This window comes from Bacillus cereus group sp. BfR-BA-01355 (assembly GCF_022663675.1).
Classification (GTDB): Bacteria; Bacillota; Bacilli; order Bacillales; family Bacillaceae_G; genus Bacillus_A; species Bacillus_A thuringiensis_S.
On sequence record NZ_JAKUFY010000027.1, the window covers coordinates 1 to 57,671 of the forward strand.

The following is a 57,671-nucleotide window of genomic DNA, read 5'->3' on the forward strand; positions in this document are numbered from 1 at the left end:
ACTATAGATATCAATGGAATTTAAAAAAGATGACTCCTGTTGGATACAGAAATCATCTTCTTGATGTTGCCTAACTTTTTTCAAAATGTCCTTTACAAAGGGTACAGATTAAAGTTCTATAACTTTTTTATTTAACCTATTTTCTTATTCGCACTAGCTGGTTGAACTTGATTTTTTGCTTTTACAACGCTAATGCCATATCCGATAAATCCACCGATAATCGCTGGGAAGATCCAGCCTAATCCTACTTCCTGCATCGGAAGGAATTTAGTGAACACTTGGCTTACTACTTCAATGTTAACTCCAGCTGCACTTAATCCATCGAATAAGCTGATGATAAATGTTACGATCAAGCTTACTTGATAAACTTCCGCTCTTCCTTTAAATAATGAATGGAAGAATGTTAAGAAAATCAATACGATTGCTAGTGGATAAATTGCTGTTAATACTGGAACAGAAACTGCGATTAATTGTGTTAATCCTACGTTTGCAACAATGGCACTAAATACACAGAGCGTGATTGCAATTGCTTTGTAAGGAACATTTGGGAATAACTTATGGAAGAATGAAGAACATGCTGATACAAGTCCCACACTAGTTGTTAAACACGCTACTGTAATCATTAATCCTAATAATACTCCGCCGTATGATCCAAAATAGTAGTTAGAAACTTTCGCTAATACTTCTCCACCGTTCTCTAAATGTCCAAGCTTTGCAACACTTGAAGCACCCATATAAGAAAGAGCTGTATAGATAATTGCTAAAATAGATGCTGCAATTATTGTCGCTTTTGCACAAACGACCATAATTTGTGTTTTCGTTTTCGCACCTTTTTCTTTAATAGCATTGATGATGATAATCCCGAATACGAATGATGCGAGCGTATCCATCGTTAAGTATCCTTCTTGGAATCCTTTAAAGAATGCATGTGATGTATAAGCTTCCACTGGTGCTTGCATATCTCCAATCGGATGTATAAAAGCAACGATTACTAAAATACCGATGAAAGTCAACTTAATTGGCGTTAAAATTTTTCCAACAATATCGACAATTTTCGCGGGATTTAGCGAAAAAAAACAAGTGATGCTAAAGAATATAATTGTGAAAAGAATTAAAGGTGTAGAACCTACTCCCTCTGGCATAAACGGCTTAAGACCAATTTCATAAGATACATTTCCTGTTCTCGGTATTGCAAATAACGGACCGATCGCTAAGTATAAAACTGTTGTAAACACAATCCCGAACACTGGGTGAGCGCGACTTGCTAATGACTGCAAATCATCTTTACCTGAAAAACCAAATGCTAGTACACCTAGTAATGGTAGTCCAACACCAGTTACTAAAAATCCAGCGTTAGCAATCCATACATTCTCTCCTGCTGATTGACCAAGCATCGCTGGGAAAATTAAATTTCCCGCTCCAAAAAATAGTGCAAATAACATTAATCCAATAACTACTATGAACGAAAACGGTACTTTATTCGCCATAATATAACCCCCATTCAAATTTCCTTATCTCATTTTCCAATTTTAACTAATTGAATTTTCTGAATATTTAATTTAAGTATCAACTATTCTTGAACTCATTATAGTTTGCTATATAATATTTTGCAATACTATTTTCGAACTTTTCTTTTATTTTATAAATATACATTTTTTAACATGAAAAATAGACTAAAAAACCAACATGGTCATCCATGTTGGTTTTTCCATTTACTATCATGAATTAAAATTTCGCTGCTACTTTTTTAACGTTTTCTAGACCTTCTTCAACAATTTGTTGTGAACGATCTGGATATTGATTGTGCCCTTCAATTACAACTGTCTCTGGATTTGTAATTCCCCAGAATCCAAGTACAGTTGTTACGTAATTAACTGCCATTTCCATAGGAGCCATTTGTTCTGAAGAGTAATCTGAACCACGAGCACCTAACACAACTACTTTTTTACCACCAACTAAACCTTCTGGGCCATTTGCTGTATATTTAAACGTTTTTCCAGCTTGAGATAAGTATGAAATATATGTGATTAATGGTGCTGGTACTGTAAAGTTCCATAATGGGAATGCAAATACAACCTTATCAGCTTCTAAAAACTGATTTAAATATTGATCTACTGTAGCAACTGCCTTCTCTTCTTCAGCTGTTAACTCCATGCCTTGGCTACGTTTATATCCACCTGAAATCGCGATATTTCCGTAATAAGGAAGATCTAATGCAAATAAATCTAATTCCGTAATTTCTGTATTTGGATTTGCTTCTTTATAAGTACTTACAAATGTTTCATACATTTTTGAACTAACTGCTTGCTCCGCTGGACGATCGTTTGCTTTTACAAATAATACTTTTGACATTTTTTTATTCCCCTCTACTTTTGTATTTTCTTCTTTTTTACCAAATAACGAGCTAAATAATCCCATTTTCTTCACCTAAACTTTCTTATCATATTCATTATTCATCATCATAAAAATTCTTATTCTAATAAAAAGTTCCAATTGATACCTTAAGTAAAGCCAATTAAAACTTTTTGTTATTTAATTACCTTATGTAAGTGATTGTAATATAGTAACTTATTTTAGTCAAGTAACTTTCGATAAAAAATAAAATCTCAATTTAAAAATATTAACTAAAATACAATTGAACACCAAATACATCTGTATTACTTGTATAATAAAATTAGAGAGGAAAATTCATAATATAGAAAGGATTTACTCATGAGCACTATAGAAAAGATTCAAACTTTTATTATTCTTTTTGCTGTTACATGCGGCATCGTACTCGGACAATTTAATATGATACATACGTATTCAGACAAGTTTATTGTTCCCTTCTTATTTTTTATGCTATATGGATTATTCCTCAGCATCCCATTAAAAGAAATAAAAAACGGATTTCGCAATTTAAAATTTGCTGGAACAAGTCTTACTATTAACTTCTTATGGACACCTTTACTCGCTTGGGGGTTAGGGGCACTATTTCTTTCAGATCATCCAGCACTTTGGGTTGGATTTATAATGTTAATGGTTACTCCATGCACAGATTGGTACTTAATCTTTACTGAAATAGCGAAAGGAAATGTAGCACTTTCTACTGCAATTTTACCTGTAAATTTAATTTTGCAAGTTCTACTCCTTCCAATTTATTTATTTTTATTTGCTGGTGTCATGAAAACTGTAGCGGTTTTTGTTTTAGTAGAAAGTATTGTTATCGTAATCGTCTTACCATTTATACTTGCACACGCTACAAAATTCATTATGAATAAAATGAAAAAAGCTGAAACTCTCGAGAATAAACTCATTCCGTTTTTCAGCTCTGCTCAAATTGTATTTTTAAGTTTAGCAATAGTAGCGATGTTTGCATCACAAGGTAAATATTTACTGCAAAATATGAATGTCGTTTTATTATTACTCGTTCCTGTTCTATTGTTCTTCATCATTAATTTTTTACTAGGACAATTTATCGGACGCATGATGCATTTATCTTACAAAGATACAGTAAGTCTAAGCTTAACAACGTTAGCAAGAAACTCACCTGTTGCACTCGCTATCGCTGTGACAGCTTTTCCAGACGAGCCTCTTATCGCACTTGCACTCGTTATTGGACCGTTGATTGAGTTACCGGTACTAGCTTGTGTGTCACAAGTTTTGTTGCTTATTAAGAGAAAACGGCAATACGCATAATAAAAAACGTCCCATTTTGAGACGTTTTTTATTATGGAGAGATTACATACAACACTTATTTCTTATTCATCAATACAAATGAAATTACTGAGATTACCGAAACTACAAACGTAATAATACCAATTATAATAAATTAATCGGCTCTAAAAATTTAACTTTTCGTTACATTAACAAATCCTTTCTAATTAAAAATGATAGGAAAAGTAAATATTACGAAAGCTGCCCAAAGTCCGTATATTGGCAAATACTTCGTAACAGCATCTTGGATAGCTGTTGGTCCTGATTTATTTTGCAAGAAACGCATATAGGAAAACATAATCCAAATGAGATTTGCCCAAATCAGTATGTTTACGCCTAAAACAGCAAGTCTATTAGGTGTAATCCCGTAAGAAGAAAGTCTGAATACGATAGCTGATAATGCGACAGTGTCAATAATAAGCGCCAGAACAATTAAGGCAAAATTTATATAATCTGAAATGCTCTTTTTCTCGTCTGAGTCACTCTCAACGATAGAAAATATAGTAACAGCCAATACACCAAGGAGTATTCCATTGAAGGCCATTAGGAAATTGCGATCCAAGAACGGATTTTTCCCGACCCAAATTACCGTTATAAGATAGATAAGCAACGTGATCAGGACGAGAGGACTAAAAATTTTAGCTATATATGGTGTAATATTTTTAGCAAGTTTAAGGTTCATTGATACTAAGTATGTAGCCACTACAGCGAGAGCGGCAGCTCCAAATAAAACAACATTACTAAAATAGAATTCTCCTATATCCAAGTCAACGAAGCTAAATAACTTCATAGTGAATACTGCTAGTATCATTCCGCTCACTGCCATGCTCGCGTAGAGAAGACAATATTCTAAATTAAATTTAATATAAGCTAACCTTGTACTGCCTTTTGAATATTCATTTCCCGTAAACGCAAGTCCCAATAAGACCCATAACAATATAGGAAGATGTAAATACGCAAGGATACTGCTGTCTTTATAATTTAATGGCAACGTATTAAGATACAACCCGGCAATTAGGAACAACGCTGCAAGAAAATAAATAATACTTTTTTTCGGAGTATTATTGTAAATAAAATAAGCAGCAATAAAGGGAATTACACCAAAAGCCAAGTTAATTGGAGCAATTGCTTCCTGTTCGACAAAGTGGAAAATGATTCTGGTGCTTAGCCCAGCTAGAATTGCTAACATGCCCATGAATAAGAAACCTTTTTGAAACAGTGATATTTTTTCTTTATTTGCCGTCTCCTTGAAATGCAACCTTTCATACCAAGCACCTAGCACCTGAGAATCAGGATTTTTATCCCATGCTTGTGAGAATGACTTTTTAAAAGCTTTCGGATCTTTTCTATACATTCTCTCCAACTCATGAGGGTTATCCATATTTTCAATAATCAAATTGTTAATGTCCATATTTATACCTCCTCTAATTTTAAAAATAACGTTGTTACCTTTTCAATAAAAAGCATCACACTTATTTATTCTGTTTTTGATTTTAATATATTTTTTATCGTTTTACAATAAATTTTTATTATTTAATATAATATTTTTATTGCATATTCCCACAAACATCTTTATAAACTACTCTCAGTTTCTCTTAATTACTTTTTCCTTTTATATAAAAAAACGCTAAAGATAATATAAACGTCCTATTTAAATACTATCTTTTCAAATATTTTTTATCATTAGCATATAAAATAAAAAAGCATGACATAAAATCGTCATGCTTTTTCAAACTTAACCTTTTATTTATTGAAACCACTTAATTCTCAAACACAAAATTAATCTTATTATCTTTCCACTCTAACTTCGCATCAAATGTTTTCTCGCCCTTTTTAAAACCTTTAATTAAATCCGTTTTTTCACCTTTTAATAGCTTTGTCATATTCTTTTGCGAAATTGTTTTACTTAATATCTTCTTTGAAATGGTGAAATCACATTGCGTTGTATTATAGTTAGAACAACCGTAAAACGTTGACTTATCAATTACATCGCCATCACATTTTTTACAGCTACCAACCTTTTTACCCGTTGTAAATTTCGATCCTTTTCGTTCAATCGATTCAACATGTAGTCCAGTGAAATCCCACTTCTCAGACATTTCAACCGCATCTTCTATAATTTTAGCTGATAGCTTTTTCGTTTGTTCCATAAATGTAGCAGGAGAAGCTGTACCTTCACCAATTTCCGCAAGACGTTGTTCCCATTTCGCAGTCATTTCCGGTGAAGCTAGTATTTTATCACCGATTGCTGTAATTAATACTTTTCCTTTATCAGTCGCATACACTTGGTTTTTCTTTACATCTATATATTTACGGTCTTTCAGCATCGTAATAATACCCGCGCGAGTCGCTTCCGTACCTAAACCTTCTGTTTTCTTCAATACCTTCTCTAGCTCTTCATTCTCTAAATACTTACCAGCTGTTTTCATTAACGTAATAAGTTGTCCTTCTGTATAGCGCTTCGGTGGCTGTGTTTTTCCTTCTTTCACTTTCACCTTTACAACTTTTCCTTCTTCACCTTCAGCTACAATTGGAAGAATGGTTTCGTCATCTTTATCGTCTTGGAAAATAACTTTACGCCAACCTTCTTGAATTTGCTGTTTTCCTTTTGAAATGAATTCAGCGCGTTCATCTACAAGCGTAATAATTGTAGTATAGTCAAAGATTGCAACTTCATAATGAGCTGCAATAAGCCTTCTGACGATCATATCGTAAATTTTCTTTTCATCACCTGATAATCTACTTGGGTTTGTAACTTGCTCTGTCGGAATAATGGCGTAGTGATCTGTCACTTTCTTTTCATTTACATAACGCTTGTTGTTCATAATAGATTCAATCGGAGCTGGTAATAAACCTTTATATTCATCAAACTGACTTAACTTCTGTAAAATATCAGGGAATGTTGCTGCTTCTCCTTGTGTAACATAGTTAGAATCAGAACGTGGATAAGAAACAATCCCTTTTTGATATAGTGCTTGCGTTATATCAAGCGTCTTTTTCGGTGAAAACTTAAAGGCTTTATTTGCCGTTGCTTGCAGTGATGATAAGTTAAATAAAAGCGGCGGCTGAAACTCTTTACGCTCCGTTTTCATTTCCTTCACAACGGCCGGCTTCCCTTGGCAAAATGCCGCAATTTTATTCGCCATATCAGGGTCTTTTAAGCGGGATTCATTATCCTTTTCCCATTTCCCGTCATATTTCTTCCCTTCTATATTAAAGGTTGCAAACACTTCCCAGAAAGGCTCTGACTTAAAGTTTTCAATTTCTTTCTCACGCTTTACAATCAATGCTAACGTTGGTGTTTGGACACGACCAGCAGAAAATACATCATTCATTCCTTTTTTCTTTAGCAAAATACTAAACACACGTGATGCATTCATACCAACAACCCAGTCAGCACAAGATCTTGTGTATGCTTCGTAATACGTATTAATTGTATCTGATTCGTCAAGTAAATTTTTAAACCCTTGATAAATAGCTTGCTTCGTTAAAGACGAAATCCATAGACGCTTCATCGGCTTTTGCACGTTACAAAGATTAATAATATTTCGTACGATCAGTTCCCCTTCACGCCCAGCATCTCCTGCGTGAATGATTTCTGTTACCTGTGGATTATGTAACAGCTGTTTCACAACGTTAAATTGCTTATACTTTGACTTTGTTACTTCAAATTGAAAACGCTCTGGAATCATCGGTAACGTATTAAGTGACCATTTTTTCCACTCTGCGTGATAATGCTCTGGATTACATAACTGCGTCAAATGACCAATTGCCCATGTACAGTACGCTCCATTTGGAAATAACTCATTCGCTTCTACTTCTAAATATCCATCTTTCCGGCGATATTTAAACTGTGAAACAAGAGCCAAACCTTGATCTGGTTTCTCGGCAATAATTAATTTCATTTTATAACTCCCTATCTGTATTCCAGTGTTACTTTCATTGTCTATATGTTTAGAAGCGATGATAAAACAACAATCTTATTTATCATTCGCGGTTTGTCTCGCAAATGTGAGACCTATAATATTATACGCTTATTCTTTATGGCTTCACAATAGAAACTCTTCATTTAACTCTTACATTCACATGCTCATAATTAAAAAGCCGTCCCCAAAAAATCACAAGCCTTCTTGCTTACCTTTATGAAATTGTGCAGATAATTTGCAGATATAAATAAGCATAAGAACTGTCCATATAAACATATGATGAAATGAACGATAGGACAAGGAGGTATCATAATGTTTGCTTATACGTTAACTACCTTAACACTTTGCTGTACCTCAATTCTTATTGCATCCAATATTTCTAAACGTAAGAGTACCCTAATGGAGTATATGGTATTTATTATGTCTTTTAGTATGAGTATCGGTTTAAGTATTGGTTTTTATTTAGGCATTCTCTTTAAGGGGGAATTACTATATTCTACTTTGCTTGCTATTTTAATTAGTGGTTTTATCGGTTTTTTAGTTGGTCTACGTTTTCACCTATATACTGCTTTAGAAGGAATGTTCTCTGGATTAATGGCAAGTATGATGGGAGCAATGATTACAGAAATGTTAAATGCTCAACAAGCTCATAGTATATTGTTCATTAGCCTTTTACTTACTATAACGATTACTATGTCCTGTGTGATTCAATTGTTATCGGAGAACTTTTCTACTTTTATCCAACAGCGTTTTTTGCTATTACTTTCAATTAGTGTAGTAATTATCGTTGCCGTATTCGCGACATTCCCAGATCATACTCCCTCACCTTCATCCGGGTATGATCAACATGTACATTGATACTTGCAACGAAAATGAATACGCAGCTATCCACAGGATAACTGCTTCACATTATCCTGTCTTATTAGGAATGTTTGGTTTTGGAACATCATCAGATTTATAAACAAAAGATGCTTTTCGAAAAAATATGGAAGTTTAAAATGAACAAAATAAAAAGACGCTCAAACTTGAGCGTCTTTCCCGATCATTATTTCGTAACAACTTCATCTTCTTTTACATTTACATTATGTTTACTCATAAATTCTTCAATTTCTTCAACTTCTCTAATGATATCTTTTGACAAGTTTTCATACCCGTCTTTCGTTACAAGAATATCATCTTCTATTCGAATACCAATTGACTCTTCCTCAATATAAAGACCTGGTTCTATCGTAATAACCATACCTTCTTCTAACACTCTATCTTTATATGTTCCTACATCATGTGTATCTAAACCAAGGAAATGGCTGACACCATGATAATAGTATTTTGATAACTCTTCATCTTCTTGAATTAAACCAATTGCTTTACACTCTTCTGCCAGTACCTTTTTTGTATGCTCATTTAATGCAGCGAACTTTAATCCTGGCTTAATAATCTCTGTTGTTTCTTTTAATGCTTTTAATACAATATTATAAATTTGTTTTTGGCGACTAGAGAATGTTCCATTTGCCGGGAATGTATAACTAATATCAGCGTTATAGTAGTCTTTTTGAGCGCCTAAATCTAGCAATACTAAATCACCATTTTGAATTTGTGCATCATTATCTTCATAATGAAGAACTGTAGCATTTTTCCCACTTGCCAAAATTGTATTGAACGCATGGTGCTTAATGCCAGATGATTTCAGTGTAAAATCAAATTGTGCTTCTAATTCATACTCCATCATGCCTGCTTTTGCATGCTTAAGTACGTTGTAAATACCGTCTTTCGTTATAGCAATCGCTTCTTTAATAATTTCAATTTCTTCTTCTGTTTTAAATACTCGTAATTCACAAATGTTCGGATATACATTACCAATTGTTACGTGTGGGTATTTTTCTCTTACATGTTTAGCAAATGCTAATGTTTTTGTCTCCGTACCATTCCACTCACGACTTTCTATATCTAAATATAGATGCTTCGCATTTTCTGTAAAAAGTATATTTGACATTGTCTTTTCAAAGCTATCTAAATATACAACTTTCTTTATACCTGAAATTCCCTCTGCTTCTTCGCTAGAAACTGTTTTCCCAACCCATTTTTCCATTACTGGATCTGATTTTTCAATGAAAAGTGTCTCTTCTACACTATTCCCAAACTTTGTCAGCATAAAAATAACATTTGGTTCACCGATTCCCGTTAAGTAGTAAAAATTACGATTCGGTACAAATTTATAATGTGCATCGGCTGACATATGAGGTGCTTGTCCAGCAAATAAAATCGTAATGGATTCCTCTGGTAATGTGTTTGCTAATCGTTCTCTATTTTGAGCAAAAAATGTTGATTTCATAATAATCCCCCTAGCGTTTTATGTATAATTGTGAAACTAATTATTCAATACACTTCATTCTATTATTGTTATAATTTTTCGTCAATTTTTAACTAAATTTTAGATAGTATTGACACAGAAAACTAAACAAGTTACAATAACTATAAATTAGTAAGTTACTAATTTAAATTTAAATAAGAGGTGAACAAAATGCAAAACATTTTATTCCGTATTAATGAATTATCAAAAAAAGAAAGAACATCTGAATTAACAGTTGATGAAAAACAAGAACAACAAATGTTACGTCAAAACTATACAGAAACATTTCGCGGCAGCCTAGATTCCATTTTATTAAATACAAAAATTGTTGATCCTAATGGTCTTAACGTTACACCAATTGCATTACAAGATGCTCAAATACGTTTAAAATTAAGCAAATGAGTTCCGCGCTAAAGAATTTCAATAAAACATAAACAGAGCTGGAATTCCTATATAGAAATTCCAGCTCTGTTTATTGTCTTTTCTAATTTAGTAAACGAGCGATACATCGCAATTCTCCACGACACAATCATCGCAAATGCAAGTAAAAAAAACATTCCGCTTAACTCTGCCAAATCAATTGATTGGCTTAAATATGACTTTAATGCCACGCGTACAGCTAATAAGCCTACTAAAATGAATATGAATGCTTTTGACGGTTTCATAAATATATGTTCACCTTTTATTTCGAACTTAGTTGTTTTAATAAGAAAAATAGAGAAAATAAGCCCTATACTAATTGCCTCGACTATTTCTAACGATGTTAATCTAAACTCTGGTAAAAAGTACATCATCGCGCCTGTACTCATAAAAATTGGTGGCAATATAATTTTCTTTTTCGTTACCGGCTTTTTCGCTGCTTTAAAACGTAGAAACATTACCCCAACAGCCATACAAAACGCTATGACACTTGATAAAAGTGCTATCATACTTTCCACTCCTATCTATTTAAATGAAGTTTTTGAGTAAAATCATAAACTAATAAGGAAATACATTCCATATTATATAATTCCTTCATTATATTCCTCCTGCTGTAAAATTTCCATATTCGCTGCAATCATTTTACGCAAAGTTTATGAACGGAATATGAACAAAAAAGCCATTCTGCAATTATTAATTGCAAAATGGCTTTTTAATTTATTTTAAATCATCAATTGTGAAAGCACCTGGAAGTAATTGCTCAACAGTCACTTCTTTTTCATCGCCTTTTACATTCGTTAGTAATACAGGCATTTTCGGATCACAGAATTCAGCAATTACTTGTCTACACGCACCACATGGTGAAATCGGTCCATCAGTTTCCCCTGTAATAACTAAGTAACTAAAATCACGCTCACCTTCTGATACTGCTTTAAATATTGCTGTTCTTTCTGCACAGTTACATAAACCATAAGAAGCATTTTCTATATTACAACCAGTATAGATTATCCCTTCTTTCGTAACTAACGCTGCGCCAACAGGAAATTTAGAATACGGAATATACGCTTTCGATAACATGTTGTTTGCTTCTTCAATATATTTTTTCTTATCCATATTATTTCCCCCTCAAAGTAAATGAAATGATAATTAGTCAGTAATAACTGTATAAACTAATTTAGGAGCCACTGCTGTTTCAGCGATAGAGATGTTCTCATAAATTTTTGCTTTTACATCTTCTACATTTTCACGGTTTGCGTAGATTGTTACGAATGGCTCGCCTTCTTTTACTGCATCGCCAACTTTTTTGCGTAACATTAAACCTACTGCTAAATCAATTTCATCTTCTTTTGTTGCGCGGCCAGCACCAAGTAACATAGCTGCGATACCGATTTCATCTGCAACAATGTTAGAAATAACACCTGAAGTTTTTGCAGGTACATCAATTACATACTTCGCTTGTGGCATTTTTTCTGGATTGTCTAGAATTGAGCTATCTCCGCCTTGATTGCTTAAGAACTCTTTAAATTTCTCAGTTGCTTTTCCGTTTTTCATCACTTCAATTAGCATTTCACGAGCTTCTTCTAACGTATTTGCTTTTTTCGCAAGTACGACCATTTGACTTCCTAATACAAGTACTAATTCTGTTAAATCTTCTGGACCTTCACCTTTTAACGTATCAATCGCTTCTTTTACTTCTAGAGCATTACCAATCGCAAATCCAAGAGGTTGTGACATATCTGAAATAACTGCCATTGTTTGACGTCCTACATTATTTCCGATACGTACCATTGCATGTGCTAATTCTTTTGCATCTTCTTCTGTCTTCATGAATGCACCTGCACCTGTTTTTACATCAAGTACGATTGCATCAGCACCAGCTGCAATTTTTTTACTCATAATTGAACTTGCGATTAAAGGAATTGAGTTAACAGTTCCTGTTACGTCACGTAATGCATAAATCTTTTTATCTGCAGGTGTTAAGTTTCCTGTTTGTCCAATAACAGCTACTTTGTCACGGTTTACAATATCGATGAACTGCTCTTTCGTAATTTCAACGTGGAATCCTTCTACCGCCTCTAATTTATCAATTGTTCCGCCAGTATGTCCTAAACCACGACCAGACATTTTTGCTACTGGTACATCTAAAGCTGCAACTAATGGTCCTAATACTAAAGTTGTTGTATCACCAACACCGCCAGTTGAATGTTTGTCTACTTTAATTCCTTCAATTGCTGATAAGTCGATCGTTTCTCCAGACTCAACCATCGCCATCGTTAAATCTGCACGTTCGCGATCTGTCATATCTTTAAAGAAGATTGCCATTGCAAGTGCACTCACTTGATAATCAGGAATACTTCCGTCTGTATATCCATTAATAAAGAATTTGATTTCTTCAGTCGTTAGTTCTTTGCCGTCACGTTTTTTTGCGATAATATCTACCATTCTCATTACAATCACCATTCCTTTTTATATTATATGAATCTATTAAAATAATAAGCCAACGATTGTTGCTGATAAGAAACTTACTAACGTTGCACCGAATAGTAATTTCAAACCAAATCTTGCGACTACATTCCCTTGCTTTTCATTTAAGCTCTTAACTGCACCTGCAATAATTCCAATTGAAGAGAAGTTTGCAAATGAAACTAAGAATACAGATATAATTGCTGTCGTTCTATCTGAGAAATTAAAGTTTCCTTGTGCTAAATCTGTCATTGCGACAAATTCATTTGATACTAATTTTGTTGCCATAATATTTCCGGCATTAACTGCTTCATGCCATGGAACACCCATAATAAATGCAAATGGTGCAAATACATAACCAAGAATTTCTTGGAATGAAATACCGATTACACCTTTAAATACTGCATTAATGAATGCGATAAGAGCTACGAAACCAATTAACATAGCTGCTACTGTAATCGCAACTTTAAATCCATCAATAATGTATTCGCCTAATACTTCAAAGAAGGTCTTCTTCTCTTCTTCTTGTACTTCTAACATATCTTCTTCCTCAGTAACCTCATACGGGTTAATGATAGAAGCAATGATGAAGCCACCGAATAAGTTAAGTACTAAAGCGGTTACAACATATTGTGGTTTTAATAAAACCATATATGATCCAACGATAGACATAGAAACGGTAGACATTGCTGATGCACATAATGTATACATTCTTTTCTCTGGCAATAACCCTAGTTGTTTCTTAACTGAAATAAACACTTCAGATTGTCCTAAAATCGCAGAAGCAACAGCGTTATATGATTCTAGTTTCCCCATTCCATTTACTTTACTTAATGCTAGACCGATAGATTTCACAATAATAGGTAATACTTTAATATGTTGCAAAATACCGATTAAGGCTGATATAAATACGATTGGCATTAATACACTTAAAAAGAACGAAAACTCTTTTTGATTTACTAATCCACCAAATACGAAATTCACACCGTCAGCGGCATATTTTAATAACTCTCCAAAACCATCTGCTATTCCGCTAATTAATATATTCCCTATACTTGTATTTAATAATAGAAACCCCAAAATGAATTGTAATATAACCATCGTTATGATTGGACGATATTTGACTTTCTTTCTATCATTACTAGCAAGCCAAGCGATACCTAAAATCAATACGAGGCCAAAAACACCGATTAAGTATTTCATAAGGCGTTCCCTCCCATTCGTATCCGCTTACATTTTTTTCAATTGTTAAAGCAATAGATATACTTTAAACGTATATCTATTGCTTTAACCTTTTATCGATTAGTAGTTATCTGTAGCACCTTTTGCATCATTTAATACGATTGCAACACTAGCACTTGCTCCAACGCGAGAAGCTCCAGCAGCTACCATTTTATCTGCATCTTCACGTGTACGAACACCGCCAGATGCTTTTACACCAACGTTTGGTCCTACTGTTTTACGCATTAATGCGATATCTTCAGCAGTTGCTCCGCCAGTTGAGAATCCAGTTGAAGTTTTTACGAAGTCAGCACCAGCTTTTACTGATAATTCACAAGCGCGTACTTTTTCTTCATCTGTTAATAGGCAAGTTTCAATGATTACTTTTACAAGAGCTTTTCCTTTTGCTGCTTGTACTACTTCATAAATATCTTTTTCAACAAGTTCGTTGTCGCCATCTTTTAAAGCGCCTACGTTGATTACCATATCAACTTCAGTTGCACCTTTTGCGATAGCATCTTTTGTTTCAAATGCTTTTGTTTCAGTAGTGCTTGCTCCTAATGGGAAACCGATTACAGTACAAACGTCTACATCATGTCCAGCTAGTTCATCAGCCGCTAATTTTACCCATGTTGGGTTAATACAAACAGAAGCGAATTTATATTCCTTTGCTTCTTCGATTACTTTCATAACATCTTCTTTAGTAGTATTAGCTTTTAAAATTGTATGGTCAATTAACTTTGCAATGTTCATTATCTTCACTCCTCATATCTTTTAACAACTTCATTCTAACTCTTAGTTGAACAAATGTAAATACACTTTTGAAATTTTGTTCATTCTTTTTTAAAAGGAATTTTCTTGTAGTAAATAAAGCGCATTCTAACTAAGAAACACTTCCTATTTAAAATCAAAACTTTTATATTAACAATGGTAGTATGTATCTCCATATCCATAATTATTTTTAAAAAGGCAATTTGTGTTCAAAAAAACACCTATCATTCATACATAACAAAATAAAAGGCGTTCTCAAAATTAACATTTTGAGAACGCCTTTTATTTCTAATCTTTTTGATAATGTAACAATTCTTTTGCTGTATGCTGATCGATAATTAATACATTTGCATACCCGCCACGTAACGCACCATCAATTGCTTTTATTTTTCTATTACCACCTGCAACTAAAATAGAGCGTTTCTTTAATTTCAGTTCCTCTAACTCAATTCCAATGGTCCGCTTATTAATTTCTTCACTACTAATATTTCCGTCTCCATCAAAGAAACGTGAACAAATGTCACCGACCGATTGTTTTTTGAGTAAACTTGTTTCCTCCTTATCGAAATAACCTAATCGGAATAATAGCGCTTCATCTCGCACTGTTCCTACAGTAAAAATTGCAATATTCGCTTGCTTCCCCATTTCGATAATGTGATGAATATGTCGATCCTGCTCTACTAATTCTTTTGTCACTGCATTATCAAATATAACTGGAAGAGGTAGATTTCTTGGCGTCGTTTGAAAAGCATCTGCAAATAAAGCTATCGTCTCATTCGCATATGTATTTACACTCGAGTGACTAATGCCACCTTTTAGCTGGACAACCTCTATCCCTTTTACATGTTGCGGTACGATTTTTCTAGCGATTTCATACATTGTCATTCCCCAGCTTACACCAACGATATCACCATTTTTAACCGTCTTTTCCATATACTCAGCTGCATATTTACTAATATACTCTGTAATCGTTGCATATTCTGGCACTGGAGAAAACACAACATGTGCCTCTAACAAGTTGTACTTTTCTTTTAGTAAATTCCCAACGTTATCTAAATCCGCAAATGGATCGGCGATGCTAATTTGAACAAACCCTTTTTCTTTCGCGTACTTTAACAATCTAGAAATCGTCGGTCTTGAAATATTTAATTTGTTAGCAATTTCTTGCTGACTATAATCTGATTGATAATATAATCTTGCAACTTCAACGCTTAATTGTTGTTTATCTTTTTCCATAGTAACTCATTACAAATCCCTTCCTGTATTTCCCTTTCGTTACAAGCATTATACAGCTTTATGCAAAAAAATTCGACTACCGAATTTTATCTAACTGAACTTTTATTCCACTTATTATATACAATGAAACCGTTCAATAAGAAACATAAACCATCGTCTAAAAACTATTCAAATACCCCTTATAAACAGAAGATACTGGTTATAAGGGGTATGTATTCAATTTAATTTTATAAAAATTGGATGAAAACAATGCAAGTTCCCACTTATTTAGAATAAGTGAAAAGATGATGTTTTATTTGTTCAATAAAATAATGATGGTGTATATTATCGTTAGATACTCGACTTGCCATAATAGCCCCCTCCATTGAAGATGCAAGAAAGGAAGCAAGTGATATAACCTCTATATCTTCTTTAAGTTCTTGTTTCTCTATTCCTTCTTTTATGAGAGAAGCCATTAACATTACTGTATCATCATAACCTTTTGCTGCTGCTTTTTGTAATTCTGGAAATACTCCAGTACTTTCAATTGCGCTATTAAGTAATGGACAGCCTCCAGCAATAGGAGGATTATTAGCTGCATCTTGATATACAAGGAAAATTGCAAGGATTTTATCGATTGCTGTCTTTTTATTTTCCATTGCTTTATGAAAATGACTCCACATAATCTCACCACTTTTGTCGTAGGCAGCAAGGACAATTTCTTCTTTACTTTTGAATCTACGATAAATAGATCCTTTAGGTAGTTCAGTAGCTGTCATTATATCCTGGATGGATGTGCGAGTTATCCCATTAGTATTAAATAAATATAAAGATGTTTCAATAATTTTTTCTTTAACCTTATCAACTTTAGTCATGCTTTGTAATCCTCCTAATAAAAACGAGCTTAATATTCCAGGTGATATTTACCATCTATTTTCTTGAATTTTTTTGTAAGTATAAAGAAGTTTGGAGCGAAAATATCTTATCAACCCCTATATTATGTGAACCTCAAACAATACAGTTTGAAAAGAGATTAATCAAATTGTATTATCTATATCATTCAAATGAATTTTCTGTCAAAATTAACATGACCAATTATTTAATTCAGTCATGTTATACAACTAATTTCACCTAACTTCGTAGTAGGTGTAAAAATATATAGTTAAATTTAACGTATAGACATATGATTATTATATATAATTTTGATTAATATGTTTAGCTAAAGTGTTTGAACTATCCCCACTTTCACTTCATTCTATAAAAGGGTAATCATTAATGATTACTGGAATTAAATTGTACCAAAGAAACTGAGATATAAATATATTTGCTTTTTTCCATTTGGATTTTGTTAATACTTTATAAAAAGGGTTTAAAAAACTAGAAACTTATAGTATCATTAGGTTCCGGACCGAACCGTCCGGTTTATAATCTTATATAAATATATTTAGAAGGAGAACGTTATGCAGAGAGAAAAATCAAAAATTATAGGTAATTTAATTATGGGGGCAATACAGTGAACTTTATAAAAATGAATAAAAAAGAAATCATTATGCTCATAATCTTTACAATGTTTGTACCATTTCAAATTGGCTTGTACATATTATTTGGCATATCACTTTTAGCTAATGTCAATTTAGTTGAATCAGAATTTGTTCTTAGTGCCATCGGTTTTACTGTACCTGCTATTGTAGGAATCATTTTCTTTAGGAAAGAAATTATTGAAAGTTTTACTTATTTTAAAGAGAAGACAATTTTGAAAATAGTAAGTATTCCTATGGTAGTTTTATTTACGGTAATTGTGGAACAGTGTGTTATGCGTTTTCTAGCAACTGGTCAACCAGAGAACCAAGAGCAGCTCCTTGAAACGGGTGCGGAGGTACCTCTTGTATTTACATTGCTTGTATTTGGTATTCTGGGTCCAATACTTGAAGAAATTGTGTTTCGTCACATATTAATAAATCGTTTTTCTTACCATATTGGTACTGCTATTGCATCTATCATTTCGATTATGATTTTTACACTTCTTCATACGAACCAACTTTCGGATATTGCTATTTATTTACCTGGATCGTTGATACTTACTGCGGCTTATCTTATTTCTAAAAGATCCATTGCATATCTTATAGCGATACACATGTTAAACAATTGCCTTGGTTTCATTCTGTAAGAAACTAGACTTGTTTCTGGTGCCAAAAATACTTTTTCTATGGCATAAGAAAGCTAATCAAAAATTATAAGATATTAGGAGAGTGTCAGTCATGATTGTAACAACAACTTCTGGAATTCAAGGTAAAGAGATTATTGAGTATATTGATATTGTAAATGGTGAAGCTATTATGGGTGCAAATATTGTCCGCGATGTATTCGCTTCCGTTCGTGATGTTGTCGGTGGCCGTGTTGGTGCTTATGAAAGTAAGCTAAAAGACGCTCGTGATATTGCAATGGGCGAAATGAAAGAACTTGCAAAAGAAAAAGGTGCGAACGCTATCGTTGGTATTGACGTAGATTACGAAGTTGTTCGTGATGGAATGTTAATGGTTGCTGTCAGTGGTACAGCTGTACGTATATAAGTAAATAAAAAAAACGGTTCCCCTTGGAATTTATACTTTGAGGGGAAATCCTGGTTCTGTTGCAGATTTTAAAGAATAATAAGAGATGTTGATAAATCATTGTACGTCGAAAAACACAGTTTGAGTGTAAACTGTGTTTTTTTATATAGAGGCCCCATCCCATCACTATCAAGCTAAAATTTTTTAGTGCCTCCAGAACGAAATTTTGTATTAACTTGTAACAAAAAGTTCATTTTTATTTTGTTGATAATTCAGAATATTTCGGTTGATATGTATGTGGCGGTACCCTGATACGGTACAAATTTTTTATAAACGGTTGTAAGATTCTACGTTTTTGACCATTCTGTACAACGATAACTTTGGTTTATTAATTTCGCCTGTAATCTGGTAGCCTATCCTCTGATACAATTTAATGGCAAGTTGATTCTCTTTCTTTACCGTCAGAGAGCATTTGGCAAAGCCTTGCAGGGAAGCTTGTTCCTCGGCAAACTTAAGTAGTCTGGTACCTATCCCTAGTCCTCGACTTTCGGGCAATAAGGCAATTGTTCCGATGTGAAACTCGTCATCTTCTCCCTCCTTCAAGGTAAACATGGAATAAAGCATTTTGATATTCAAAATGTTATAAATAACAAAACCCAGCTTTCGGAATGAAAGCAGCTGTTTAAAAGTGGACCAGGCAAGACGGTTTAAAACGGGTATGGGATAGCAAGTAATCATCCCTAAAGTTTTCCCGTCCATTTGAGCTTCATAAGCGTATTGATGACTAAAACGGTTGTTCTCCTGCCGCCAGAGCTTACAAAATGTCCCTTCGACTGTGTTCTTCTCCTCAGATCCTGCAAGTGGAAACGCCATGTATTCCAATGCCATTACATTTAACTGGGCGCCGACCATGGATTGATGAACAGCCTTTACAATAGAGATTTGATTCATTTCCCAGTCCTCCTTTTCGCTTTCTGTATTATTGATATTAATTATCATGGATTTGAATCAGTTCACTTACCTCTCAAATCATCCTTAGCTTTAAAACCATAATAAAATGTATTTAAAACAAGCTCTGCAGCAGATTTTTTAGCCACATTTCCTTCATGTACCTGTTCCCAAGTATGGAAAAGCAGAGCATAAAGCGTATTCAAAATCCATTCGCTGCTAACCGTTTGCTGAAAATAACCTCTTTGTTGTAACAGCTCAATAACGCGTCGTAAGGGTTCCCTCAGCTTCTCTTCTGCTTCACCTAATTCTTTGTTGTTAAATACAGATGCATCATGACCTAGAAAATAGATTTTGTCACCTAAAGGGATTAACGCTTCAATGAGTTCCGGGATATAGTTTTCGCTTCTTTCCTCATCCAGTGGAATCTGGTTTACAGTATCACTTACCAGTTGTATAGCCCGATGGCCTAAGAACAGCATCAATTTCTCCCTGCTTTCGACGTAGCGATGGAGTGTAGCAATTCCAATTCCCGCATATTCCGCAATTTCATTCATCGAAGCAGTAGGATTTTCAACAAGCAATATAGTAGCCGAATCAAGAATTGCATTAAATCTCGCTTCCTTCAACGCTGACAAGTCTTTCTTCATCGTCAATCTCTCCCTTTTTCTGTATAAATTCGTCATTTTTGATAGAAAAATATATCATTTGATATTATAATAAACAATCTCAAATAAAGTGTCCAGATGCTGAATGTAGCTTTTCAAAAAGAATTATATTACTGAAACTGATAGTACTTTGAATGTTTCATTTTTAGCATTTCATTATTTAGATAACGATGAAGAAATTAAATTATTTAATGTAATAAATACAAGAACCAAAGGAAATGGTTCGAATCGCTTTCTTAGTAGAGAAATTGATTACCTTATCTAGGTTTTTTAAACTATTTTTCATGACGCATTAATACTTATAGTAATTTTTCTACTTTTATTAAATCCGGTTGCACTTCATTTAATTACTGAATGTTTTATAATGAAGCTTCTTTCTGCATAAAGTTATCGGTTTACTTTAAAATTCACTTCCGGGTATTTGGTCATCAGCCTTTTAAGGGTTGAGCCGTCATCCTTCTGTTTTACATACTGGTCAAAAAATGCCAGGCTGAATTCGTTGATAATACGATGAACTTCCTTTGGATTTTCACCTGGGCTCTGCAACAGAGGGGAGAACAAATGTAAATCAGTGAGGCTTGTATGATCCGTATGAGGTATGACCATTGACATACCACCACCAGCTAACCCACGTCCATATCGCTCCCTCACTTCATAGGGATCTGCTTCATCAAGCTCTTCTGCACTCATGAGTAGAAATGGTTTTCCAATTCCACTTTCAGGAAAAATTTCTCCATACAATGTACCATCCATATTGATAGCTGCTTTGACACGAGAATCTTTTGCAAGTATTTGTGCTGCGGTAGCTCCACCGTAAGAGTGACCAAACATTCCAATTCGCGAAGTATCCATTCTTCCTGTAAAGAAGCCGGTCTCATCGTTTTGATTAAGTTTCTCTATCTGATTAAGGACAAAGCTGACATCTTCCTCCCATAATTTTATGTGGCTATCCCCTTCATCAGTTAAATTGATGGGCTGTACGTAAGCAGTTCGACCACCTGGAAAGACGGTAGCTGCAGCATCAAAGGTATGATCGATACTTAGAACAATATATCCTTGACTAGCCAACTCCTCAACTTGAAACGTGTTTTGATTACGAAAACCATTAAAACCATGAGAGAAAAGTAATATGGGATAATGATTCTCTGAATCTGAGAGTTGTAAATCCATAAACGAATGAGATTTTACCAATTCCATGTGGCTGAATGCAAATGCAGGAATGGACAATGTTTTTTCCAATCCCTTGGAAAGCTCATTTATGTTACGAATATAAGGTTCTGGATCCCCCTTACTTTTTTCAGCTGTAGGATACCAAATTTGCACCATCAGTTCGCGCCGATCGGTTGGATTTTTCGAATATGGTTCATTTCTCTGATGATCAATCCAATGATATACCTTCGTACCGATCCTATGTGGACCGGTTGGTTCTTCAAATGAAAATACTGGCATAAGTAAGGGTAGCGCCACTGCTACAGACAAATAGATACATAGCAACGAGGTCTTAACTATGAATATACCCCAACTTCTACAGCCCTTTTTCCGCCCATTTAATAAATAGCATAAAATTAAGATAACTGGGGATACATATGCCGGAATCATCTGCCACCTAAAACCTTCTGCCAATAACTGAACTGTAACCATTACAACGGCAATCAAAGTAGCTAATTTAGACCACTTTTTCGTTTCTCTGCCTATTAACAGTATCCAACTCAATAGACTAAAATTCACAACTATCAAAACAACTTCCCAGAAATTCATTGGTCTATCTCCTTTGAATGTATTTTACTTCTAATTAAAGAGGTAGTTTTCAGCCTAAGTAAAAGCAGATGCCCCCCCCATATAGTTGCACCAATTATGCTTAGTAACCGTTTCATCCACTCTACTCCTTTCTTCAAATTAAAAACTTAAAATGCCCAGCTACCTTTACGGAAAATTGGTTCTACAGTTCCATCTGGTAGAATACCGTCGATGTCCATCTCACTGCTGCCAATCATAAAATCCTCATGTGTTACTGAAATATTTGCACCTAACATTTCAAGCTGATCGTTTTCTAAATCTCTTCCATCCTCTAAGCAAGTTGGATAAGCTTTACCAATCGCTAAATGGTTCGATGCATTTTCATCAAACAATGTATTAAAATATAAAATTCCCGATGCTGAAATTGGTGATTCATTTGGTACAAGTGCTATCTCACCTAAATAGCACGAGCCTTCATCCACATTAATAAGCTCCTGTAATAAATCATGTCCTACCTGTGCTTCAGCTTTAACAATTTTTCCTTCTTCAAATGTCAGTTTAAAGCCGTCGATAATATTCCCTTGATAAACTAATGGTTTTGTATTGCTTACATAGCCATTTACACCTTGTTTCATCGGTAACGTATAAACCTCTTCGGTCGGCATATTAGCCATAAAGATAGTATCATCAGGAGTTTTACCACCTCCAGTAATCCATTTATGCTGTGGTGCTAATGCAATTGTTAAATCAGTACCTGGCGCTGTATAGTGAAGCTTTATATATTTTTTATTGTTCAGTAGGACCGCACGAGATTCTAAATTTTTTACATGTTCACGCCATTTTTCAATAGCACTGCCTTCACCAATACGAACAGCTTTAAAAATAGCCTCCCATAATGCTGGTACTTGATCCTCAGCTGCTAAATCCGGGAACACCTTCGATGCCCACTTTGGTGAAGGAACTGCTACCATCGACCAAGCTACTGAATCCTTCATTACGGCGTTGCGATTGTTGCTCAGAGCAGCTCCTGCTACCTTTTGATAGGTAGCTAGACGATTAGATGAAATACCTGTAAATTTATCAGGATCTGTAGCATCTATCATTAATAATGCTCCTTTACGTTCGATCAGCTCATCATTCATTTTGACTATCCACTCTGGGAAGCGATTAAATTCTTCATCTGAGGCATAATCAAAGTAAGCACGTTCCATTTCTTCATCCGAAAAATTAACATGAACACGCCCTGCCCCAGCCTTATAAGCCTCTTTCACAACTATACGGGCGAAATCCAATGCATCCACTGATGTATTGACTAATAAGTATTGCCCTGGTTGAATATTCACACCGATTTTCACCGTAAGTTCTGCATATGCTTGTAATTTTTCTTCAAAAGTCATATTATTTACCTCACTTTTATCAAATTGGTTTTGAATTCCCATCACTAACTTGCTTTCATACCATACTTTCTGAACAGGTTTTCTCAGAATTTTTCTTGCCTATTTTTTATGTTTTTCATCAAGACATGATAACAACTAATGGCTTTTTTCTACTACTCATATATTTAATTTCTAAACTTTGATTCAATTAATATTGGTTTGTTTTTTTAAAAAATCTAATCAAAGGGCATCAAACACTACATAAAGTTATAGAGTTCTTTATTGTGAAAGCTCACTCATTTCTTCCCAATCTTTTCAATGTGGCGTTTAACATCCTCAATCACTCCATTCTCTTTACAAAGTAATTTTGATAGATAAACATATCATTTAATATAAAATTAAATCATTTTAAATGAATTATCAAGCCGTAAAATTTAATTTTCAAAAAATTCAGTAAAAAATCTATATGAAAATGGATTCTATCGAAGGAAGGGATAACGAAAAGATTTTTATACACACATGGATAAAACACATGAAAACTTATATATAAAATTACAAGTTCAACTCTCACAAAAAAACGGAATAAAAATAAACAGCGGAACTAGCCCACTGTTTACTTTGCCACACCTTCATGTAATTTTTCTGTATAATCCTTTACATCTTTCCAGCTATCTTTCGCTGTATGTAAATCTTCTTTTATAAACGTAAACTCTTCCGGACTAATTCCTTTTACGTTTTGTAGTAAATTATTATATTTTGCACCTACTGTATACCATTGGTTTGATATGTTTTGTAGTGCTGTAATTGCTGCATCAATTGTTTCCGTCATGTTTGTTGTTTTATTTTTTACATCAGTCAAAATTACGATTTCTGCTTGTGCTCCTGAAATTCTATCTTTTAAATTAGCTATCTCTCTTTCTGCATTTGCGATATCTTTTTTTGCAACCGCAATCATCGGCCCGCCAGCAAGACATGTTATTAGCGCTACGCAAAGTACGCCACCAGCAATGACCATATCATTACTCTTTTTAATCGAATCGTTATATGTATTTATTTGTTGCTCTAGAGCTGGAATACCAGCATTCGTACTTGCCAATATCGCTGTTAACTGATTTGTATCCTCTTTGAAACTATTTGTATCTTTCGCCATTCTATCGCGAAAAGCTTTCAAATTTCCTAATAATCCATCTACCTCATTTTGATTCTTTACAATATCCGCATACAACTTTTCTAAATCCGCTTTTAATTTTCCGCTATCCTTTTGATCAATCGCTATTAACATGTCGTTATAATACGATTGAAAAGTATTATTGTAATTTATAATATTTTGATCCGTTTTCATAATTTGAGGCTTCATATTATTTAACCAATATGCTGCATTAATTTTTGCATCTCTTTGATGCTGAATCATATTCCCTTTAAATTCACTATTAATCGAACTTATTTTACTTAAATCCGTCTCTTGTTGATTTTGAATTAATTTTGCATATGAATCCATTGCAAATATACTCGATGTCGTTTGTGCCATTACATCTTGGAATCCAGCTGGTCCAAGAGAATAGTTTTTCACATTTTCTTGTATTACCTTTACATTTTGTTCTGCTGCAAAAGGATGTAAAGGAGATACGTTACTCGTTGCCACCCCAGCAATCATTACCGCTAAAAGACATTTTTTATAAAATCTTTTCTGCATACTTTTCACCTATTTTCTTTATAAAAGTATAAAAAGCTCCTGCTCACAACTGAACAGGAGCTTCAAATCATTCATCAACACTTAACGCTCTAACGATTCGTATTCAATTATGCTTTTTTCGTATCTACTACTTTAATATCTTCAGCATAAATCTTTTCTGCATAGTCTTTAATATTTTTCCAGCTATCTTTCGCAATGTTTAAATCTTCTTTAATGAAAACAAGGTCGTTTGGACTAATTGAATCCACATTTTGAAGTAAAGAATTATATTTTGATCCCATTGTGTACCATTGGTTTGAAATATTTTGTAACGCTGTAATTGCAGTATCAATTGTATTTGTTAAATACTCTGTTTGTGTTTTAATGTTCGTTAATCCAGCTACTTCTAATTGCGCAGTTGTAACTTGTCCTGTTATCTTTTGAATTTCTGCTTGTGCATTATCAAGCTCTTTCTTCGCTAATACGATTCCAGCTGTACCACCGCCTACAGCTGCTGCACCACCTGCAATTAATGCTACTCCTAGCGGTGTTCCTGCGCCCGTAGCAATAACTACTGCACCACCAATAATTGCAATTGGTCCTAGAGCTGTCGCAACAGATGAACCGATAATAATTGCATTATATTTACTAATTGCTTCATTGTACGTTGTAATTTGATTTTGTAATAGCGGAATTCCTGCATCTTGACTAGCTAATATAGATGTAATTTGATTTGCATCACCCTTGAAGTTTTGCGTATCCGAAGTCATTTTATTTCGGAATTTCTTCAAGTCTTCTACTAACTGATCCACTTGCGCTTTATTTTCATTAATACTACTTGATAATCTAGTTAAGCCTTTCGTAAGAGTCGCTTTATCCTTTGCATCAACTGCAGCAACTAAAGTATCATAATAGTTTTGGAATTTCGTATTGTAGTTAATGATATTTTGATTCGTTGAAATAAGCTGTGGTTTTAATACATCTAACCATTGCTTCGCATTTCCTCTAGCTGTATCTTGGTGCTGAATTACTTTCCCTTTTAAAGCCGCATCAACAGACGATACATTTCCAAAGTTAACATTACCTTGTTTAATAATTGTTAAAGCGTACAGATCCATTACTAAAGCATTTGAACCTGTTCTTTCCATTGCATCTTTTAGGCCTTCTGGTCCTAATGAATATTCTTCATAGTCATTATAAGCTTTTGCTACCGCATGAACTGGAGCTTGTTTCACTGTACTTTCAGCTGCATACGTATGAGCCGGCATAATATTTCCTGCTGCAAATACTGCCATAAGTGCTGATAGAGCCATTACTTTATAAGGTTTTTTTGTCATTTTTCTTCTCTCCCTATATCGCTAATTATTTTTCTGTTTAATGTACTTCAACGTTTGTAACGTAATCTTCAAATTGATTTGTTTGCTTATTCATTTCATCACTTACTTTTTTAATTTGATTGAAATGTTTTTGAAGTAAACTACTGTCTGTATACGTGCCTTCTTCGACATTCTTTTGAATTTGAATCATATTATTATTTAAAACTTTCCAATCCGTTAATAACGTTTCTAAAGTTGTAATTTGGCGATCAATTAATTCTGTAAAGCTATTTACTTGATCTTCAACGAATGTAATTTGAGTCGCCTCTGCTTCAGTTTGTGATAACTTTTGAATAAGTGGCAATAACTCCTTTTGCTTTTGTTGAATGCGAAGAGCTGCTTCCCTCGTTTGACTATCTGCAGCATTTACAATTTCATTACTTAAAGTACCGATAGAAACAAAATCGATTGTTTTCGTTTGTGCAGTTTGATTTGTGATTGTAAATACTTGTTTACCAATATTAATAGAACCTTTAATGATTTCTTGAGGTCTATTCAAAATAGTAGTTAATTCAGCTTGAATTTCACCTTGAATTCTTTTAATATCTTCTCTTAATTTCACAATATCTCCACTTGATCCTTGCAGTGTTTTTATTGCTTCATCGGCTTTAATTGATAAGTTGTTACTATCTTTGTCTAATACTGTTTTAAATCGATTTAACTCTAATAAATCTTGCTCCATACTCTCTTGGATGCTTTGTACTTGCAATTGTAATTTTCCATATGCACTCATAAAATCTGCTTTTGCTTGCTGATCTTCATTTACGTTTCCTGCTAATTCATAGAGCTTACTATAATAGCTATTAAATCTAGTGCTGTATCTCATCATCTCTTGATTTAAGTCAATTAGCTTCGGATTATATTCATCAATCCATTCTCGTACATTCGCCTTTGCAAACTTTTGATGATTCGTTAAGCTACTCATCGCATTTACCTTAATATCTGGCTGTTGTAAAATAACTAATCCGTATGCTTGAATAAGCGGTGATTGTGATCCTAACATTCTAATTGAATTGGATAATGTATTTGGCGCAATTACATTTTGTGCATATACTGTTTTCACTTCCGTTTGCCCCTCCTTAGCGTAAGCGCTTACAGGAATGAAGCAACTCGTAGATACTGCTGTAACCAATAACCCTGTAATTAAAGTCTTTTTCACTTTAACTCCTCCTATGTATTAGCAACTATTACTATCGCATTTTATTATTCTATTTTCTTACCTATAATTTGAGATGGTTAAAATAGAGAACGTTCTCACCGCGATCCATGTACGAACCACCTCTCTCGTATTGCTACAGTACTTACTTATCGTCACAAAACATTTTATTATTTTTCATATGTGTTTAGTATGAATAATATTGTATAAATTTTCTATTTCATCGAAATCCCCACATTCACACAGTGAATATATTACATAAAAATATTATTCATTTTAAACTAAACAACATACGTAAATATGAAATTTCGTTTTGTTTTCATATATGTTTTGTACTGTAAGGTCATTTAAACACAGCTGTTTATATATCGTAAAGAAGTATTTTCATTCCCTTTATTTTCAAGCTTTCGTGTCCTTATTTCAAAATATAATCCGATTCACTTTATAGATTGAAATATCTACATATCACAACAGAAAACACTACTTGAAAATAACCGATAAAATTATATAAATATAATTTTCGAGCCCATATGCAATTATGCATAGCATATACACAAAAAGGATAGCTTCATTTTCACGAAGCTATCCTTAAAAAATCTTCTTATTTTTTCAAATGATATGGAACTGTCGTAATAACAACATTTCTTTTATAAAGTAAATACGCACGTATGAGTAAACTGGATTGATTATGAAGAATGTTATGCCAACCTTTTTTCGGAATGAACTGTGGTATAACGACCGTAACGCGGTAATTCGATTCACTTGCCTTATATTGCACTGTATCGATGAACTTCGTTAGCGGCTGGATAATACTTCTATAATGAGAATGTAATGTAACAAGCCTAACTTCAGGTTGCCACTTTTTCCATTTCTCTTCAAATTTCTTTTCCTCTTCCCTGTCAAAAGCAACATATACAGCAATAACTTGATCTGCCGAAAGAGCCTTAGCATAGTTCAATGAATTTTCTACTACGTGAGTCATACCAGCTACCGGAACGACGATTACATTTCCCTTAATCGGAACAAGTGGTTCACAAGTTTTTAAACTTAACTGATCACCTACCGCATCATAGTGCTTCTTAATTCTGTGGAATAAGAATATGATTGCAGGTAAGAAAATAAGTATCGACCAAACTTGTGCAAATTTAGTTAAAAAGAACATGCTCATTACGATAAAACTAATAACTGCACCAATTAAATTAACCGTTAATCTTAAAGCCCATCCTTCAGGTTTTTCCCGAAGCCATTTTAATACCATCCCTGTTTGAGAAAGTGTAAATGGAATAAATACACCTACTGCATATAGTGGAATTAAATGTTCTGTTTGTCCTTGGAAAGCTACAATTAAAATAATCGAAGCAACTCCAAGTATAATAATACCGTTTGAGTAACCTAAACGGTCTCCTCTAATCGTAAACATTCTCGGTATGAATTTATCTTTTGCAAGGTTAACCGCTAATAAAGGAAATGCAGAATAGCCTGTATTAGCAGCGAGAATTAATATTAAAGCTGTTGTACCTTGTATGAAATAGTACATGAAATTACGTCCAAATGTTTGTTCAGCAATTTGAGAAACAACTGTTACTTCTTTACTCGGAGTCACTCCGTAATAATAAGCTAAAAATACAATTCCTGAAAATAACACAGCAAGTAATGCACCCATTGCAAGCAATGTTTTTGCAGCATTGTTTGGCGCAGGATCTTTAAAGTTCGGAATTGCATTTGAAATTGCTTCAACACCTGTTAAAGCAGAACTACCTGATGCAAATGCTCTTAGTAATAAAAATAAACTAATTCCTGCAACTGGTGTTCCAATCGGCGCATGTAAAGTAGGTGAAACATGACCAGTTAAAATATTATATATGCCCACACCAATTAATATAAATAGTGCTAAAACGAATAAATAAACAGGATATGCTAGCACGGAAGCTGATTCCGTTACTCCTCTTAAATTTAATATCGTAATTAATATAACAAATATAACCGCAATAATTACGTTATGTGCATGTAAGCTAGGAAACGCAGAAGTAATTGCATCTGTACCCGCGGACACACTTACCGCAACAGTTAAAATATAGTCAACTAATAAAGATCCTCCAGCAATTAAGCCTGGATTCATCCCTAAATTTTCTTTTGATACAACATACGCTCCCCCGCCATGCGGATAAGCAAAAATAATTTGACGATAAGATAAAATAAGGGCTGTCAATAATACTAATACCCCAACAGCGATCGGAATGGAATACCAATAGGCGATCGCTCCAACACCTGCTAAAGCAATTAAAATTTGCTCTGGACCGTAAGCAACTGATGACAATGCGTCAGAAGATAAAATAGCTAAAGCTTTCGTTTTATTAAGCTTTTGTTCTCCAAGCTCCGTTGATTTTAACGGTCTTCCAATTAAAAATCTTTTAATAGATGAAACCAATGCTGTCCACTCTCCAATAATTTTGTACGAACTTTTCTGCTTGTTACAGCCAGTAAACTATTTCTTCAGAAAACAAAAAATGTCTACAAGCCATAGCGAAATAGACTTGTAGACATTATTTTTTTTGTCGCACAAGCTCCACCTTCCTTCTCAATATAACGCTTACGAGGTTAGCTGTCGGATTCGGGCCTATGAGTAGCCCTACCTTTTTCAAGGATTCACCCCATCGGATTATGTACTAATCCGTAAAAACGGGTCCCCCGTACCATGCGGTTTCAGCGATTTAGAAAATTGAAACTGTGGATTATAATACTCCTTTATTTTCAAAAAGTAAACAAAAATTTTTAATAAGAAAAAAATTAAAATGATTGCGCATAATCCGCTGAGAAATATACATAATGAATACTAAAAAATCCACAAAGGAGACCCATATGTCTAAAGAAAAGAAGCCTATTTTTTCCGATTCATATTTAGATGCAGTAGCAAATGAAATTAATCAGTTATATGGTAAACGTGAACAGGAAATAAATTTGACAGATAGAACGAAAAGAAATAAATGATTTGTCATACAAAAAAATAAAAAAGATAGCAATACACTTATATATTGCTATCTTTTTTATTTTTTCATACATCTAATTCTATTACAGATTTGTTAAAGGTCATCTCTTCATACACCTTTAAATTTTGATATATAGTTCCTAATAATGGTGCCGCTATAGAAAATTTCTCTGCTACATCCAGTAAATATCCTTGCAAGTGCTTCCCTTCAATAAATGAACCCTTTTCCATATCACGCTGCATCGATGACTTCATATCATACGAAATTTTATCAATCGTTTTCATATGTTCCTGGGCAATATTTTCCTTTACTGGAGCTCCTAATACTCTCATGATTTGTACAGATTCCTCAAACACATTACGGATAAAATCACGGCCGCCTTCACTTTCACGGATTGGTCCAATTGGTGCACGCATTAACGTTGTCACACCTGACATTACAGTAATAAATAAATATTTATGCCACATATCTTGCGTAATATTTTCACTTAAAACAAAACTAGACTTCGTACCTGCAAATGCTTTAGAAATATGCTTTACTCTCTCTGAATTTTGAGACTTAATTTCTCCAAACACAAGTCTGTTGGCAGCACTAGTTTGTACAATTTCTCCTTGATCGTTTAACGTCGTCTCGATAAAGCATAAACCGCCAATTACTTTTTCTTCGCCGAATTCTTTTTGTAGTAGTGATAAATGAGCGATACCATTTAACAATGGAATGATTACAGTATTTTCGCCAACAAACGGCTTCAAATCTTGAATAGCCTCGTTTAAGTGATACGCTTTTGTTGAAAATAAAATGACATCAAATGGAGAAGTTCTCTCTTCTTTCGTTATTAATTTCGGTTGGAAAGAAAAATCCCCGTTAACACTTCGGATTACAAGTCCTCTTTCCTCTAATTGTTTTTTCCGTTTACTACGAACAAGAAATGTAACATCTTCTCCCTTTTCGACTAATCTGCCACCAAAAAACCCTCCGACTCCACCAGCGCCTAATACTAAAATCCGCATACAGCATCCCCCTTTTCAAAATACAATTTTACAACTTTTAGTATACATAACATTATACATGTCCTCTGCTAAATAAGCTGAATTTTCACTCTCAATTGAGTATAAAACAGTGGTTATTTTCAAATAAATTTGGGCATGTTGTTTCTATAGCATATATGGAAAGGAAACAATGTAGATGGAGGCAATACAAACAATTGAGGAAAAAGGTGTAGCAACAGCTATATTCCAATTTATATTCCCGTTTTCGTTTAAAACTGGATATGAACAAAATATGTTCCCTTTCTTACAAAAAAACGATTTTCGTCCTTTTCGGCTCGATCATCTCGATGATGAAAATACATATTATGGGGAGTTTAAAGTTTCACATCAAAATATGGAAGCATACTATCTTTCATTTACAAATAAAATTCTCTTTCCTCACTCAGAGCATCAAAAGGGCTTGCAACGTTATTCAAAAGATCTTAACTTAACTGGACATTTAACAACAAACCTTATTTCAATTCCATTCAAGATACACTCTATTGATGTAACACTTTGTCCTTATGAACTTGGCTTCTTAACAATTCGAACAGAAGTAAACACTGCTCCAAACATGACTTTATCTGAAGCAATCGAATTCGCAGATCGCTTCCGTGTACTTGAAACTAAAACTGATACAAATGAGTCTATTTGTATTGAATATAACGGAAAAAAGTATTCCCAAGTTGAAAAATTCATTTTTGGTTATTTATTTCATGGCGTAACTGATTTCTTTGAAAAGAAGAGATTAAGAAGTTCATACTTTCAAACCTTCCCTTTCTTTGAAGACCAGAGAATGTACGTCCAAACTTTATTGTCACTAAAAGAAGGTATGGAACTTAATGAAGTGGATGTTTATCGTACTTCCAGTCTTTCCGGATTAACAAGTGATGGTAAGCCATATGTGAGTGCAAGTAACCTTCCTTACATTCATAACTATTTAAAAAAACACGCTTACCAGAGATGGGCTCCAAATCGTTATTTCATTATGGAAGAACATATTTTTACATGTGTAACAAATGAAGGAGAACGCGAAATCGATAAACTTGCTAGTCAAATGTACGGAGAATTTTATTACGCTTTATTATTAAACCTATTCCATAAAATTGTTTTATTAAAAATGGCAAACGCCTATGCTGAGCTAAATATTGAACAAGATACTAATGAAATAGAGAAATTAATTTATTCGATTAATTCGTTCACTGCTAATTATTTTTCTTTAGAATTAGTATCTCAATCACAAAGTGAAGATATTTTCTTCCGCTTAAGAAAACTTTTTAATATTGAGGTTTTATACTCGAACGCGAAACAAAATCTTGATAGTTTGTTTAAATATCAAGAAAATGTCGCCTCAAAAAAAGATAGTCTCTTATTATTAATTTTAACGCTCTACTCTGTAGTAGGCCAAATGTTAGGGTTTACTATGATCGATCTTCTAAGAAACACCGATTCAAACAAAATATCGTCACCTCTTGAATTTTTCGCTCTATTAATTGCGATTAGCGGCATTGTCATTTCACTTATTTTAGGGGCTCAAGGGTTATACCAATGGGCTGTGCAGCACAAAAGAAGAAAAGCATGGGTAAAACAAACTGTACTGTCTGCTGTAAAAGAAAAAGAGGATAAAAATTAAAGAAGGTTATTTCCAAATATGTGGTATGCTGCAGTAAATGAAATTTTTATCAGCGATTTTTCAAATATATCGACTTACCGACAAATGACAGAACCGTATAACAAAAAAGGTACTCCAAAATAAAGCTTGGAGTACCTTTTTATTATACGAATTCAGCTTACTTCCCTGCTTCGATTTTCTCTAATGCAGCAGCTACTTGCTCTTCCGTTAATTCATGTTGTATTACGTAGCGGTTACGTGGACTTACACGACATTTATGAGAACATGCACGTAAATATTTCGCTTCGTTTTCTTCAGAACATAAAATTTTCTTATTACATTCTGGATTTGAACAGTTTACATAGCGCTCACATGGTTCACCTGTAAAGTGGTCTTTACCAACGATAACATGTTCTTTTTGATTTACTGGTACAGCGATACGCTCATCAAACACGTAACATTGTCCATCCCAAAGCTCACCTTGTACTTCTGGGTCTTTTCCGTACGTTACAATTCCGCCGTGAAGCTGACTTACATCTTCATAACCTTCACGAACTAACCAACCTGAGAATTTCTCACAACGAATTCCGCCTGTACAATAAGTTAAAATCTTTTTACCTTCAAGTGTTTCTTTGTTTTCTCTAATCCAATCTGGTAATTCACGGAATGATTCAATATCAGGTTTAATCGCACCTTTGAAGTGTCCTAAATCAAATTCATAATCATTTCGTGCATCAATGATAACTGTATCTTCTTGTTTCATTGCCTCATAAAAATCTTTTGGCTCTAAATACTTCCCAGTTATTTCGTGTGGGTTAATGTCATCTTCTAGACGAAGTGTAACTAATTCTGGACGAGGACGTACGTGCATTTTCTTGAATGCATGCCCTTCTTCTTCATCTATTTTAAATACGATACCATCAAAACGTGGATCATTGTTCATTGCTTCCATATATTTTTCTGTTTGCTCTACAGTTCCAGAACAAGTTCCGTTAATACCTTCTTTTGCTACAAGAATTCTTCCTTTTAATTCAAGTGAATTACAAAATTCTAAATGCTCTGCCGCGAATTCTTCTGGATTTTCAATTGTTGTGTACATGTAATATAGTAATACTCTGTATGGTTTTGTAGTTGCCAATGTATTTCTACCACCTATCTAATTTTTAAAATCATGTATAAGTTAACGTTCATATCAAAACATATATAATAAGAAAATGAATCCCATTTTCTTTTCTTTATACTATTTTCTATCAGTTAACAAAAATAAAAAAACAAGATTACACATCAAAACACTATGGTTATGTTGTAATCCCAATATATTATATATCATACAAATGCAATTCCATCAATTAATATGCTGTATTATCGGCTTTATGTTCACATAAATTTCAAAAACAGCCCTTTAATTCACTATGTTTCCCCATGTCATCACACCATAAACTCCCAATTCATTTTACATTATCACACCATCCATTGCATAAAGGCATATAATTTGCATTAAGGAAACTTTCGTGTTCAAATGAAATTATCACATAACATATTTAAATGTATTGAAATAATGAGTAAGAATAAATACAATAATTTCATCAAGTTAACATTTTAAAGGGGAAAACTACTATGAATAAAGATATAACAAAAGATGAACATCTCCCTTCTGAAAGTACAACTGTACAATCAGCTCACTTAGCTTTAAGTGGAGAAACAAAAGGCTGGAAAAGACTGTTACCATTTTTAGGGCCCGCTTTTATCGCGTCCGTTGCTTATATTGATCCTGGCAACTTTGCTACAAATATCGCAGCTGGTTCACAATATGGATATTTACTATTATGGGTTATATTCGCTTCTAACTTAATGGCTGTATTAATCCAAACTTTATCGGCTAAATTAGGAATTGCTACAGGAAACAATTTACCCGAAATAGCTCGTGAAAACTTTCCAAAGCCTGTGTCTATCGGCTTATGGATACAAGGTGAACTCGTTATTATGGCTACAGATTTAGCTGAATTTATCGGGGCAGCACTCGGATTGTATTTATTATTTGGAATACCTATGTTACCAGCTGCTTTAATTACAGCAGTCGGATCATTTATTATTCTTGAGTTTCAACGCAGAGGATTTCGCTCACTAGAAGCTATTATTACAGGGATGATCTTTATTGTAGTAATAGCATTTGGGATCCAAGTTTTTTATGCAAAACCAGAATTAAGTCCCCTTCTTTCAGGACTATTTATTCCGAAATTCCAAGGTGTAGACAGTATATTACTTGCAGCAGGGATTTTAGGTGCGACAGTTATGCCGCATGCAATATACTTGCATTCTGCATTAACACAACGCCGCGTGGTTGGAACAACTGACGAACAAAAGAAAAAGATTTTTCGTTTCGAATTTATCGATATTATTATTGCAATGGTTATCGCTGGAGCAATTAATGCAAGTATGTTAATTGTAGCAGCTGCACTATTCTTTAAAAACGGTATGCACGTTGAAGATTTAGATGTTGCTTACACTCAATTTACCAACTTAGTAGGTCCTGTATCGGCTGCATTATTTGGGATTGGACTTTTATCAGCAGGTTTATCAAGCTCTTCTGTCGGTACAATGTCAGGTGATATTATTATGCAAGGATTCATTCGCATGCATATTCCGTTATATTTACGTCGATTTATTACAATGATTCCACCACTAGTTATTATCGCTTTAGGTGTAAATCCAACTTACGCTCTCGTTATGAGTCAAGTTGTCTTATCATTTGGTATTGCATTTGCACTAGTGCCACTTATTATGTTTACAAGTAATAAAAAGATTATGGGTGCACTCGTTAACCACCGTATAACAACATTTATCGCATGGATAATTGCAGCACTCGTTATCATTTTAAATATTTTCTTACTGTATCAAACGTTTGTAGGGTAATGAAAAAAGGGTATTCCAATTTTAATTTGGAATACCCTTTTTCAATTCATTATTTGTATTAATCCTATAAAGTCTTTTTAAAATAAATTATATAATTTATTTCCAGCCAATAACTTCCCTACACCTTGAATAATCTTTATTTTCAGATTAAATTATATAATAACAAATACATTCTATTTTCATGTGCAAAGGAGCGAAAATATGTTTCCTTTATTAAAAACTGAAAGACTTATTTTAAGAGAACTGACCGAAGAAGATGCACCGCGTATACTACAATGCTTTTCTAATACTAATGTACTGCGCTATTATGGCCAAAAACCGTTACAAGATGTTGATCAAGTGAAACAAATCATTCATAACTTTAAGCTCAGTTACAATGCAAGAAACGGTATAAAATGGGGAATCGAATTAAAAGACAAGAAAGAACTCATCTGTACCATTGGTTTTCACGATTGGTCTTCTGAGCATAAACGAGCCAATATAAGTTATGCCTTTTTACCTGAACACTGGGGAAAAGGATATGCGACTGAAGCTGTTTCTGAGGTTATATCATACGGTTTCCATACGATTCATTTAAAGCGGATCGGGGCAATTGTATTTCTTGAAAATGAAGCTTCCAATAAAGTACTATTAAAATTAGGCTTTGAAAAAGAAGGCGTTCTAAAAAATTATATGTATCAAGATGATATCCCATATGATACGAATTTTTACGCTTTATTAAAATCGGTTTAATAGAATTCATGTGTAAAAAACCTTACTTTTAAAAAGTAAGGTTTTTTGTATTTATTCATTATCAATATAAGCATTCTTATAAGTATAAACACCACCAAATTGATGTTTTTCAATCCCTTTTACATACTCCTTTTGTACATACGCTGAGCCAATATGATAAAGCGGCGCCACCGCAGCATCTTCTAATAATACCTGCTCGGCTTCTCGCAACGCTTCCCATCGTTTTTCCCTATCTAGTACAAAATCCGTTTTCGCTTTCTTTATTAATTCATCGTAACGAACATTAGAATAATTCATTTTATTATTCGGATTCCCTGTCGTAAATAACTCTAAATAACTAATTGGGTCTTTATAGTCAGGTCCCCAATTTGCCATAGTTATATCGTAATCACCTGTTTGTTCTAACTGTAATTTTTGCTTAAATGGCTGTTGTTTAATTTGTATCGTTAATCCATGCAAATACTTTTCTAAGTCACCTTTTATATATTCTGCCATACGTTTTGCGTTATCTTGTTCAAATGTTAGAAACTCGAGGTTTACTTCGCCTACTCCAAGTTCTTTTTTCGCTTCTTCCCAAATCTTTTTCGCCTTTTGTAAGTCATATAGAGAAAGATCTCCGTTTTCTTTTCTAAAATCTTTGCCAGTCTCTTCATTTACATGACCAACTGGTACAAGTCCACTTGCAGGTTTTGCTCCGTTATTAATAAAGTGAGCAACGAAATCAACTTTATTTAACGCTAATGAAATAGATTGACGCACCTTTTTATTTGCTAACGCGGTATTTTTTTCATTAAAACGAAGCATAGCAATTCCAGAATCACTCGACATATGTAATTCCTTATTCCCCTTATACTTGTCTACAACTTGCGAATTAATAGGTACCCGGTCCAAATCTCCGGCTTCATATAAATTTACAGCTGTCATTGTATCCTTCACGATATGAAAGTTTATTTCGTCTAGTTTCACTTTCTTTTGATCCCAATATGTAGCATTCTTCTTTAATTGAAACTCTTGTTCATGCTTCCATTTTTCTAATACAAATGGACCGTTATATATGAGATTACTAGGTTCCAATGCATAATTGTTTCCTTGTTCTTTCAAAAATGATTCATGCTGTGGTAAATATATAGGTAATGCTAACAACTGTAAAAAATACGGAATTGGCTGTTCTAGTTCAACTTCTAACTTATAATCATTTATAACCGTAACTCCAAGTTCATCTAGAGACATTGCTCCCTTATTAATCTCTTTCGCATTTTTTACATAAAAGAGCATGGACGCATATTGAGATGCTGTTTCAGGGTTAATTGCACGTTTCCACGCAAACATAAAATCATTTGCTGTTACATTATCCCCATTTGACCATTTTGCATCTTTACGCAAGTCAAATGTATATTTCTTACCATCTTCACTTCTTTTAAACGATTTTGCTATGGCTGGAGTAGGCTGATCTTGATCATTTAATACATATAACCCTTCAAATATATTCTGCATAACGTGCGCTGATGTACCATCCATCGTTTTCGCAGTGTCCAGAGAAGGAATTTCTTCTGATACTGTTACATTTAACACTTGTTTTTTAGCCTCTGTGTCACTTTTATTCGTTTTATTATTACAAGCTGCTAAAAATAAAGATGTAACAAGTGCCATTACCATTAAATGGCTCTTTTTTCGCTTCATGAGTTGTTCTCCTTAAGTATAATATATTATAAAGCGTTATATATTATAGCAGAAATATGAACAGAAAGATGCGACATTCTTTTGAATATTTATTCGTTCGAGAAAAAAGCTATCCTTTTAAAAAAGGATAGCTTTTTCAACTGCCACATAATTATCTATCTTTGTAAACCTCGTTTATAACGACTCGCTTCAAATATAATACGCTCTTCATCTAACGTTTTACATTCGCCATTCCAAACGACACGCTTTCCGTTAATAATTACATCGCTTATATCTTTTCCACTAGCTGCATATACAAGGTGCGATAACACTTCATCTGCTGGTTGTAAATGCGGCTTATTAGATGGGTCAATCGTAATAAAATCAGCACACTTTCCAACCTCAAGTGATCCTGTTTGTTTCATCCCGATTACTTCAGCAGCTCCTTTAGTCGCAAGTGTAAGAGCTGTTTCAACTGGTAACGCTGTTGCATCTTGGTGAATACCTTTTTGTAGTAAAGTCGCTATGCGCATTTCTTCAAACATATCTAAATTGTTGTTAGATGCCACACTATCTGTTGCAATTCCTACTTTCATTCCTGCCTCTAGCATCGCTTTTACATTTGCTATACCAGAACCTAGTTTTAAATTACTATTTGGGTTATGTGCTACTCGAACATCATGTTCTGCTAAAAATGCACGCTCATTTTCATTTAATACTACACCGTGTGCAATAACTGTTGGGCGTTTAAACAACCCGCAACTTGCTGCATATTCTACTGGACGTTTCCCGTACTGCGCTTCAATATCACGTACTTCACGCTCTGTTTCCGAAAGATGAATATGAACCATCGTTTGATTTTCTACTGCAATACGAGCGCACTCTTCTAACAGTTCTGCACTACATGTATATGGACTATGCGGTGCAACCATCGTAGTTAACATGCCACTTTCGTTATAGTAACGCTTCACATATTTCTCAGCTTCTTCGATTGCTTTCTTTTCATCGTCTTTCGTTCCGAAGCTAAATAAAGTTCTTGAAACAGCAGCTCGCATCCCACTCTTTGATACCGTTTCCATAATTGCATCTTGATCTACTCCAATTGGATTAAACATGTCAGAGAATGATGTTGTACCACTTTTCACCATTTCAAGTAATCCTAATTCCGTACTAGCAACCGCAAGCTCTGGAATAAACTGACTTTCAAGTGGCCAAATTCTCGTCTCCAGCCATGGTTGTAATAACATATCATCGCCAATACCTCTTAAGAGACTCATTACAACGTGTGTATGTGTATTTACAAGCCCTGGTAAAACCCACTTTCCTTTCATGTCAATTACTTCATCTACTTCAAAATCATTAGCGAATTCTCCGCTCTTTACATCTATAATTTGATCATTTTCTACAATGATATATCCATTTTCTATCACTTCGTTTTGTTGATTCATCGTTACGATTGTAGCGTTTACATAAGTTGTTTTCAAAAGTATTTCCCCTTTCAACTCTATGAAGTTCCCTTTAATAAGTTACCACCATTATAGTAACTTATTAAAGATTAAGAGTCAAAAGATAATTTCAATTCTTTCATTATCTTTTCCTTCAAAATGCTATATTGTTTTTCATTTGTATCTGCAAATGCTTCTTCCTGGTTTGATTCCACATCCAAATAGTTCAGGTTTTCATTGAATTGAGCCTCTGTAAAATCAAATCTCTCCCCATCTATACTGTTATAAAAGTGCCACTCCTCTCCAACTTTTGTCTTTTTGATTTTCCCTCCACATATATCTTGAACAACTAAAGCTGTTACACCACACTGTCCCTTTGCTGGCTTTTCACTTGTCCACTTTGAACTTGTTTCAATCGACCACAATTTTATAAGTGCTTCATATATTCTTTTTGCCTTTACATTATCCATTCTCAGCTTCTCCTACTATTAATAGTTTTACACATCATATTTCAAAAGGGGCAGTAATCGGTCCTTAAAAACCGTTGATGGTGTCTCTCCGATTAACTTTGCTCCCATTGTCAAATAATATCCTTTTGCATTCGGATCACTATCAATCGTAAAGCTTTTTATTCCTAGTTCCTTTGCTTGCTCTATTACAAACTTCCACATTATTTTCCCATACCCCTTTCCTTTGTAACGAGGATGAATGTATAAGAAATCGAGAGCTTTATCGTTACGTAAAAATGAGAAAAACCCAATCTTCATATTATCGTTTTCTAAAACATATACAAAATTATTTTTTATGTACTCATCGGTAATTGTTAAATCTTCCTTACAAGTAAGTATGAATGCTTCACTATAGTTCCACGTTGCTTTTGAATGTAGTACAAGTTCACTTAATTCATTTGCTTCACTTACTAACGCTTTTCTTATCTTCATGATTCTTTCTCCTCACCTTCAATATATAAACTCTTAAAATGATTCGAAAAGTAATTTAAAAAACCTCTTATTTCCGTAAATAAGAGATTATTTTTATAAGTCTTTATTATAAATTTTTTAAAAGAAAAAGAACGCCATTCCTGAGAATTGGCGTTCTTTTTCTTTTAACCTGTATAGCATATTATATTAAGAATCATTTTTACACTTCTAAACAGTTTCTACTACCTCTTCAAGCATTGTTCCATTTTCAGCATAATTCGTATGCCAAGAAAAAGCTTTTTCTAAAACATGAGGAGTTTGTCCACCTCTTGTTTGTGCTTCTTCGTAATAAGCTCTTAGCTGGTCACGATACATTGGATGTACGCAACTCTCAATAATCAGTTCCACTCTTTCTCTTGGCGCTAATCCTCTTAGGTCAGCATACCCTTGTTCAGTGACGATAACATCTACATCATGTTCCGTATGATCTACATGAGAAACGAAAGGAACGATACTTGAAATGTTACCACCTTTTGCAATCGATTTCGTAACAAATATAGCTAGACGTGCATTTCTCGCAAAATCACCAGAACCACCAATACCATTCATCATCTTTGTACCTAAAACGTGAGTAGAGTTAACATTTCCGTATATATCTAATTCTAAAGCAGTATTAATCGAGATCAATCCAAGGCGACGAATGATTTCAGGGTGATTAGAAATCTCTTGCGGGCGCATCATTAATTTATCACGATATTTTTCAAAGTTAGAAAATACTTGTTGCATTTTCTCTTCAGAAAGCGTGATGGAGCAGCAGGAAGCAAAATTAACTTTCCCAGCGTCCATTAGATCAAAGACCGCATCTTGTAAAACTTCAGAATACACTTCTAAATCTTCAAACTCCGAATCTAGCATGCCGTGCAATACTGCATTAGCAACTGAACCAATTCCCGATTGTAACGGTGCTAAACTCTTTGTTAATCGGCCTACTTTAACTTCTTCTCGAAGGAACTCTATTAAATGTTGTGCCATAATGACAGTTTCTTCATCTGGAGGAACAATTGTCGATGGTGAATCCAGTTGATTCGTAAACACAATCCCCTTCACTTTTTCAGCATCAATTGGGATACCGATCGTTCCAATTCGATCATCCGTTTTTACGAGCGGAATTGGAAGCCTTTCCCCTTGTTTACCTGGTTCATATAAATCATGTAGCCCCTCTAGTTGCGTAGATTGAGCCATATTCATTTCAATAATAATGGACTTAGCATTTAAGGAGAATGCTAATGAATTTCCAATTGAAGTGGTTGGAATAATCATTCCATCTTCAGTAATCGCAACCGCTTCCAAAATAGCCACATCTATATCCATAACGTCAGCACGAAGTAACTCTGCTGTATGAGATAAGTGCTGATCTACAAATAAAAAGTCTCCGTTATTAATTCCTTTTCGCATAGTCGCATCGGCTTGGAAAGGCAATCTTTTCCCTAAAATTCCTGCTTCAGCAAATAATTTATCTACATCCGAACCTAAAGAAGCCCCTGTATAAACATTTACTTTAAAAGATTTATCGTTCTTCACTCGATTCACCAGCGCAAATGGGACTGCTTTTACATCCCCAGCACGTGTAAATCCACTTAAACCTAAAGTCATTCCACTTTCAATCCATGAAGCTGCCTCTTCAGGTGTAACTACTCGATCTTTGAAACGTTGATCCCTAATTCTATCTAAATTATTCTCCATATGTAATCCCTCTCTCAATGAATATTCATAATTATTTTACACATTAACACTATCAAAATAGGGATTTTTGTACACAATGCCGAAAATTCAGATAAAACAGCAAATCTAGGTTCTAAAGCAGAAAAATTTAGAATCCTAGAAGCTTACGAAAATAGCTAGCGTATGACTGACTCACTGGTACCCTCTCTCCGTTATCCATAGAAAGTACAAAAGTAGAATGCGTATCAGGGTAAATCGCTTTAATATGATTAACATTTACAATAAAGGAACGGTGGCATCTAATAAAGGAATCTTTCGGTAACAAGTATTCGAATTCTTGTAGCGAGTACTTATGTGTTCCTGTTAACTCTTCTGAATTCACATACGTCTTTTTATCTTTAGCTTCTAAATACATGACCTTTGAGAAAGGAACCGGAACCCATCCGTCTGTTGTTTTTAAAGTAACGACTGACTTTCCATCCGTTAAAGCTGGATAAATCGCCGTCACGCACCCTTCAATCTTCCCATTATTTGAAAACGGTACGGCCATTCCATTATAAGGAATACCGAAAACATCCCGATTAATAAACTCAGAGGCTTTTTGCTTCGTTACTATTGCTTTATGAGCAATCGTCCCTTCTTTAATAGGATCCCCAGCACTAATCTTTAAATCAATTCTTTTACTTGGCCGATAGTAAATATATTCTTTCGTATTCGAAACGGCAATTGATATTTCATCTGAAAATAATTCTCCAACTACATCTAGTAGTATACCTAATGTTTTATCTTCCATAGTATGAACACCTCATTTACTATTATACTACTATTATGATTTGTAAAACCGTTCAGCACTTTGAACGGTTTTACAAATAATTTAGTTCACCTTAGCCCCATAACATCTTGCTACTGCAACTGCCTGCGCTATATCTAATTTCACATTTTTCAAATCAAAACTTGTAAAATCAATTCTATCAACTATCGCTCCTTTTAAATTTGCACCGCTAAGTTTCGCCTTACCTAGTTGTACACCTGTTAAATCTGCTTCACGTAAATCTGCTTTTTCTAAATTACATTCATATAGGTCAGCTTCAATTAAACGTATACCCTTTAACATTTGTTTACTTAAGTTCGCGAACCTTAAATTCGTATATGACCAATCTCCCGATATGATAGTTATTCCGTCTAAATTCGCTTCTTCAAAATCAGAGCCAGTCATTTTACATTCTTCAAACTTCGATACGAATAAATTCACACCAACAAACTTACAATTCGCAAATGTAGTTCCTTGATGGATAGAAGCATTAAAAAGAGCACCGGTAAAATCACATTCTATAAAATTACAATTTTCAGTAGAAACTTCCGATGCATCTATCCCTCTAAAACGGCATTTTATGAAAGTACAATTTTTCAATTTCTCTTCTTTAATCAAAACATCTTGAAAATCTATTTCTACATATTCTTTATTTATAAATTCACTCATAACTATTCCTCCGTCTCCTTAAAGAAACCTCACTTCAAAAAAGTGAGGTTTCTTCTCATACAATATGTCCATCTAACCAAGAAATCAAATCTTGAAATACTTCATCTCTATTTACTTCATGGAACATTTCATGTCTTCCATTTTCATATAGACGCAGTGTTACATCTTTCACGCCACATTTTTTATAATTTTCATATACTTCTTTTACACCTTTCCCCATATCCCCAACAGGATCACGATCTCCTGAAAAAATATGTATTGGAAGGTTTTTCGGTGTTTTCTTAAACTCTTCTAGTTTATTTACTTCTAATACACCAGAAAATAATTCACGATAAAAGCTTGTTGTACAAATGAATCCGCATAACGGATCCGCAATATATTTATCAACTTGATTATTATCTGAAGATAACCAATCAAATTTTGTACGATTTGGTTTAAAGTGTGAATTGAAATTTCCGAAAGATAAAAAGTTTAGCATCGGACTTTTCGTTTTTTCCCCGCGTAATTTCATCTCAATTGTCGCTACTTTATGACCGATACTTCCTAATAGCCCTGGATTTCCACCAGTTCCTGAAATAAGAAACCCATCATATAATTCACCTTTCAGTTGTACAGCACGCCTAGATAAAAAAGAACCCATACTATGTCCAAGTAAAAATAACGGGTATGTCTGCTCTTTTCTTATCGTTTCTGATACAAAAATAACATCAGACACAGCCTCATTCCAACCTACATTTGGTTTAAAATGACCATAATCTTCTTCTCTTTTCACTGTTTTCCCATGACCTTTATGATCATGCGCATAAACACCATACCCTGCTTCTAATAAAGCAGCAATAAAGTCTGTATAAACACCTGCATGTTCTGTCATACCATGTGCAATTTGAATAATCCCTCGCGGATCTCTTTCTGGTAGCCACTTACGTAAATAAATTTCCGATCCATCCAATGCCGTAACGAAACTTTCCTGTACGTTCATTTCGTCAGCCCCCAACTCTATTATGTATATCAAAAAATGAATATCCATTCATTATTCTTACTATGTATTATATGCAATTGCCTTCATTATGACAAATGACTCACTTTTCTAATTAGCTCTTAAATTAATATGTTGACGAACCATCCATAAAATTATATAGTTACTTACATAAAGTAATTATTATATTTTTAGGAGGTTTCTATTATGATGCCATCATTATTTTTAGCACACGGATCACCAATGCTTGCTATTCAAGATACAGACTATACAAGGTTTTTAAAAACACTTGGAGAAACATATAAACCGAAAGCAATTGTTATTTTCACTGCTCACTGGGAAAGCGAAGTATTAACGATTTCTTCATCAGATAACGAATATGAAACAATTTATGATTTTGGAGGTTTTCCTCCTGAGTTATACGAAATTAAATATCGTGCGAAAGGTTCTTCTAACATTGCATCTATGTTAGAAACGAAATTTAAAAACAAAGGTATTCCAGTCCATCATAATATGACGAGAGGTTTAGATCATGGCTCATGGACACTCTTGCACCGTATGTATCCAGAAGCAAATATTCCTATCGTACAAATATCAGTCAATCCTTTCCTTCCTGCAAAAGAACAATTTGAAATTGGAGAAGCACTAAAAGGACTTGGACAAGAAGATATTTTAGTAATCGGTAGCGGTGTTACCGTTCATAACTTACGAGCTTTGAAATGGAATCAAACGACACCCGAACAATGGGCAATTGAATTTGATGATTGGATTATTAAACATATGCAGACTACTGATAAAGATGCATTATTTCATTGGGAGAACAATGCCCCTCATGCACAATTGGCAGTACCAAGAGCAGAGCATTTTGTTCCTTTATTTATCGCTATGGGAAGTGGTGAAAATAACGGTGAAGTCATTCACCGCAGTTATGAGCTTGGTACATTAAGTCATCTTTGTCTCCAATTTTAAAGAAAAGGATGAAGCAATCGTTGGCTTCATCCTTTTTCTTTTTCATTCACTTAGTTAACTAACTTCCAAATGTCGTTTCTCTGATACCTCTTCGTTCTTATTATGAAAATAAACCCAAATGCACGCAATAAATAATAGTGATGAAGTAGAAAAGAAAACATATTGGAAGCCCGCATGTGCTGCAATTTGTCCACCAAGTACTGGTCCAATCATATTTCCTAAAAACTGAAACGATTGATTATACCCAAATATTCTTCCCGTTACATGGGTTGGTGTATGTTGTTTTAGTAGAGTTTGTACGGAAGGTAATAGTCCTGCTTGTGCAATACCTAATAAAAAGCGAAGAATTAATAGTTGCCAAGCTGAGGTTACAAATGCTTGCGGAATAAAAATAATTCCTGCAGCAAACAACGCTACAACTAACGTTTTTTGAGGACCGATATGATCTGATAATCTACCTAACTTAGGAGCTGCCATAATAATCGCTAAACCTGTCGCAGACATGACTGCGCCTGCAATCATTTCAATATGAGCTGTTCCTGGGCCTTCTAAATTCTTTACATACAATGTAATAATAGGTTGAATTGACATGTTCGCAAGTTGAATAATAAATGTTGTTACAAATAAACTAATAATTAAATGCTTTGCTGGAACCATCGTCCATACTTTTTTCTGTTGTACTTTTTTTGCTTGAGCGGAGTGATTCTCTTCATGTAGGAAGAAAAAAACGATGAGAAAAGAAAGGAATAAAAAAGCTCCTGTAACAAGAAAAACATGGCGCATTCCAATTAACTCCGACAAATAACCACCAAGTAATGGGCCAAGTAAAGAACCGCTCACGCCCCCAGTTGAAATTGTGGAAATTGCCCAACCTGAATGCTCTTTCGGAGTTTCTGCTGCAATAAATGTCATCGCCGTTGAAAGGAAACCAGATACCGCTCCCATCAAAAATCTTAGTGCGACTAGTTGATACACATCCGTTACAAACCCCATAAGCGTCATAATAATCGCCATACCAAGGCTCGCACGAATAAGCATCAATTTCCGTCCATGTATATCACCAAGCTTTCCCCATATTGGTGATACGATCGCACCCATTAAAAATGTTATACCAAATGCAAGTCCCGACCACTGTGCAATACTAGAAGTGCCAGTTACTCCTAATTCCTCAATATAAAAAGATAAAAAAGGAATTACTAAACTCATACCGGCTGCAGTGGTAAAACAACCTAGCCAACAAATCATCAAATTTCGTTTCCAGCTGGCCATTTTCACACCTTCTTTCTTTAGATACCCATTCTACACCCTTTCTTGTAAAAAGTTTAGTAATTTGCTTTATTTGTAAAATCCACTACAAAACCCGCTATTTTCTAGTGAAAATCACTACATCTCTACATTATTTTCATAAAAAAACCAACTCCCATATATGGAGTTGGTTAATTACTCTCTACCGGTATTAAACGTGCATTACAACATCGCTCATAAAACTCAACCGGACCTGCTTGTCCAATAATTGCGTATTCATATCCTTCTTTCTTCATACTATGTAAACAACGATATAACAATTGCTTCCCTACACCATTCACACGATTTTTTTTCGCTGTGCCCATTGGACCAAACAATCCCTTCTTTCCTCTCACTACATCATAACAAGCGAAACCTACTATCACTTCTTCTTGTTCTGCTATATAAATAGGTAAATTATCTTTATATGTACGAAATCCATACTCTATTGAATGTAACCAACGTTCACCAAATTCCTCTTTAACAAAACTTGCTAATTTTTCAAAATCAGAAGGGCTAGCCTTTCTAACAGTACAAATTAAATGATTATAAGTAGGAACAAAACATTTTAGATCGACCGCTAAATCTCTTGGCTCAGCTATAATACGTAATATATCTTTTTTTATTTGTACATTTCCAATAAACGTATCTACATGAAATAGTGCATATATAACATGTCCTTCATTCATTATTACTTGCTGGAAACGTTCCATACGTTTCTTCGCTATTTGTAAAATTTCTAGCACCTTATAAGATACCTTATATTGTCCTATTTTTTCATACTCTTGATACGGTGAGTCGTATTGTTTTCGTATTGAAAGTTTTTCTGAAAAATCTATCCCCACTTTACGGAACAAATACATATACAACTCGCTACAAACTCCAGTACCTTCTTTACACATACCGATAAACAGATGAGCTGGTTGAATGATATTACTTTCTGCCTCTTCTGCTGCAATCTTCAATATGTTATGAACACGTTTTGTAAATTTATACTCCTCCATATGTATCTCCATCCCCTATTACTTTACTAGTAAACCGTAACCATAAATAAGTGAAACGATTATTCCAACTACCAATATACCTGGCAATAAATTTGCCACCTTAATTTTAATAACACCAAGTAAGTTCAATCCAATAGCGGCTATCATAATACCACCTGTAGCTGTCATTTCCACTATAAATTGATTCATTAATTCTTTCGGGACCAAACTATTAATTTGTGTTGCAAAAACCGCAATCCCTCCTTCGTATAAAATAACTGGAATCGCCGAAAATACTACACCAATTCCTAAAGTTGTCGTTAATATAATAGAAATAAATCCATCGATAATCGCCTTTGTAAATAAAATATCATGATTGCCACGAATCCCGCTGTCGAGTGCACCAAGTATGCCCATCGCACCTATTGCAAAAATTAAAGTAGCAGTTACAAAGCCTTCTGATATGCTCCCTTTCCCTTTTGATCCAACTTTATTTTCTAGCCAATCTCCTAACAGTTTTAACTTTCTCTCTAATTGTAGCCATTCCCCGATGACGGTACCAATCACTAAACTTAGTATGACAACAAGAAAATTTTCACTTTTCAATGCCATTTGAAGCCCAAGCACAGTAACCGCTAAACCGATTGCATGCATAATTGTTCCCTTCATACTTTCTGGAATCCTACTAAATAATTTACCTAGTAAAGTACCAAATATAATACAAATCCCATTTACAACTGCTCCTAATATAACCATTTCTTATTCTTCACCCTTCGAATTCTTTATTTCTATATTTTGGTTTATTCATTGATTTACAGGTTATCTATATGTTAACTTAATATTGAGAATATTAACAAATGTTTTCCACAACATAAACCGCAATTTTTTTTGTAGTAATACATAATGTGAAACTTTAATTAACGTGAGTTTTATTGCCCACAAATTGCGGTATAAATTCAAAAGGGACGGTATTTATGAAAACTTTACTAAAACGATTTCTGTTAATAGCCTTTTGCATTACACCAATTGTTTTATTAATTAACTACTCTTTTACTTCAAAAGCGAAAGACAAACCCGATTTGCAAAACAAATCTAGTAAAACCGCTTCAACAAGTGAAAAGAAAATAGAAGACCCGGAAATTACACTCACTTTCTCTGGTGATACAATGTTCAATTGGCAATTACGTCCTGTAATCGAAAAAAATGGGGCTGATTATCCATTCCAACATGTAAAAGAAGAAATAACAAAAGCTGATATTTCTTTCGTTAATTTAGAGTCAGCATTTACAACGAGAGAAAAGAAAGCTCCTGGACAACTGTTTTGGATTAAAAGTGATCCATCCACGCTACAAGCTATAAAAAACACTGGATATGACATCGTAAATATCGGAAATAACCATACACTTGATTATGGGCAAGATGGATTATTAGACACGATTTCTCACGTAGAAAAATTAAAATTCCCTTATATCGGAGCCGGAAAAAATGCAAAAGATGCATATACAGCACGAGAAATGACTGTAAAAGGGAAAAAGTTCAAATTTCTTTCCTTCGTTCGATTTATGCCTGATACGAACTGGGTAGCTGGTAACAATAAACCTGGTGTTGCAAACGGATATGATTTAAATCTCGTAACAAAAACAATTAAAGAGCAAAAACAAGATGCAGACTATTTAATCGTCTATATGCATTGGGGCGTTGAAAAATCAAATCGTCCGGTAGAATACCAAAAACAATATGTACCTAAAATGGTTGAAGCAGGAGCTGACGCGATTGTCGGGAGTCACCCGCATTGGTTACAAGGATTTGAGTATTATAATAAAGTTCCTATCGCTTATTCATTAGGTAACTTTTTATTCCCAAGTTATGTGAGTGGGAAAAGCGCCGAAACTGGCGTATTAACTTTAACTTTTAAAGGAAAGGATGTAAAAATGTCATTCAATCCTTACATCATTCGTAACAACCAAGTTTCCCCTGTAAATGAGGAAGAAAAGAAAAAAGCTCTTCAATATTTACAAACAATTTCAACTGATGTAGAAATTGATGCTACAGGGAAAATAAAAAACAAACGAAACTAGACAGCTCAAGATCTATTTCTCTGTAACATACATTACAGAATAGGTAATGAACATGCTGAAAGACTTATTAGAAAATGTAAGTTTGTTAGAGAATATTTATAAAATATCTATAGCCGTTCTACTTTTATGTTCAATTTTCTCTGTTAGACTTCTAAAAAAAATAAAACGCGAACGAAAACTTACTACCTTTGAATTTACTATGTATGTAATCATTCGTATTGCGATACTCTTTTGGTTAACTAGCTTTATCCTTCTTGAATATGGAAAATATTTAGTTTAACTATAAAAAGATAGATACAAGTAGCGTTTCTACTGCTTATATCTATCTTTTTTATTTCTAGTAAAACCGTATGTTATCCCTTTCCTTCTATTAAATAAGTAAATCAAACAAAATAGGATTTTTATTAAGCTCCATAAATTGAATATTATTTTCTTTAAAGCGAGTAATTAATTGCTCATAATCTTCTTTATGTTTCAACTCTACGCCGACTAACGCTGGACCATTTTCTTTATTATGTTTCTTAATGTATTCAAAGCGCGTAATATCATCTTCTGGTCCTAATCCTTTATCAAGAAATTCTCTTAGCGCACCTGAACGTTGCGGGAATTCAATAATGAAGTAATGTTTTAATCCTTCGTAAATGAGCGAACGTTCTTTCATTTCTTGCATTCTATCAATATCGTTATTTCCACCACTTAGCGTGCATACAACTGTTTTACCCTTTATTTCATCTCTATATAAATCAAGCGCTGCAATAGATAGTGCACCAGCCGGTTCAGCTACAATTGCATTTTTCTTATACAGTTCTAAAATCGTCGTACAAACTTTTCCCTCTGGTACTAAAACAATGTCATCAATTACATCTTTACAAGTTTCAAATGTTAACTTTCCTACTTTTTTAACAGCTGCCCCATCAACAAAACTATCTATTTTCTCTAATGCGACATTTTCATTTTGAAGAAAAGCCTCTTTCATAGATGCAGCTCCCATCGGCTCTACACCAATAACCTTTGTAGCAGGACTAACACCTTTCACATATGTACCAACACCTGATGCTAACCCACCACCGCCGATTGCTGTAAAAATAAAGTCAACCGATTTCTCCATATCATGCATAATTTCAACTGCAACTGTCCCTTGACCAGCAACTACATACGGATCATCAAACGGATGAACGAACGTCATTCTATTTTCTTCACAATAGCGCTGCGCTTCTTGGAAAGAGCTATCAAATGTATCACCAACTAATACGATTTCCGCAAAATCACCACCGAAAAATTGTACTTGTGATACTTTTTGTTTAGGTGTTGTCGTCGGCATGAAGATTTTTGACGCAATCTTCAATAAATTACACGTATAAGCAACTCCTTGCGCATGATTACCAGCGCTCGCGCATACAACACCGTTTTGTAATTGTTCTTTTGATAAACTTTGAATTAAATTGTACGCACCACGAATTTTGAAAGAGCGAATCAATTGTAAGTCTTCTCGTTTTACATAAACGTCACAATCATATTTCTCAGATAAAACTGTATCACGTTGTAACGGTGTTTTAATAACGATATCTTTCATGCAATTATGAGCCATTAAGATATCTTCAATTTTCACTCTCTCCTTTACCTTCTGCACCATTATATATCATCCTTATCTCTTTTAAATTGGCTCAATCAAAATCCGGGATTTTTAGAACTGCACCTGTATTCGCCGATGTTACCATCTGTGCATAACGTCCAAGCCAGCCAGTTTTCACTTTCGCTTCTGGTCGTTTCCATTCTTTTTTACGCTTATCTAATTCTTCATCACTAACTCTTACTTCTAGCAAGCGTTCTACAACATCAATACATACAATATCCCCTTGTTCAAGAAGTGCAATCGTTCCACCCGCAGCTGCTTCTGGTGAAATATGTCCTACTGAAATACCACGTGAAGCACCCGAGAAACGACCATCCGTTAATAGCGCAACATCTGCACCTAATCCCATTCCAGCAATCGCTGAAGTTGGCGCTAACATCTCTGGCATACCAGGGCCACCTCTTGGTCCTTCATAGCGAATAACAACTACATCGCCTTTCTTCACTTTTCCAAGCATAATGCCCGCAAGCGCCTCATCTTGTGAATTAAAAATAACGCAAGGTCCTTCAAAACGCTTTACCTCTGTTGCACCGCTTTTAATAACCGCTCCATCTTTCGCAAGGTTTCCTTTTAATATACGTAATCCCCCTTCTTCACTATGAGGGTTTTCGAGAGAATGAATAACTTCCTTATCTTTAATCTCTGCATGAGCAATGTTTTCTCTTAACGTCTGCCCGGTAGCCGTTATTCGGTCTAGATGAAGCACCCCTTCTTTTCGGCTCATCTCTTTCAAAATTGCACTAATCCCGCCCGCTCGATCAATATCTTCCATGTGCCAATTGGAAGCAGGGCTTACTTTACATAAATGTGGTACACGTCTTGAAACGGCATCAATGCGATTCATATCGTAATCTAAACCCGCTTCTTGTGCGAGAGCTAATGTGTGCAATACTGTATTCGTTGATCCACCCATTGCCATATCAAGCGCGAACGCATCATCAATCGCTTCTTCCGTTACGATGTCTCTCGGTTTAATATCTCTTTCAATTAAAATTTTTAATTTCTCTGCTGCTTGTTTAATTAACTCTTCACGTCTTGGATCAATTGCTAAAATACTCCCGTTACCAGGAAGAGCTAAACCTAACACTTCACATAAACAGTTCATAGAGTTCGCCGTAAACATTCCGGAACAAGAACCACAAGATGGACAGCCATGATCTTCAATATCCTTTAATTCTTCTTCTGAAATTTTCCCAGATTGATAAGCTCCTACTCCTTCAAAAACAGAACTTAAATCGACAACTTCTCCTTTAGATGTTTTTCCTGCTGCCATCGGGCCGCCTGAAACAAACACAGTCGGAATGTTAATACGTAGTGCAGCCATCATCATACCAGGTGTAATTTTGTCACAATTTGGGATACAAATCATGCCGTCAAACCAGTGTGCATTTACAACCGTTTCTACTGAATCTGCAATAATTTCACGACTCGGAAGAGAATAACGCATACCGATATGTCCCATCGCAATACCATCGTCAACTCCAATCGTATTGAATTCGAATGGTACCATACCTGCCGCGCGAACTGCCTCTTTTACAAGTTTCCCAAACTCGTTCAAGTGCTTATGCCCTGGAATAATTTCAATAAAAGAATTACAAATCGCTATGAAAGGTTTATCAAAATCTTCATCTTTCAAACCAGTTGCTTTTAATAAACTACGGTGCGGCGCTTTATCAAAACCTTTTTTAATCATGTCACTTCTCATCTTGTCAAATCCCCTCTTACGTATTTTTCACTTACAATCACTTACTCTATTTTTTCACTAATTCTTTCGGTGCATGAATCCAGCTCATCATTTCACGAAGCTCTGCCCCTACTTTTTCTAACTGATGATTTCGCTCTGCTTTTTTCATCGCATTATACGTTGGACGCCCTGCTTGATTTTCTAAAATCCATTTCTTCGCAAATTCACCTTGCTGAATTTCTGTCAAAACTCGTTTCATTTCTTTCTTCGTTTCATCTGTAACAATTCTCGATCCTGTTACATAATCTCCGAACTCTGCCGTATCTGAAATAGAATGGCGCATGTTCGTTAAACCGCCTTCGTACATTAAATCAACAATTAACTTTAATTCATGTAAACATTCAAAGTATGCAATTTCAGGTCGATATCCACCTTCTGTTAATGTTTCAAAACCAGCTTTCACAAGCGCAGTTACCCCGCCGCAAAGCACTGCTTGCTCTCCGAATAAATCCGTCTCTGTTTCTTCTTGGAATGTCGTTTCAATTACGCCTGCACGTGTACAGCCTACACCTTTTGCATACGCAAGAGCTAAACTTAATGCTGTTCCTGTTGCATCTTGATGTACTGCCACTAATGCCGGAACACCATTTCCTTCTTGAAATACACGACGAACGAGGTGACCTGGACTTTTTGGCGCGACCATCGCTACATCTACGTAACTTGGCGGGTTAATTTGTCCGAAGTGAATATTAAATCCATGTGAGAAAAGTAACATTTGTCCTTCACGAAGATTCTCTTCTACCTCTGCTTTATACACATAAGCTTGCTGTTCATCTGGCAATAACATTTGTACAACTTGTGCGGTTCGAACCGCTTCTGAAACAGACATTACTTCAAATCCATCTGCTTTCGCTACTTCATACGACTTACCAGGACGAACACCAACTACAACTTCTACACCAGAATCACGTAAATTTTGTGCTTGCGCATGACCTTGTGATCCATAACCAACTACTGCAACAGTTTTTCCTTGTAATAACTCTACATTTGCATCTTTCTCATAATATGTTTTCATATTCCATACACTCCTTATAATTTATTTACTTGCAGTACATCAATTAATTTTTTCAACTGACTAACAAGTAATGTCGCTTCATTTTCAGTACAAACTGCTGTGAGTTTCATTTCAGAAACACCACTTGTATCTCTTTCATTTAAATGTAAAGAAGAAATATAATAACCACGCCGAGCAAAAATCCCACTTATACGTAATAAGACGCTTGGCTCGTTATGAATAACGAGTGAAAAAGTATGACTCATTCTTCCCACCTCTTCATAATCATTTCGTTATTCCCTTTGTTTGGCGGAACCATCGGAAATACGTTTTCACCTTCTTCTACACAAAAATCAACTACGGCAGGACCTTCATGAGCAAATGCTTCTAACATCACTTGTTTCGCCTCTGTTGAATTTGTCGCTCTTAATCCCTTCACTCCATAAGCTTCTGCCACTTTCACAAAATCTGGCGATCCAATTTTTGATTCTGATAAACGATTTTCATAAAACATTTCTTGCCATTGCCTTACCATCCCTAAAAATTTGTTATTTATGATAAATACTTTTACAGGGATGTTATTTTCAGCAATTGTTTGTAGTTCTTGAATGTTCATTTGAAAAGAAGCATCACCTGCAATACAAATGACAAGTTCTTCTTTTTTAGCTAGCTGAGCACCAATTGCTGCTGGAAAACCAAACCCCATCGTTCCTAATCCTCCAGAGGTAAGGAACGTCCGAGGTTTTCTTGCTTTATAGAAGTGAGCAGCCCACATTTGATGCTGTCCTACTTCTGTTGTGACAATCGCTTCACCATTCGTTAATTCACTTACTAAGTTGATCACATGCTGTGGTTTTAACTCAGATTCTTTTTGCTTATAAGAAAGTGGATATTCTTCTTTCCATGCCTTTACTTTCTGAAGCCATTCGTCTGTATGTGTATAAATAGACATATGTAACAACATGTGTAACGCTTTTTTCACATCACCAACAATGGGATGCTCTACAGTTACATTTTTATGAAACTCAGAAGGATCAATATCAATATGTACTTTTTTCGAGTGCGGAGAAAAAAGTTCTAATTTTCCTGTTACACGATCATCGAAGCGAACACCTAATGCAAGTAGTAAATCACATTCTGTTACCGCCATATTAGCAGCGTATGTCCCATGCATACCAAGCATCCCTAAAAACAATGGATCTCCCGGTGGATATGCACCAAGTCCCATTAAAGTTGAAACGACTGGAATACGGTTCTCCCTTGCGAATTCAAAAAGTTCATCGGATCCACCTGAATGTATGACACCTCCCCCAATATAAAGAAGCGGACGCTTTGATTTTGAAATTGCTTTAGCTACCTCTCTAAGTTTCATGCTGTCTGGTACAAGTTCTGGTTTGTACCCCGGAATATCAACTTCTTCATTAAAGAAACTGGTGACTTTTGCATTTTGAACATCTTTTGGAATATCGATTAATACTGGTCCCGGGCGTCCGCTTTCGGCGATGTAAAAAGCTTCTTGCACAATTCGTGATACATGATTTACATCACGAACTTGGTAATTATGCTTCGTAACAGGTACTGTAATTCCGACAACATCCGCTTCTTGAAATCCATCTTTACCAATTAAAGGCGTTGCAACTTGGCCGGTAATGACAACTAAAGGAATCGAATCCATATAAGCGTCTGCTAAGCCGGTAACTAAATTTGTCGCCCCTGGGCCAGAGGTAGCAAAGACTACCCCGACCTTTCCAGAAGCTCTCGCATATCCTTCAGCCGCATGAATGGCAGCTTGTTCATGACGAGTTAAAACATGTTTCAAACCACTTTCGTATAACGCATCGTATACTGGTAAGATCGCTCCGCCTGGATAGCCGAAAACGGTCGTTACACCCAATTTCTTCAAACATTGAATCACGTGCCCAGCGCCTGTCATTTCTTCACACTGTAACTTCTCATACGCTGTATACTGCTGCTTCATTTCAATTAACTCCTCTCCTTATTTATGCTAAGCTTTCCGTCAGCCCGGGAACACGTACTCCTCTTTCTCTCGTTAATTTTTTAAATTCTTCGGTCAATTGTTTCGTTACACTTCCTGGTTTCCCATCTCCAATTTCTCTCGAATCAACTTTTACAACTGGAATTAACTCCGCTGCTGTTCCTGTTAAAAATACTTCATCCGCTACATATACATCATGGCGAGTGAATGGTCTTTCCTCACATGGAATACTCAGTCGTTCACATAGCTCGATAACACTATTTCTCGTAATACCTTCTAATGCTCCTAAATAGGATGGTGGGGTTAATACTTTTCCATCTTTCACAACGAAAACATTATCGCCAGAACCTTCACAAACATATCCTTGTTGATTTAACATAAGAGCCTCTAACACTCCTGCTTGTGCCGCTTCAATTTTTACAAGTACGTTATTTAAGTAGTTCATTGACTTAATGCGTGGGTCTAATGCATCTGGCTTATTACGTCTTGATGCAACAGATACAACGCTTAATCCATTATCGTAAAATTCCTGAGGGAATAACTTTAATTGTTCTGCAATGATAATAACGCTCGGTTTCACACAACTTCTAGGGTCGAGCCCTAAGTCACCTTTTCCTCGTGAAACAATTAAACGAATGTAAGCATCCGCATACTCATTTTTTTGCAACGTTTGTAAAACTGCTTCTTCCATTTCGTCAACTGTCAGTGGGACTGTAAGTAAAATAGATTTTGCCGATTCATATAATCGTTTTACATGTTCTTTTAAACAAAATACATTTCCTCCGTAACTACGAATCCCTTCAAATACACCGTCTCCGTATAAAAAGCCGTGATCATATACTGAAACAACTGCCTTTTCTTTTTCTACAAATTCCCCATTCATGTAAATGTACTGGTTTCCCATCTCACATCGCTCCTCTTTTTTTCTCTATTTTTTGCAATCTATTTCTACATCGATTGCTGAGATGAGTATTT

Annotated in this window: 52 protein-coding genes and 1 riboswitch; of the genes, 13 read left to right on the forward strand and 39 right to left on the reverse strand. The window is 34.7% G+C overall.

The window, feature by feature from the left end; all coding sequences use genetic code 11:
- On the forward strand, positions 1-74 hold a 74-nt coding region (locus MR167_RS33330), incomplete at its 5' end, for an IS3 family transposase (protein ID WP_325782561.1).
- A gap of 57 nt (positions 75-131) precedes the next feature.
- Here MR167_RS33330 and brnQ read toward each other — a convergent pair.
- Both brnQ and MR167_RS11630 read right to left on the reverse strand, forming a co-directional pair.
- Positions 132-1,487 carry a branched-chain amino acid transport system II carrier protein gene (gene brnQ / locus MR167_RS11625; protein WP_001284784.1) on the reverse strand — a complete coding sequence of 452 codons (1,356 nt, stop codon included), beginning with the start codon at positions 1,485-1,487 and terminating at the stop codon, positions 132-134.
- Between the two features lie 238 nt (positions 1,488-1,725).
- Entirely contained in the window at positions 1,726-2,418 is a 693-nt protein-coding gene (locus MR167_RS11630; RefSeq protein WP_016088347.1) for an FMN-dependent NADH-azoreductase, read from the reverse strand.
- Positions 2,419-2,712: 294 nt separating this feature from the next.
- Here MR167_RS11630 and MR167_RS11635 point away from each other — a divergent pair, with 294 nt between their 5' ends.
- Positions 2,713-3,678 carry an arsenic resistance protein gene (locus tag MR167_RS11635; RefSeq protein ID WP_242314662.1) on the forward strand — a complete coding sequence of 322 codons (966 nt, stop codon included), beginning with the start codon at positions 2,713-2,715 and terminating at the stop codon, positions 3,676-3,678.
- 181 nt (positions 3,679-3,859) lie between these two features.
- Here the strand turns inward: MR167_RS11635 and MR167_RS11640 are convergent, their stop codons facing one another.
- Together MR167_RS11640 and topB are read right to left on the reverse strand one after the other, a co-directional pair.
- Complete coding sequence (locus MR167_RS11640) at positions 3,860-5,107, reverse strand: DUF4153 domain-containing protein (RefSeq protein ID WP_242314664.1); 1,248 nt, start codon at positions 5,105-5,107, stop codon at positions 3,860-3,862.
- A 349-nt stretch (positions 5,108-5,456) separates the two neighbouring features.
- Positions 5,457-7,601: a DNA topoisomerase III gene (gene topB, locus MR167_RS11645; protein ID WP_000766764.1), complete on the reverse strand. Its 2,145-nt coding sequence runs from the start codon at positions 7,599-7,601 to the stop codon at positions 5,457-5,459.
- 333 nt (positions 7,602-7,934) lie between these two features.
- On the opposite strand from topB, the gene MR167_RS11650 reads away from it, so the two are divergent.
- Positions 7,935-8,480: a hypothetical protein gene (locus MR167_RS11650; RefSeq protein WP_242314666.1), complete on the forward strand. Its 546-nt coding sequence runs from the start codon at positions 7,935-7,937 to the stop codon at positions 8,478-8,480.
- A 187-nt stretch (positions 8,481-8,667) separates the two neighbouring features.
- Here MR167_RS11650 and MR167_RS11655 read toward each other — a convergent pair whose 3' ends face one another.
- The gene (locus MR167_RS11655; protein WP_242314668.1) at positions 8,668-9,951 is read right to left on the reverse strand and encodes an aminopeptidase P family protein; all 1,284 of its coding nucleotides are present in this window, start codon (positions 9,949-9,951) and stop codon (positions 8,668-8,670) included.
- A 189-nt stretch (positions 9,952-10,140) separates the two neighbouring features.
- Here MR167_RS11655 and MR167_RS11660 point away from each other — a divergent pair, with 189 nt between their 5' ends.
- The gene (locus MR167_RS11660) at positions 10,141-10,371 is read left to right on the forward strand and encodes a DUF896 domain-containing protein (RefSeq protein ID WP_242314670.1); all 231 of its coding nucleotides are present in this window, start codon (positions 10,141-10,143) and stop codon (positions 10,369-10,371) included.
- Between the two features lie 47 nt (positions 10,372-10,418).
- Here MR167_RS11660 and MR167_RS11665 read toward each other — a convergent pair whose 3' ends face one another.
- From MR167_RS11665 to MR167_RS11695, 7 genes are all read right to left on the reverse strand, one after another.
- Complete coding sequence (locus MR167_RS11665; RefSeq protein WP_000561066.1) at positions 10,419-10,898, reverse strand: CcdC family protein; 480 nt, start codon at positions 10,896-10,898, stop codon at positions 10,419-10,421.
- A 208-nt stretch (positions 10,899-11,106) separates the two neighbouring features.
- Positions 11,107-11,502 (reverse strand): cytidine deaminase, encoded by a 396-nt coding sequence (locus tag MR167_RS11670; protein ID WP_242314673.1) that lies wholly within the window; start codon positions 11,500-11,502, stop codon positions 11,107-11,109.
- 33 nt (positions 11,503-11,535) lie between these two features.
- Positions 11,536-12,837 (reverse strand): pyrimidine-nucleoside phosphorylase, encoded by a 1,302-nt coding sequence (locus MR167_RS11675; protein WP_242314674.1) that lies wholly within the window; start codon positions 12,835-12,837, stop codon positions 11,536-11,538.
- A gap of 36 nt (positions 12,838-12,873) precedes the next feature.
- The gene (locus MR167_RS11680; protein ID WP_000876175.1) at positions 12,874-14,055 is read right to left on the reverse strand and encodes a NupC/NupG family nucleoside CNT transporter; all 1,182 of its coding nucleotides are present in this window, start codon (positions 14,053-14,055) and stop codon (positions 12,874-12,876) included.
- A gap of 99 nt (positions 14,056-14,154) precedes the next feature.
- The gene (gene deoC, locus MR167_RS11685) at positions 14,155-14,826 is read right to left on the reverse strand and encodes a deoxyribose-phosphate aldolase (protein WP_001017441.1); all 672 of its coding nucleotides are present in this window, start codon (positions 14,824-14,826) and stop codon (positions 14,155-14,157) included.
- A gap of 306 nt (positions 14,827-15,132) precedes the next feature.
- Entirely contained in the window at positions 15,133-16,080 is a 948-nt protein-coding gene (locus MR167_RS11690; RefSeq protein ID WP_000409779.1) for a sugar-binding transcriptional regulator, read from the reverse strand.
- A gap of 263 nt (positions 16,081-16,343) precedes the next feature.
- Positions 16,344-16,934 carry a TetR/AcrR family transcriptional regulator gene (locus tag MR167_RS11695; RefSeq protein WP_000169651.1) on the reverse strand — a complete coding sequence of 197 codons (591 nt, stop codon included), beginning with the start codon at positions 16,932-16,934 and terminating at the stop codon, positions 16,344-16,346.
- A gap of 638 nt (positions 16,935-17,572) precedes the next feature.
- Here MR167_RS11695 and MR167_RS11700 point away from each other — a divergent pair.
- Entirely contained in the window at positions 17,573-18,226 is a 654-nt protein-coding gene (locus tag MR167_RS11700) for a CPBP family intramembrane glutamic endopeptidase (RefSeq protein WP_242314676.1), read from the forward strand.
- A gap of 91 nt (positions 18,227-18,317) precedes the next feature.
- A complete protein-coding gene (locus MR167_RS11705; protein WP_000637518.1) occupies positions 18,318-18,629 on the forward strand; it encodes a heavy metal-binding domain-containing protein in 312 nt (103 codons plus the stop codon).
- 306 nt (positions 18,630-18,935) lie between these two features.
- Here the strand turns inward: MR167_RS11705 and MR167_RS11710 are convergent, their stop codons facing one another.
- From MR167_RS11710 to MR167_RS11745, 8 genes are all read right to left on the reverse strand, one after another.
- The gene (locus tag MR167_RS11710) at positions 18,936-19,559 is read right to left on the reverse strand and encodes a GNAT family N-acetyltransferase (RefSeq protein ID WP_001071938.1); all 624 of its coding nucleotides are present in this window, start codon (positions 19,557-19,559) and stop codon (positions 18,936-18,938) included.
- 62 nt (positions 19,560-19,621) lie between these two features.
- A complete protein-coding gene (locus MR167_RS11715; RefSeq protein WP_000710979.1) occupies positions 19,622-20,206 on the reverse strand; it encodes a TetR/AcrR family transcriptional regulator in 585 nt (194 codons plus the stop codon).
- A gap of 405 nt (positions 20,207-20,611) precedes the next feature.
- Entirely contained in the window at positions 20,612-21,982 is a 1,371-nt protein-coding gene (locus MR167_RS11720; RefSeq protein ID WP_242314679.1) for an alpha/beta hydrolase family protein, read from the reverse strand.
- A gap of 146 nt (positions 21,983-22,128) precedes the next feature.
- Positions 22,129-23,358: an aminopeptidase gene (locus MR167_RS11725; protein WP_242314680.1), complete on the reverse strand. Its 1,230-nt coding sequence runs from the start codon at positions 23,356-23,358 to the stop codon at positions 22,129-22,131.
- Between the two features lie 592 nt (positions 23,359-23,950).
- Positions 23,951-25,030 carry a non-hemolytic enterotoxin NHE subunit C gene (nheC, locus tag MR167_RS11730; RefSeq protein WP_242314682.1) on the reverse strand — a complete coding sequence of 360 codons (1,080 nt, stop codon included), beginning with the start codon at positions 25,028-25,030 and terminating at the stop codon, positions 23,951-23,953.
- 107 nt (positions 25,031-25,137) lie between these two features.
- Positions 25,138-26,346, reverse strand: a complete 1,209-nt coding sequence (gene nheB / locus MR167_RS11735) for a non-hemolytic enterotoxin NHE subunit B (protein WP_000162968.1) — start codon at positions 26,344-26,346, stop codon at positions 25,138-25,140.
- Positions 26,347-26,383: 37 nt separating this feature from the next.
- Positions 26,384-27,544 carry a non-hemolytic enterotoxin NHE subunit A gene (gene nheA / locus MR167_RS11740; RefSeq protein WP_242314685.1) on the reverse strand — a complete coding sequence of 387 codons (1,161 nt, stop codon included), beginning with the start codon at positions 27,542-27,544 and terminating at the stop codon, positions 26,384-26,386.
- A gap of 598 nt (positions 27,545-28,142) precedes the next feature.
- The gene (locus MR167_RS11745) at positions 28,143-29,969 is read right to left on the reverse strand and encodes an APC family permease (RefSeq protein WP_000254886.1); all 1,827 of its coding nucleotides are present in this window, start codon (positions 29,967-29,969) and stop codon (positions 28,143-28,145) included.
- Positions 29,970-30,113: 144 nt separating this feature from the next.
- A riboswitch (cyclic di-AMP (ydaO/yuaA leader) is annotated at positions 30,114-30,260 on the reverse strand.
- 140 nt (positions 30,261-30,400) lie between these two features.
- Here MR167_RS11745 and MR167_RS32945 point away from each other — a divergent pair.
- Positions 30,401-30,529 (forward strand): hypothetical protein, encoded by a 129-nt coding sequence (locus tag MR167_RS32945; RefSeq protein ID WP_000031873.1) that lies wholly within the window; start codon positions 30,401-30,403, stop codon positions 30,527-30,529.
- A 64-nt stretch (positions 30,530-30,593) separates the two neighbouring features.
- On the opposite strand, the gene panE is transcribed toward MR167_RS32945, so the two are convergent.
- Positions 30,594-31,538: a 2-dehydropantoate 2-reductase gene (gene panE / locus MR167_RS11750; RefSeq protein WP_001221905.1), complete on the reverse strand. Its 945-nt coding sequence runs from the start codon at positions 31,536-31,538 to the stop codon at positions 30,594-30,596.
- 175 nt (positions 31,539-31,713) lie between these two features.
- Here panE and MR167_RS11755 point away from each other — a divergent pair, with 175 nt between their 5' ends.
- Complete coding sequence (locus MR167_RS11755) at positions 31,714-33,189, forward strand: hypothetical protein (RefSeq protein ID WP_086398509.1); 1,476 nt, start codon at positions 31,714-31,716, stop codon at positions 33,187-33,189.
- Positions 33,190-33,346: 157 nt separating this feature from the next.
- Here MR167_RS11755 and trhO read toward each other — a convergent pair whose 3' ends face one another.
- Positions 33,347-34,306: an oxygen-dependent tRNA uridine(34) hydroxylase TrhO gene (trhO, locus tag MR167_RS11760; protein WP_000246235.1), complete on the reverse strand. Its 960-nt coding sequence runs from the start codon at positions 34,304-34,306 to the stop codon at positions 33,347-33,349.
- A gap of 479 nt (positions 34,307-34,785) precedes the next feature.
- Between trhO and MR167_RS11765 the strand changes: the two genes are divergently transcribed.
- On the forward strand, positions 34,786-36,081 hold the full coding sequence (locus MR167_RS11765) for an Nramp family divalent metal transporter (RefSeq protein ID WP_001030674.1): 1,296 nt from the start codon (positions 34,786-34,788) through the stop codon (positions 36,079-36,081).
- A gap of 201 nt (positions 36,082-36,282) precedes the next feature.
- The gene (locus tag MR167_RS11770; protein WP_242314686.1) at positions 36,283-36,813 is read left to right on the forward strand and encodes a GNAT family N-acetyltransferase; all 531 of its coding nucleotides are present in this window, start codon (positions 36,283-36,285) and stop codon (positions 36,811-36,813) included.
- Between the two features lie 51 nt (positions 36,814-36,864).
- On the opposite strand, the gene MR167_RS11775 is transcribed toward MR167_RS11770, so the two are convergent.
- The 8 genes from MR167_RS11775 to MR167_RS11810 all read right to left on the reverse strand — a co-directional run bounded on the left by MR167_RS11775 (position 36,865) and on the right by MR167_RS11810 (position 45,018).
- Complete coding sequence (locus tag MR167_RS11775; RefSeq protein ID WP_242314688.1) at positions 36,865-38,493, reverse strand: peptide ABC transporter substrate-binding protein; 1,629 nt, start codon at positions 38,491-38,493, stop codon at positions 36,865-36,867.
- A gap of 155 nt (positions 38,494-38,648) precedes the next feature.
- Positions 38,649-39,974 (reverse strand): bifunctional S-methyl-5'-thioadenosine deaminase/S-adenosylhomocysteine deaminase, encoded by a 1,326-nt coding sequence (locus MR167_RS11780; protein ID WP_242314690.1) that lies wholly within the window; start codon positions 39,972-39,974, stop codon positions 38,649-38,651.
- A 53-nt stretch (positions 39,975-40,027) separates the two neighbouring features.
- Positions 40,028-40,387, reverse strand: a complete 360-nt coding sequence (locus MR167_RS11785; protein WP_242314691.1) for a YunG family protein — start codon at positions 40,385-40,387, stop codon at positions 40,028-40,030.
- A 27-nt stretch (positions 40,388-40,414) separates the two neighbouring features.
- Complete coding sequence (locus MR167_RS11790) at positions 40,415-40,858, reverse strand: GNAT family N-acetyltransferase (protein ID WP_242314694.1); 444 nt, start codon at positions 40,856-40,858, stop codon at positions 40,415-40,417.
- 207 nt (positions 40,859-41,065) lie between these two features.
- A complete protein-coding gene (locus MR167_RS11795) occupies positions 41,066-42,580 on the reverse strand; it encodes an acetyl-CoA hydrolase/transferase family protein (protein ID WP_242314696.1) in 1,515 nt (504 codons plus the stop codon).
- A 127-nt stretch (positions 42,581-42,707) separates the two neighbouring features.
- Entirely contained in the window at positions 42,708-43,352 is a 645-nt protein-coding gene (locus MR167_RS11800) for a LytTR family DNA-binding domain-containing protein (protein WP_242314698.1), read from the reverse strand.
- Positions 43,353-43,433: 81 nt separating this feature from the next.
- Positions 43,434-44,039 carry a pentapeptide repeat-containing protein gene (locus tag MR167_RS11805; RefSeq protein WP_098275118.1) on the reverse strand — a complete coding sequence of 202 codons (606 nt, stop codon included), beginning with the start codon at positions 44,037-44,039 and terminating at the stop codon, positions 43,434-43,436.
- A 55-nt stretch (positions 44,040-44,094) separates the two neighbouring features.
- A complete protein-coding gene (locus MR167_RS11810; RefSeq protein ID WP_242314700.1) occupies positions 44,095-45,018 on the reverse strand; it encodes an alpha/beta hydrolase in 924 nt (307 codons plus the stop codon).
- Between the two features lie 204 nt (positions 45,019-45,222).
- Here MR167_RS11810 and MR167_RS11815 point away from each other — a divergent pair, with 204 nt between their 5' ends.
- Positions 45,223-45,984 (forward strand): DODA-type extradiol aromatic ring-opening family dioxygenase, encoded by a 762-nt coding sequence (locus MR167_RS11815; RefSeq protein ID WP_242314702.1) that lies wholly within the window; start codon positions 45,223-45,225, stop codon positions 45,982-45,984.
- Between the two features lie 54 nt (positions 45,985-46,038).
- On the opposite strand, the gene MR167_RS11820 is transcribed toward MR167_RS11815, so the two are convergent.
- From MR167_RS11820 to MR167_RS11830, 3 genes are all read right to left on the reverse strand, one after another.
- Positions 46,039-47,253 carry a multidrug efflux MFS transporter gene (locus MR167_RS11820; RefSeq protein ID WP_000179291.1) on the reverse strand — a complete coding sequence of 405 codons (1,215 nt, stop codon included), beginning with the start codon at positions 47,251-47,253 and terminating at the stop codon, positions 46,039-46,041.
- Positions 47,254-47,420: 167 nt separating this feature from the next.
- Positions 47,421-48,272, reverse strand: coding sequence for a GNAT family N-acetyltransferase (locus MR167_RS11825; protein ID WP_000393443.1), 852 nt, complete (start codon positions 48,270-48,272; stop codon positions 47,421-47,423).
- An 18-nt stretch (positions 48,273-48,290) separates the two neighbouring features.
- Positions 48,291-49,007 carry a DUF554 domain-containing protein gene (locus MR167_RS11830; RefSeq protein WP_000236050.1) on the reverse strand — a complete coding sequence of 239 codons (717 nt, stop codon included), beginning with the start codon at positions 49,005-49,007 and terminating at the stop codon, positions 48,291-48,293.
- A 218-nt stretch (positions 49,008-49,225) separates the two neighbouring features.
- Here MR167_RS11830 and MR167_RS11835 point away from each other — a divergent pair, with 218 nt between their 5' ends.
- On the forward strand, positions 49,226-50,329 hold the full coding sequence (locus MR167_RS11835; RefSeq protein WP_242314704.1) for a CapA family protein: 1,104 nt from the start codon (positions 49,226-49,228) through the stop codon (positions 50,327-50,329).
- 52 nt (positions 50,330-50,381) lie between these two features.
- A complete protein-coding gene (locus MR167_RS11840) occupies positions 50,382-50,609 on the forward strand; it encodes a hypothetical protein (RefSeq protein WP_000910225.1) in 228 nt (75 codons plus the stop codon).
- Between the two features lie 90 nt (positions 50,610-50,699).
- Here the strand turns inward: MR167_RS11840 and ilvA are convergent, their stop codons facing one another.
- The 6 genes from ilvA to ilvE are packed head-to-tail and all read right to left on the reverse strand — an operon-like array spanning position 50,700 to position 57,600.
- Positions 50,700-51,962, reverse strand: coding sequence for a threonine ammonia-lyase IlvA (gene ilvA / locus MR167_RS11845; protein ID WP_016077871.1), 1,263 nt, complete (start codon positions 51,960-51,962; stop codon positions 50,700-50,702).
- A 31-nt stretch (positions 51,963-51,993) separates the two neighbouring features.
- The gene (gene ilvD, locus MR167_RS11850; RefSeq protein ID WP_242314706.1) at positions 51,994-53,667 is read right to left on the reverse strand and encodes a dihydroxy-acid dehydratase; all 1,674 of its coding nucleotides are present in this window, start codon (positions 53,665-53,667) and stop codon (positions 51,994-51,996) included.
- A 46-nt stretch (positions 53,668-53,713) separates the two neighbouring features.
- The gene (ilvC, locus tag MR167_RS11855) at positions 53,714-54,721 is read right to left on the reverse strand and encodes a ketol-acid reductoisomerase (protein ID WP_000861150.1); all 1,008 of its coding nucleotides are present in this window, start codon (positions 54,719-54,721) and stop codon (positions 53,714-53,716) included.
- Between the two features lie 14 nt (positions 54,722-54,735).
- Positions 54,736-54,966 (reverse strand): ACT domain-containing protein, encoded by a 231-nt coding sequence (locus tag MR167_RS11860; RefSeq protein ID WP_000019916.1) that lies wholly within the window; start codon positions 54,964-54,966, stop codon positions 54,736-54,738.
- Complete coding sequence (gene ilvB / locus MR167_RS11865; RefSeq protein ID WP_242314708.1) at positions 54,963-56,678, reverse strand: acetolactate synthase large subunit; 1,716 nt, start codon at positions 56,676-56,678, stop codon at positions 54,963-54,965. The genes MR167_RS11860 and ilvB overlap by 4 nt, the downstream gene beginning before the upstream one ends.
- A 22-nt stretch (positions 56,679-56,700) precedes the next feature.
- The gene (gene ilvE / locus MR167_RS11870) at positions 56,701-57,600 is read right to left on the reverse strand and encodes a branched-chain-amino-acid transaminase (protein WP_242314710.1); all 900 of its coding nucleotides are present in this window, start codon (positions 57,598-57,600) and stop codon (positions 56,701-56,703) included.
- Between the last annotated feature and the right edge of the window lie 71 nt (positions 57,601-57,671).

Excerpts from the sequence above, each read along its gene's own strand:
- brnQ (WP_001284784.1), bottom strand. The coding sequence starts at position 1,487 with ATGGCGAATAAAGTACCGTTTTCGTTCATAGTAGTTATTGGATTAATG.
- MR167_RS11630 (WP_016088347.1), bottom strand. The coding sequence starts at position 2,418 with ATGGGATTATTTAGCTCGTTATTTGGTAAAAAAGAAGAAAATACAAAA.
- MR167_RS11635 (WP_242314662.1), top strand. The coding sequence starts at position 2,713 with ATGAGCACTATAGAAAAGATTCAAACTTTTATTATTCTTTTTGCTGTT.
- MR167_RS11640 (WP_242314664.1), bottom strand. The coding sequence starts at position 5,107 with ATGGACATTAACAATTTGATTATTGAAAATATGGATAACCCTCATGAG.
- topB (WP_000766764.1), bottom strand. The coding sequence starts at position 7,601 with ATGAAATTAATTATTGCCGAGAAACCAGATCAAGGTTTGGCTCTTGTT.
- MR167_RS11650 (WP_242314666.1), top strand. The coding sequence starts at position 7,935 with ATGTTTGCTTATACGTTAACTACCTTAACACTTTGCTGTACCTCAATT.
- MR167_RS11655 (WP_242314668.1), bottom strand. The coding sequence starts at position 9,951 with ATGAAATCAACATTTTTTGCTCAAAATAGAGAACGATTAGCAAACACA.
- MR167_RS11660 (WP_242314670.1), top strand. The coding sequence starts at position 10,141 with ATGCAAAACATTTTATTCCGTATTAATGAATTATCAAAAAAAGAAAGA.
- MR167_RS11665 (WP_000561066.1), bottom strand. The coding sequence starts at position 10,898 with ATGATAGCACTTTTATCAAGTGTCATAGCGTTTTGTATGGCTGTTGGG.
- MR167_RS11670 (WP_242314673.1), bottom strand. The coding sequence starts at position 11,502 with ATGGATAAGAAAAAATATATTGAAGAAGCAAACAACATGTTATCGAAA.
- MR167_RS11675 (WP_242314674.1), bottom strand. The coding sequence starts at position 12,837 with ATGAGAATGGTAGATATTATCGCAAAAAAACGTGACGGCAAAGAACTA.
- MR167_RS11680 (WP_000876175.1), bottom strand. The coding sequence starts at position 14,055 with ATGAAATACTTAATCGGTGTTTTTGGCCTCGTATTGATTTTAGGTATC.
- deoC (WP_001017441.1), bottom strand. The coding sequence starts at position 14,826 with ATGAACATTGCAAAGTTAATTGACCATACAATTTTAAAAGCTAATACT.
- MR167_RS11690 (WP_000409779.1), bottom strand. The coding sequence starts at position 16,080 with ATGGAAAAAGATAAACAACAATTAAGCGTTGAAGTTGCAAGATTATAT.
- MR167_RS11695 (WP_000169651.1), bottom strand. The coding sequence starts at position 16,934 with ATGACTAAAGTTGATAAGGTTAAAGAAAAAATTATTGAAACATCTTTA.
- MR167_RS11705 (WP_000637518.1), top strand. The coding sequence starts at position 18,318 with ATGATTGTAACAACAACTTCTGGAATTCAAGGTAAAGAGATTATTGAG.
- MR167_RS11710 (WP_001071938.1), bottom strand. The coding sequence starts at position 19,559 with ATGAATCAAATCTCTATTGTAAAGGCTGTTCATCAATCCATGGTCGGC.
- MR167_RS11715 (WP_000710979.1), bottom strand. The coding sequence starts at position 20,206 with ATGAAGAAAGACTTGTCAGCGTTGAAGGAAGCGAGATTTAATGCAATT.
- MR167_RS11720 (WP_242314679.1), bottom strand. The coding sequence starts at position 21,982 with ATGAATTTCTGGGAAGTTGTTTTGATAGTTGTGAATTTTAGTCTATTG.
- MR167_RS11725 (WP_242314680.1), bottom strand. The coding sequence starts at position 23,358 with ATGACTTTTGAAGAAAAATTACAAGCATATGCAGAACTTACGGTGAAA.
- nheC (WP_242314682.1), bottom strand. The coding sequence starts at position 25,030 with ATGCAGAAAAGATTTTATAAAAAATGTCTTTTAGCGGTAATGATTGCT.
- nheB (WP_000162968.1), bottom strand. The coding sequence starts at position 26,346 with ATGACAAAAAAACCTTATAAAGTAATGGCTCTATCAGCACTTATGGCA.
- MR167_RS32945 (WP_000031873.1), top strand. The coding sequence starts at position 30,401 with ATGTCTAAAGAAAAGAAGCCTATTTTTTCCGATTCATATTTAGATGCA.
- panE (WP_001221905.1), bottom strand. The coding sequence starts at position 31,538 with ATGCGGATTTTAGTATTAGGCGCTGGTGGAGTCGGAGGGTTTTTTGGT.
- MR167_RS11755 (WP_086398509.1), top strand. The coding sequence starts at position 31,714 with ATGGAGGCAATACAAACAATTGAGGAAAAAGGTGTAGCAACAGCTATA.
- MR167_RS11765 (WP_001030674.1), top strand. The coding sequence starts at position 34,786 with ATGAATAAAGATATAACAAAAGATGAACATCTCCCTTCTGAAAGTACA.
- MR167_RS11770 (WP_242314686.1), top strand. The coding sequence starts at position 36,283 with ATGTTTCCTTTATTAAAAACTGAAAGACTTATTTTAAGAGAACTGACC.
- MR167_RS11775 (WP_242314688.1), bottom strand. The coding sequence starts at position 38,493 with ATGAAGCGAAAAAAGAGCCATTTAATGGTAATGGCACTTGTTACATCT.
- MR167_RS11785 (WP_242314691.1), bottom strand. The coding sequence starts at position 40,387 with ATGGATAATGTAAAGGCAAAAAGAATATATGAAGCACTTATAAAATTG.
- MR167_RS11790 (WP_242314694.1), bottom strand. The coding sequence starts at position 40,858 with ATGAAGATAAGAAAAGCGTTAGTAAGTGAAGCAAATGAATTAAGTGAA.
- MR167_RS11795 (WP_242314696.1), bottom strand. The coding sequence starts at position 42,580 with ATGGAGAATAATTTAGATAGAATTAGGGATCAACGTTTCAAAGATCGA.
- MR167_RS11800 (WP_242314698.1), bottom strand. The coding sequence starts at position 43,352 with ATGGAAGATAAAACATTAGGTATACTACTAGATGTAGTTGGAGAATTA.
- MR167_RS11805 (WP_098275118.1), bottom strand. The coding sequence starts at position 44,039 with ATGAGTGAATTTATAAATAAAGAATATGTAGAAATAGATTTTCAAGAT.
- MR167_RS11810 (WP_242314700.1), bottom strand. The coding sequence starts at position 45,018 with ATGAACGTACAGGAAAGTTTCGTTACGGCATTGGATGGATCGGAAATT.
- MR167_RS11815 (WP_242314702.1), top strand. The coding sequence starts at position 45,223 with ATGATGCCATCATTATTTTTAGCACACGGATCACCAATGCTTGCTATT.
- MR167_RS11820 (WP_000179291.1), bottom strand. The coding sequence starts at position 47,253 with ATGGCCAGCTGGAAACGAAATTTGATGATTTGTTGGCTAGGTTGTTTT.
- MR167_RS11825 (WP_000393443.1), bottom strand. The coding sequence starts at position 48,272 with ATGGAGGAGTATAAATTTACAAAACGTGTTCATAACATATTGAAGATT.
- MR167_RS11830 (WP_000236050.1), bottom strand. The coding sequence starts at position 49,007 with ATGGTTATATTAGGAGCAGTTGTAAATGGGATTTGTATTATATTTGGT.
- MR167_RS11835 (WP_242314704.1), top strand. The coding sequence starts at position 49,226 with ATGAAAACTTTACTAAAACGATTTCTGTTAATAGCCTTTTGCATTACA.
- MR167_RS11840 (WP_000910225.1), top strand. The coding sequence starts at position 50,382 with ATGCTGAAAGACTTATTAGAAAATGTAAGTTTGTTAGAGAATATTTAT.
- ilvA (WP_016077871.1), bottom strand. The coding sequence starts at position 51,962 with ATGGTGCAGAAGGTAAAGGAGAGAGTGAAAATTGAAGATATCTTAATG.
- ilvD (WP_242314706.1), bottom strand. The coding sequence starts at position 53,667 with ATGAGAAGTGACATGATTAAAAAAGGTTTTGATAAAGCGCCGCACCGT.
- ilvC (WP_000861150.1), bottom strand. The coding sequence starts at position 54,721 with ATGAAAACATATTATGAGAAAGATGCAAATGTAGAGTTATTACAAGGA.
- MR167_RS11860 (WP_000019916.1), bottom strand. The coding sequence starts at position 54,966 with ATGAGTCATACTTTTTCACTCGTTATTCATAACGAGCCAAGCGTCTTA.
- ilvB (WP_242314708.1), bottom strand. The coding sequence starts at position 56,678 with ATGAAGCAGCAGTATACAGCGTATGAGAAGTTACAGTGTGAAGAAATG.
- ilvE (WP_242314710.1), bottom strand. The coding sequence starts at position 57,600 with ATGGGAAACCAGTACATTTACATGAATGGGGAATTTGTAGAAAAAGAA.